We start from the raw sequence: 55,884 nt of genomic DNA on the forward strand, positions 1-55,884 counted from the left end.
GATCACCGACACGAGCGACCTGTGGTGGAAGACCGCCGTCGTGTACTGCCTCGACGTCGAGACCTATCTCGACTCCGACGGCGACGGGGTCGGCGACCTGCAGGGTCTCGCCCAGCGCATCGACTACCTGGCACAGTTGGGCGTCACCTGCCTCTGGCTGATGCCCTTCTACCCGACACCGGATCGCGACGACGGCTACGACGTCGCGGACTTCTACGGCGTCGACCCGCGGCTCGGAACCCTGGGCGACTTCGTCGAGGTCGTGCGCACCGCGCGTGATCGCGGCATGCGGGTGATCGTCGACCTCGTCGTGAACCACACATCGGACAAGCATCCGTGGTTCGTGTCGGCCAAGCGCAGTGTCGACAGTCCGTACCGGGACTTCTACGTGTGGCGTGACGATCCGCCGCCCAAGGGTCAGAAGAACGCGGTGTTTCCGGGCGAGGCCGACGGGATCTGGGAGAAGGACGAGAAGTCGGGCCAGTGGTATCAGCACAGCTTCTACCCGCACCAGCCCGATCTCAACGTCGCCAACCCGAAGGTGCGCGACGAGATCGCCAAGGTCATCGGCTTCTGGCTCGAACTCGGCATCTCGGGCTTCCGCGTCGATGCCGTGCCGTTCTTCCTCGAGGTGCCACCGGGCGCGCACATGACCGACCCGCACGAGTTGCTGCGCGATCTGCGTGCGTTCATGCAGCGTCGTTCGAGCGAGGCCATCCTCCTCGGCGAGGTGAACCTGCCGTACGCGCAGCAGGTCGAGTACTTCGGCGGTGAGCAGGCATCCGAGCTCACCATGCAGTTCGACTTCGTCGGGATGCAGTCGATCTATCTGTCGCTCGCTCGCAGCAGCGCGGCGCCGCTGATCGACGCCCTTCAGGATCGGCCCGACCTGCCCGTCGAGGTGCAGTACGCGAACTTCCTGCGCAATCACGACGAGCTGACGCTCGACAAGCTGACCGACGATGAACGCGACGAGGTGTTCGCGGCATTCGCGCCGGATGAGCGGCAGCGTGTCTTCGGTCGGGGCATCACGCGGCGTCTGCCGCCGATGCTGGGCGATCCGCGGCGTGTGCGCATGGCGTACAGCCTGCTCTTCACGCTGCCGGGCACCCCGGTGCTCTTCTACGGCGAAGAGATCGGCATGGGCGAGAACATCGAGATCGATGGCCGCGAGGCGGTGCGTACGCCGATGCAGTGGTCCGCCGATCGCAATGGCGGCTTCTCGGATGCCGCACCCTCGCGGCTGGTCGCTCCGTTGCCGGGTGACGGGTACGCGCCGCAGCACGTGAACGTCGCCTCGCAAGTCGAGGATCGGGAGTCGCTGCTGCACTTCTTCCGCGACCTGACCGCGCGATACCGGATTTCGCCCGAGCTCGGGTGGGGGCGCTTCGAGGTACTTGGCCAGGACGTCGAAGCGATCCTGGTGCATTCGCTCACCGCCGATGTGGGCCGCGTGATCGCCGTGCACAACTTCGCCGATGCGCCGGCGACGACCCGATTCGCCGTGGCAGACGAGCCCGAGGGTGCGACGCTGGTCGATCTGCTGGGAGCGGAGCGGATCGAGATCGGCACGAAGGGTCGAGTCGAGCTCGAAGTCGCGGCATACGGCTATCGATGGCTGCGGGTCTCGCGACCCGGGGATGGGCGGGTGACCTGAGTGGGTCGTCGCGGGTCACGCCGATCGGGCCCGCGCCCGCTCGAGTTCAGTGTGCAGGACGCGGTTGGCCGGCCGCCATCGTCGCCGGGGATCGACCCAGGTCGGCGGTCTGACCTGGGGCACGCCGTCGGCCATCCGGATCAGCCATCCGCTCGTCTCGATCGTCCGGTGGTGGTGCCAGCACAGCAACACGCCGTTGTCGACCGAGGTCGGGCCGCCGCGCGACGCCTCGACCACATGGTGGACTTCGCACCAGGCGGCACGCACGCGGCATCCGGGGATGATGCATCCGCCGTCTCGCGCCGTGATCGCCCGACGCTGGTGACGGTTGAACACCCGGTCGTGCACCGTGAGCCGGACGATCGCGCCGCGCTCGTCGAAGACGACCCTGTGGATCGCGCCCTCGCACCCGATGTGGCGCGCGAAGGCGGCGGGTACGGGTGTTGGGCCGTCTGGCCCGTCGACGAACGCGACGCCGTCGGGACGGTGCAGCTGATCTTCAGCAACGGTGACGACGAGGGTGGGTGCCGCTCCGCCGAGGCGCGGTGCGTCGACGGCTGAGGCTGCCGCGCCGAGGATCGCCGCGAACGCGTCGTGCCGCTTCTGATCGGCAGTGCGCCCGTCGCGGATGTCGTCGTCGGATGCCTCCGAGTCGGCGGGCCCGTTCGTCGCGGGATCGGTGAACCGCGGTCCGCGGTCGTCGCTGCGCGGGTTCGTGTGAGCGTCGAGCAGTCGCTGCAGCTGGGCAGCGACATCGGCGGTGACGTTGCCGCGCAGGGGGAACAGGCCGTTGCGCTCGCGGCCGAGGCGAAACGCGCGCAGCCGCTCGATCGTCTCTCCGGGAAGCGTCCCGTCGGGGTCGAGGAAGAGCGCCCAGGTCTGCGCCATGATCCGCAGCTCGTGGATGCTGCAGGGCGGCGCTCCCTCGTCGTCGCAACCGCCGTCGCGGGCCGGTTCGCCCGTCGCCGCGTGTACGAGCTCGAGCTCTGCTGCCGCGAGCTCGTCGGTGCCGCATCGACCATGCAGCGGGCGCAGCGCGCCGACGATCGTGGTGAGGGCGTCGAGGCTGAGGTGGCCGGCCGTGAACTCCGCCCGTGCGCGGTCGAGCGGCGCGGGTCGGTCGGCGCCGGTCAGCGTCGTCCTCGGGGTGATGGCACGGGCCGTGCGGAGTCGCTCGCGGGCGGTCGCCGTGGAGACGTGCGTGACGCGCTCGACCAGATCGGCGGCGTCCCTCGTGCCGTACCGGGTCGTGATGCGGTCGTCACGGGCCTCGGCTTCGCTGCGCCGCCCGACTTCGCCGGCGAGGGCGACACGCGCGGCATCCGCCCACCGACCGAGGTCTTCGGCAAGTCGGAGCGAGTCGATCAGATCGGTGTCGGAGAGAGTGCGCGGGGTGGTTCCGTGGAGCGCTCCTCCGAGGATCCCGCCCAGCTCAGCGACGGTGTCGCGAAGTGCCTCGAGCGGAAATTCCATACCCTCAGCATGCCCGTGGGTTCCGACATTCGCAGGAACGAAGACCTGATCAGAGCAGGATTGTGGATATCTCGCCGGATCCGCCGGAATCGCGGCGCTGGGGAGGAGGCGATGCCACCATCACGCCCACGGAAACGGGTCAGGGCCGGTCGGAGAGGCTCCCGACCGGCCCTTGTCCCTTGCACCAAGAGTGTCCTGCAATCACATGTCGGCAGCTGCCACAGCAAAACAACTACCGTGCTTGCACTCTATAACGACGAGGTAACGATAGGCAAGCATTTCTCGTTACCTTTTCGTGATCCTCAGTAGTGAGGACTCTTCCTGTCCGATGACAACCCATCTGTAGTTTCGGCCATCGAGTCTGTGGTTGTGACAGACGACCTGTAGTTTTCGCCAACCGATCTGTAGTTCAGGGCGTCAAGCCGGTCGCAGATCGAGTACAACCTCAGCATTAGCAGGACCTCACCGTCACGGTGCTCGTCGCGAGTTCGCTCATCGTTGCTCTTGTCAGCGGACACTCCGCCCTCGCCGCTGGAGTCGCTTCGGTCGTCCTTGGTCTCATGACTCTTGCCGCGCGAGTCAGCGGCGCGCTGAAGGGGCCGTTGCCTCCCGCGCTCCTCGCGCCCATCCCGACGCCGGCCGGCGACCTCGGTGCGGCCGCACGGCTCGCGTGGGCACTCGACGGCGTTCTGTTGACGGCCGCGGCCGGCGCCTCGGTCGCCCTTATCGCGATGTCTCCCTTTGCCGTCCTCATGGTCGGCGTCGCGATCGGTGGGCTCGTCCTACGGCGTTGGCGTCATCGACGGTGACGCACGCGCGCCGCGATCCATCTCACGTCGCAGCCGGCTGGTCTGTCGTTTGTCGGATGAGCATCGGTGACGGAAACCAAGACTGCTCTGTGATCGGGCAGCGGCCGGCACATGAGGGAATCCTCATGGCGTTCACCGATCGTTCTGCTGACAGAGCGCCGTCGCCGTTCTAGCGTGAAGTCGGCCCGCCCGGCCGCGACGCGAAGGAGTCCCCATGCCCACTGCCCGCCGCCTTCTGGTTCCCGCCGCAATCGCCGCAACCTCGGCGCTGCTTCTGGCCGCCCCTGCCGTCGCCGATCCCAAGCCGTCCGACGACCGACCCGCGGCCGACGGTCGATATCAGGCAGAGCCCCTGCGGGTCGCGACGTACAACCTCTCCCTCAACCGCAACGCCGCGGGCCAGCTTGTCGCCGATCTCTCGACCGGCGACAACGCGCAGGCGAAGACGGTCGCCGAGATCATCCAGCGCACCGACCCCGACGTCATCCTCCTCAACGAGTTCGACTACGTCGACGGCGATGTGGCGATCGACCTGTTCCGCGACAACTACCTCGAAGTGAGCCAGAACGGCGCCGACCCGATCGAGTTCCCGTACGCGTTCGTCGCGCCGTCGAACACCGGCATCCCGAGCGGATTCGACCTCAACAACGACGGCGTGATCGGCGGCGGCGACGACGCGTTCGGCTTCGGCTTCTTCCCGGGGCAGTACGGCATGGCTGTGCTGTCGAAGCATCCGATCGACACCGCGAACGTGCGCACCTTCCAGACGTTCCTGTGGAAGGACATGCCCGGGGCGCTGCTGCCCGACGACCCCGCGACCGAGGCACCGGCCGACTGGTACTCGCCCGAGGAGCTGGCGGTGTTCCGCCTGTCGAGCAAGTCGCACTGGGACGTGCCGGTGCAGGTCGGGCCGCACACCGTGCACGTGCTCGCATCGCACCCGACTCCGCCGACGTTCGACGGCGTCGAAGACCGCAACGGCCGCCGCAACCACGACGAGATCCGCTTCTGGAGCGACTACGTCACTCCCGGACAGGGGCGTTACATCTACGATGACCAGGGCGTGAGCGGCGGCCTGAACCCGTCGCAGTCGTTCGTGATCCTCGGCGATCAGAACGCCGACCCGCTCGACGGCGACTCGGTGGATGCCGCGATCGACCAACTGCTCGACAACCGCCGCATCGTCGACCCCCTGCCCACGTCCGTTGGGGCCGTCGAGGCGGCCACTCTGCAGGGCGGCGCGAACCTCGCACACGTCGGAGACCCCGCGTACGACACCGCCGACTTCAACGACAACCCGGCGCCCGGGAATCTGCGTGCGGACTACGTGCTGCCGTCCAGGGATCTGCGCGTGGTGGACGCCGAGGTGTTCTGGCCCGTCCAGGCCGATCCGCTGTCGGCGCTCACCGGCACCTTCCCGTTCCCGAGCAGCGATCACCGGCTGGTGTGGGTCGACGTGCAGGTGCCGCGCACCCCGCGTTGAGGCGGCGTTCAGAGCGGCGGCGGCCGCTCTTCGTCCAGAGCTGCCTGGATGGAGCGGATGCTCGAAGCGAGGTCGCCGCGCGCCAGCAGGCCGGGCCCGAGGGGTCCGGCCGAGTCCGTGCCGAGAGGGGGCAGCCGAGCGAGCGCGGTTCGTGCAGCGGCGGACAGGTGCTCGAGTTGCCAGCGGATCTCTTGGCCGGCCGCAGCGGGATCGTCGGACGCCGCGAGGGTGGCGGCCCTCGCAGCATAGGCAGCAGCACCCAGGGCGTGCGCGCCCATGTGCGCGACAGCGGCAGCCTGTGCCGCTGCCCGCGCAGCGGCCACCGCCTCCGGGGCGTTGACGGCGCCCGCGGCGCGGCCGGCGACGAAGCGGCGACGGATCTCTCCCGCGGCATCGAGCTCGCCGTTCGCGAACGCTCGGGCGCGCGCGATGGCGTCGCGGGGGCGTGGATCTTCCGGCGACGCGAGCTCGAAGAGTGGGAGGACGCGCTCCGCGCAGTCAGCCGCCCACGAGGCGAGCGCCCGCCGGTCGGTCTCGCTGAGCGCCTGTGGAGACGACACCCCACTCACTCCTCGCCGGTTCGCCGGGATTCGCGAGCGCGCGCTGCGTCGTGCGCCTCGCGGGGCCCACGCGCGCGGCAGTCGGCGTTCACCTGTCCCTGCTCGGCTTCGCTCACACTCGCCTCTTCTCGTCGAGGACTCTGTCAGTCAACGCCTCGCATCCGCGGTAGACAACCCCCGCGCGTCGAGCGGGCTGGCACGATGTGTCGATGGAGTTCACCCTTCGTGCTGCCGCGTTCTCCGATGCCGACGAGATCGCCCGACTCAACATCGCCACCTGGCGTGAGGCGTACGCCCACCTGCTTCCCGCCGACTTCTTCACCGAGGAGTTCGCGGCGTCGCGCCACGCACTGTGGGCGAGGGTGCTGGGTGAGCGGCATCCCGACCGCATCGTGCGCGTGGCCGAGGCGGACGGAGCGATCGTCGGCTACGGGTTCGCCGGACCCGCGCTCGGCGAGCCGGGCGCGGAGCCTCCCCGCGATCGGCAGCTCTACGGGCTGTATGTCGCAGCCATCCACCACGGCACGGGCGTGGGGCAGTCGCTGCTCGACGCCGTGCTCGGAGATGATCCGGCGGTGCTGTGGGTCGCGGCTCGCAATCCGAGGGCGATCGCCTTCTACGAGCGCAACGGGTTCGCGCTCGACGGTGAAGAGCAGACCGACCCGATCGCCGGCATCGTCGACGCTCGCATGGTGCGCTGACCACTCTCGGCGGGTCGCGCTGACCGGTCAGTGGGGCAGTCGGCGTGCCAGTCCGTCGAGCAGAAGCTCGAGACCGAAGTCGAAGCCCGACCCCTGCTCGCCACCGTGCAGCCCGATGTGTTCGATGAGGTGGTTCATTCCGGCATCCGTCAGATACGCGATCGCGGCATCGCGCTGTGCGCGCTCGTCGTCGGGATCGCCGGGGGCGAAGTCGAGGGCTTGGATCACGTACCCCTGGATGTACGCCTCGAGAACGTGATGGGCGTGGAACGCCTGCTCGGCGCTGAAGCCACCGCGCCGCAGATGACCGAGGGAGGCGTCGATGTAGGCCATGCGCGCAGGCCCCCCGCTCGATGCCCGGATGCGGTTGGCCCACGGGTGGTGCAACAGCGTGACGAATGCCGAGCGCGCCGTGCGCCGCACGGCGCGCCGCCAGTCCTCCGCCGGTGCCAGGTCGACGTCGGCCCACACGCGATCGACGATGCCGTCGATCACCGCCTGCTTGTTGGGGAGGTGGTGGTAGATCGACATCGCCTCGACGCCGAGCCGGCGGCCGAGAGAGCGCATGCTCAGGCCGTCGACGCCTTCGGAGTCGGCGATCTCGAGGGCCGCGTCGAGGACGGCATCGCGTGTGAGCGGCGCGCGCGCGGGGCGGTCGGCGGCTTCGGGCATCCGTCCTCCCTTGACGAACTTACGGCGTAAGCCTACTATCGAGACGTAAGCCATACAGTGTAAGGCCGCCGTGTCGCGGCGAGAGATGGAGAACAGGATGCGCGCGATCACGCGTCAGCGCTATGGAGGACCCGAAGCGCTCGAGCTCACCGAGAGGCCCGTGCCCGAGCCGACCGAGGGGCGGGTGCGACTGGCGGTGCGGGCGTCGTCGCTCAACCCCTTCGAGTGGCACCACATGCGCGGACTGCCGCTCATGATGCGTCCGATGTCGGGCTGGCGGGCTCCGCGTGACGAGCGGCTCGGCGTCGATGTCGCCGGCGTGGTGGATGCCGTCGGTCCTGGCGTCGAGGGGATCGCCGTCGGCGACGAGATGTTCGGCGGCGCCGCGGGCGCCCTCGCCGAGTATGCCGTCGCCCGGGCCGAGTATCTCGCGCCCAAGCCGCCCTCGGTGACGTTCGAGCAGGCAGCGGCCGCGCCGCTGGCCGGTCTCACGGCTCTGCAGGGACTGCGCGACCACGGACGGATGACGACCGGGGCGCGCGTGCTGGTGCTCGGCGCCTCCGGCGGCGTGGGCCACTACGCGGTGCAGCTGGCGAAGGCGCTGGGCGCCGAGCGCGTGGTCGGCAGCTGCAGCGCGCGCAACGCATCGCTGGTGACAGACCTCGGTGCGGATCGGGTGCTCGACTACGCCGCCGGCGACGTCGAGGCGCTGGACGAGCAGTTCGACGTGATCCTCGACATCGCGGGCGGCACGCCCATCGCCTTCCTGCGTGGGCGCCTCGCCCCGGGCGGCAGCCTCGTGCTCATCGGCGGTCCCGCGGGTGGTGCGGTCCTGGGCCCGGCGAGCCGCATGTTCGGCGGACTGATCACCAGCCGGTTCCGCCCCGAGCGGGTCGTCAACTTCACCGCGCGCTGGTCGGGCGCCGACATCGCGGTGCTCGGCGAGTTCCTCGCCGACGGGCGCCTGCGCTCGAGCATCCATCGCGTCGCACCGCTTGCCGAGACAGCCGCGGCGCTCGCCGAGGTCGAGGCGGGCCACGTGCCCGGCAAGCTGGTCGTCGTGCCCTGACCCGCCTCAGGCCAGCAGGCCGTCGATCGCGATGTCGACGGTGCGGGACGCCGCCTCCCGCAGCTCCTCCGCCGAGACGCCGCGCAGGGGACCGCCGAGCGCGAGCAGCGCGAACCCGTGGACGGCCGACCAGCACGGCCATTCGGCGTCGGGCCGACGTGCGGCATCCAGCGCGCCCTCGGCGACCAACGCGTCCAGCGCGGCCGACAGGGCGGCGAAGGGCGCGGGCACTCGGTCCGGTTCGATCCTCTCCTGCAGAGCACCGGGACGGCCGAAGGCCAGATCGAACCAGCCGGGCTCGCGCAGCGCGAAGCCGATGTAGCCGAGGCCGACGGCGCGCAGGCGATCGCGGGCCGAGGTCGAGGGGGGCGGTTCGGCCACCTGCATCCCGTCGGCCACCCTCTGCTGGACGCGTTCGGCGACCGCCGACAGCAGGGCGTCGCGGTCGGCGAAGTGGCGATAGACCGCAGTGGGCGATACGCCGACGCGTCGCGCGGCGTCTCGCAGGGCCAGTCCGTCCGCTCCGCCGTCCCGCGTGAGTTCGAGCCCCGCGCCGATGAGCGCCTCGCGCAGGTCGCCGTGGTGGTACGACCGCGGGGAGTCGGCGTGCGGCATCCTCACCCCTTGACCTCGGACCGGCAATGTGTACAGTGTCAACATAGCGCACCGATCATGCCGACCGAGGGAGACACGATGACCGCGACCGCACGCCCGCCCGTCGCCGACGCCGACGCCTGGCGGGCAGAGCTCGATGCCCTTCGGGTGCGCGAGAAGGCGGCGACGCGCGAGCTCGATGCGATCGCCGCGCAGCGGCGCCGGCTGCCGATGGTCGAGCTGCCCGAGTACACGCTGGTGGGCGTCGACGGGCCGGTGCGCCTCGCCGACGTCTTCGAGGGGCGCACGCAGCTGATCACGTACCACCACATGTGGCACGAAGGAGCGCAGTGGCAGTGCGGCGGCTGCACCGGCTTCACCGCCCAGTTCGACCGGCTCGAGTTCCTCGACGCCTACGACGCCCGTTTCGTCATCGTCACGCAGGGCCCGATCGACGAGGCGCTCGAGTACAAGCGCCGCGTCGCGAACCGCATGCAGTGGTACTCCACCGCCGACAGCCCGTTCGGCGCCGACATGGATGCACCGCCAGACGGCGGCTTCGCGGTGAACGTCTTCCTGCGCGACGGCGACACCGTTTACCGCACCTGGCACACCAACGGTCGAGGCACCGAGCGACTCTCGTATCAGTTCGGCCTCATCGATCTGCTGCCCTACGGCCGGCGCGAGGAATGGCAGGACTCGCCCGAGGGGTGGCCCCGCACGCCGACCTATGAAGGATGGCTCGAGTCGAAGGACATCGCGCGACTCTACGGCCCCGGCGACTGACGCGCGACCGCCGCGAGGTGGCGCACGCCGTCGATGGCCGCCTCATGCGTGCTAGCGGCGCCGAGCACGCGGAAGTGTCCGGCTGTGGTCACCTCGACGTTCGTTGCGCCGACCAGAGCGCTCCCCTCGAGGATGTGCGGATCGTAGGGGCCGAACACCGACACGATGCGTCCGTTCACCCCGGATGCCTGACCGAGCGCGACGATCGTCTCGTTGCGGGGCAGGAAGGCCCGGATGCTGGGATCGACGAACAGCGCCGCGCGGCGGGAGCCGCCGAACGGCGTGGCGATCGCGACCACGCCGAGCAGGTCGCCCGTCGCCTCACCGTTCTCGGCGGCGACGAGCACGCTCTTGCCGATGAGGCCGCCCTTGCTGTGGGCGACGATCACGCGACCGGCGGAGGGCGCCGGTCGCGACGCGAGCAGCCGGGCGAGCCGCTCGCCGGTGGCTGGGATGCTGCGACGATTCATGCCGAGCCCGTGCACGACCGTCACCCGGTGGCCGCGCGCGGCAAGTGCGTCGCCAAGCGGGCGCAGGAACGTCCAATGCTCGTATACGCCGGGGACGAGCACGATCTCGGGCAGGGCGGCGTCGCCCGCCTGCCAGCCGTCCGGCACGGGGCGGGGTCGTCCGATGGTCCAGGGCGGCGTCAGCACCGCGAGCTGACGGCGCCCCGCATAGAAGTAGTCGGCCGCCCACCACAGCCCGCGCCGGATGGCGGGGATGCGGCGGCGGGGCGAGGTGTCCGTCATGCTCGGCAGTCTAGAGATCCCGCGCCGGCGGGCACCGGTCAGCCCTCGCGGTGGGCGGCGTAGTAATCCAGCAGCGCGCGGGTCGAGGCATCCTGCGCGGCGAGCGCGTCGGCGTCGCCCTCGATCGCCGGGGCGATCTGCAGGGCGAGCTGCTTGCCGAGCTCGACGCCCCACTGGTCGAACGAGTTGATGCCCCAGACGACACCCTGCGTGAACGTGATGTGCTCGTAGAGCGCCACGAGCTGGCCGAGCACGGCGGGGGTCAGAGCGGGCGCGAAGATCGAGGTCGTCGGTCGGTTGCCGGCGAATGTGCGGGCCGCGACGAGCGCGCCGGTCGTGCCCTCGGCCTCGACCTCGGCAGCGGTCTTGCCGAACGCCAGGGCCTTGGTCTGTGCGAGGAAGTTCGCCAGGAACAGACCGTGCACATCGCGGCTGCCGTCATCGAGGGGGTAGGCGGGGTTCACGAAGGCGATGAAGTCGGCCGGGATGAGCCGCGTGCCCTGGTGGATGAGCTGGTAGAAGGCGTGCTGGCCGTTGGTGCCGGGCTCGCCCCAGAAGACCTCGCCGGTGTCGGTGGTCACGGGCGAGCCGTCCCAGCGCACCGACTTGCCGTTGGACTCCATGGTCAGCTGCTGCAGATAGGCGGCGAACCGGTGCAGCTGCTGAGCGTAGGGCAGCACCGCGTGCGACTGCGCCCCGAGGAAGTTCGTGTACCAGACGTTCAGCAACCCCATCAGCACGGGCACGTTGTGCGAGAGGGGAGCCGTGCGCACGTGGTCGTCGACGCTGTGGAAGCCGGCGAGCAGGTCGCGGAACGCGCGGGGCCCGAGAGTGATCACCAGCGACAGCCCGATCGCCGAGTCGACGGAGTAGCGGCCGCCCACCCAGTCCCAGAAGCCGAACGCGTTGTCGGTGTCGATGCCGAACGCGGCGACCTTGTCGAGCGCCGTCGACACGGCCACGAAGTGGTGAGCGACGGCGTCGGTGCGGGATGCCTCGTCGTCGCCGATCGCGCCGTTCTCGGCGAGGCGCGACCACAGCCAGTCGCGCGCGAGACGCGCATTGGTGAGGGTCTCGAGCGTCGTGAAGGTCTTCGACGCGACGATGAACAGCGTCGTCTCGGGGTCGAGGTCGGCTGTCTTCTGGGCGATGTCGGTGGGGTCGATGTTCGAGACGAAGCGGGCTTCGACACCGGCATCCGCGTAGGGCTTGAGCGCTTCGTAGATCATGACCGGGCCGAGATCCGAGCCGCCGATGCCGATGTTGACGACAGTGCGCACGCGCTTGCCGGTGACGCCCTTCCACTCGCCCGAGCGGACGCGGTCGGCGAAGGCATCCATCGCGTCGAGCACCGCGTGCACGTCGTGGTCGACGTCCTGCCCGTCGACGACGAGCGCAGGGGATGCTCCGGCGGGCCGCCGGAGGGCGGTGTGCAGCACCGCACGGTCTTCGGTGGTGTTGATGTGCTCGCCTGCCAGCATCGCCGCGTAATGGTCCGCGACGCCGGTCTGCTCGGCGAGGCGCACCAGGGCGGCCAGCACCTCGTCGGTGACGAGGTTCTTGGACAGATCGACGTGCAGGTCGGCGAGATCGAAGCTCAGGCGCTCGACTCGGCCGGGGTCGTCGGCGAACCAGCCGCGAAGGTCGGGTGAGAACCCGTCGCGCAGCGAGGCGAGCTCGTCCCAGGCGGGCGTGGTCGTGGCATCGATCGGAGCGCTCATGACAATGAGGGTAGCCGGGGTCGCGAAGCCGCGACATCGGTGTGACGACGACAGGTCGGACGGGGCCGTGGCTCAGTCGAGCAGCTGCAGCCATCCGTCGGCGTCGGCGTGCTCGAAGACGAGGTTGGTCTCGGTGTGGGCCACCGCGGGATGCCCTGTGAGGTGCGTGAGCACGAACTCGCGCAACTCACCCGAGTCGCGTGCGAGCACGTGCAGCAGGTAGTCGTCGGCGCCGGCCATGTGGAAGAGGGCCATGACACCCGGGAGCGACGAGGCCATCGCGCGGAACGCCTCGATCTCGTCGCGGTTGTGCTTGGCCAGTCGTACCGCGATGAGCGCCTGCACCGTCGCGCCCAGCACATCGCTGTCCAGCTCGACGCGGTAGCCGCGGATCACCCCGGATCGTTGGAGTCGCCGCATTCGCAGCGATACGGTCGACTCCGCCACGCCCACGGCGGCCGCCAGGGCGGCTCCCGACGCTCGGGCGTTGCGAGAGAGGGCGCGCAGCAGCGCCCGGTCGGTGCCGTCGAGTTCAATGTCGTTCGACACGGATGCCTCCTCGGTGGGCGTGATCGCAGGATACGCGAGGATCAACGTCGATTACGCGGTTTCTGCGACATCGATTGAATGCAGATGGCGGATCTGCTGAAATCACACCATGTCACAGAGGATCGAAACACGCGCGGTGCACGGTGGAATGCAGGGACTTCGGGCTGCCGGCGGGCATGTGCCCCCGATCGACCTGTCCACGACCAATGCCCTTGCGGACGTGGAGGTCGGCGGTCTGTCCTACGAAGAGCTGGCCACCGGTCACGACCTCGGCGCCGGGCGCAGCGCGGTCTATCAGCGCCTCTGGCAGCCGGGCGTCGCGCGTTTCGAGGAGGCGCTCGCCGACCTGGAGGGCACCGAGGCCGCTGTGGCCTTCGCGAGCGGCATGGCCGCGCTGTCGGCCTGTCTGATCGCGATCACCTCGGCGGGAACGCCGCATGTCGTCGCGGTGCGTCCGCTGTACGGCGGTACCGACCACGTGCTCGAGACGGGCCTCCTGGGCACCGAGGTGAGCTGGGCCGACGCCGATGACGTCGCCCGCCACGTGCGGCCCGACACCGGTCTCGTCGTGATCGAGACCCCGGCGAACCCCACGCTCGAACTCGTCGACATCGCCGCGGTCGTCGCCCAGGCCGGCGATGTGCCCGTGCTCGTCGACAACACGTTCGCGACACCGGTCCTGCAGCAGCCCGCTCGCCTCGGTGCGACGCTGGTGCTCCACAGCGCCACGAAGTATCTCGGTGGTCACGGCGACGTGATGGGCGGGGTCGTCGCCGCGCCGCAGAGGTGGGTCGAGCGCCTGCGCCAGGTGCGTGCGCTCACCGGCGGGCTGCTGCACCCCTTCGCGGCCTACATGCTCCATCGCGGACTGCGCACGCTGCCGGTCCGGGTGCGCGCCCAGCAGCAGACCGCGGGTGTCCTCGCCGAGCGTCTCGGCCGGCACCCCGCCGTTGCACGGGTGCTCTACCCGGGTCTGCCGGGCCAGGATCCGGCCGGCCTGCTCGGGCGCCAGTTCGAGGGACCGGGGTCGATCCTCGCAATCGAGTTGGTCGGCGGCTACCGGGCGGCGGCGATGGTCGCGGAGTCGTGCGATCTGATCACGCACGCCGTCTCGCTCGGCGGCGTCGACACGCTCATCCAGCACCCCGCGTCGCTCACGCATCGACCCGTGGTCGCAGCCGCCAAGCCGGGGGCCGGGATCGTGCGGCTCTCGGTCGGGCTCGAGCACGTGGATGATCTGACCGACGATCTCACGCGTGCCCTCGATCGTGTGATCGCCGACTCGCACGCCTCCGAGCTCATCGGAGTCGGCTGAACGCCCCAGCCCGGTGCGGAGGGCGGCAGGATGGACACATGCTGACAATCCCCACCGTGACCCTCGACGACGGCACCTGGTTCCCCGAGCTCGGACTGGGCACGTACAACCTGCGAGGCCCCGCCGGGGTCGAGGCGATGGTCGCGGCGATCGGCGCCGGGTACCGGATGCTCGACACCGCCGTGAACTACGAGAACGAGGCCGAGGTCGGCGAGGCCGTGCGCGCGAGCGAGGTCGGCCGCGACGAGCTGCTCATCACCTCGAAGATCCCCGGGCGCCACCACGGATACGACGCGGCCATCGCCAGCATCGAGGGGTCGGCTGCCGCGCTCGGACTGGAGCGCATCGACCTGCAGCTGATCCACTGGCCGAACCCGAGCGTCGACAAGTACGTCGACACGTGGCGGGGGATGATCGAGGCGCGGGAACGGGGGCTGGTCCGCTCGATCGGCGTGTCGAATTTCACCGCGCGGATGCTCACGCGCCTGATCGACCAGACCGGCGTCACGCCCGTGGTGAACCAGGTCGAGATGCATCCGTACTTCCCGCAGGGCGCGCTGCGCGCGTTCCACGCCGAGCACGGCATCCGCACCGAAAGCTGGAGCCCGCTCGCGCGGCGCAGCGAGCTTCTGACCGAGCAGGTCGTGCGCGAGACCGCCGAGATCCACGGCGTCACGCCCACCCAGGTGGTGCTCCGCTGGCACACGCAGCTCGGCTCCACGCCCATTCCGAAGTCTGCGGACGCCGACCGTCAGGTCGAGAATGCCGACGTGTTCGGGTTCTCGCTCACCGACGAGGAGATCGCCGCGATCTCGGGGCTCGAGCGGGGACGCCTGTGGGGAGCCGACCCCGACACGCACGAGGAGATGTAGCCGCCCGGCTCACGCGTCGGGCAGGGCATCGATCCACTGGTCGAAGGTCTGGTGGCCGAGGATCGCGCCGGGGCCGGGCAGCAGCGACCCGTCCCGTTGAGCGCGCCCGAGTGCTCCGGGCAGGGCCACGGACGGGATGCGCCGGCGATAGCCCACGGCAGACGCGTACGTGCGGACCATCGCGGTGAGGCTCTCTTCGCGCGGCCCGGCGATCTCGGCGGCGCGGCCGACCGGCTTGCCCTCGGCGAGATCGAGCAGATGGGCGGCGACCTCGCGCGCGGCGATCGGCTGCAGGCGACCTCGCGGGGCGACCCGCACCGAGCCGACCTTCGCGGTGACGTAGAGCATCGCCGCGAACTCGTGGAACTGCGTCGCCCGCAGGATCGTCCACGGCACCTCGCCGGCTTCGATCAGTCGCTCCTGTACGAGTTTGCCCGCGTAATACCCCTCGGGCGCCGCATCCGCACCCACGATCGACAGTGCGACGTGGTGACCGATACCGGCGGCACGCTCCGCGGTCAGCAGGCTCTTGGCGGCGCCCGCGAAGAACGACACGGATGCATCGGTGCGCAGCGTCGACACGTTCGAGACGTCGATCACCACATCGACGCCCGCCAGCGCCTCGCCGAGTCCGATGCCGCTGATGAGGTCGACCCCGTGGCTGCGGGCCAGCACGACGGCGTCGTGATCTCGGTGTCGAGCGAGTTCGACCACGTGCGCGCCGACCATGCCGGTCCCGCCTGCGACTGCGATGCGCACCCCGACCCCTTCCGTCCTCCTCCATCCTGGCCGAACCGGCGCAGCGGCGGCGCCCCCGGCTAGCGTGGAGGTCATGCCGGCTTCTGCGTTCGACGACCTCGACTCCTATATCGCCTTGCCCCGTGTGGAGGCTCTCGCCCTCTCTCCTGATGGCAGGCGAGCCGTGCTCACCGTCGCGGCGCTGAGGAAGGATGCCACCGGCTACGAGCGATCGCTGTGGGAGGTGCCCGCCGACGGGTCGGGCGGCCCTCGCCGACTCACCCGTTCGGCCAAGGGCGAAGCGGGCGCCGCCTTCACCGCCGGCGGCGACGTGCTCTTCGTCTCGGCGCGTCCTGATGGCGACGACGCGCCCGAGGCCGGCCAGTTGTGGCTGCTGCCGGCGGCGGGCGGCGAGGCCCGCCCGGTCACGCGGCTCGCGGGCGGAGTGTCGTCGCTGGCGGCCGTGGCCGAGGCGTCGGCCTCGGTCATCGTCTCGGCCGATCTGCTTCCGGCCGCGACCACGCTCGAGGACGAAGCCGTGCTGCGCAAGAAGCGCAAAGACAAGAAGGTGTCGGCCATCCTGCACGACGCCTATCCGGTGCGTCATTGGGACCATGACCTCGGTCCGGCCGACCCTCATCTGCTCGCCCTCGACCTCTCAGCGCTCGACGACACGATCGCGGCCGCGGTGGCCGATGAGGCCGCCGAAGACGCGGAGGCGACGATGGATGCCTCGACGCCGTATCCCTCGTCGTTGCCGCGCCCGCGCGACCTGACGCCTGCGCCCCGGCGTTCGGCCGACGTCGAGGGCGCGGCGCTCACGCCCGACGGCGCGACGCTGTTCGCCGGGATGCGGCGGAGCCTGCCGCGCGGGTCGCGCAGCATCCTGGTCGCGATCGATGTCGCCTCCGGCGAGCGGGCGGTGCTCTTCGACGAGGACGGCGTGGACTTCGGCGAGCCGGTGGTCAGCCACGACGGACAGACGCTGGCTTTCGTCCGCCGCGACCGCGGCTCGGCCGAACGCCCGTTCGACGCCGCCGTCTGGGTGTGCGCGCTCGACGGCTCGGGTGCGCGACGCGTCGCGGCGGACTGGGATCGCTGGCCGACCCAGCTCGTCTTCGATGCCGATGACACCGCGCTGATCGCGACTGCCGACCAGGACGGACGTGGCCCGGTGTTCCGTCTGCCGCTCGACGGCGCCCCCGTCCTGCAGCTGACCGACGACCACTACGCCTACTCGCACGTCGGGGTGGACCGCGCGCGAGGCGGCTACGTCGCGCTCCGTTCCAGCTGGGTCGAGTCGCCGCATCCGGTCCGTATCGACGCCGACGGGGCGGTGACGCCCCTGGCCACGCCGGCCCCCGTGCCCTCGACGACGGCGAAGCTGACCGAGGTCGAGACCGAGGCCTCGGACGGCACCCGGATCCGCGGCTGGCTGGTGCTTCCCGAGGGGGCGGATGCCGCGACCCCGGCGCCGCTGCTGCTGTGGATCCACGGCGGTCCGTTCGCGAGCTGGAACGCGTGGAGCTGGCGTTGGGCTCCGCTGCTGGCCGCGGCGCGCGGCTATGCGGTGCTGCTGCCGGATCCCGGGCTGTCGACCGGCTACGGCCTCGAGTTCGTGGCGCGGGGCTGGAACGCGTGGGGCCGGGAGCCGTACACCGACCTCATGGCGATCGCCGATGCCGTCGTGGCGCGCGACGACATCGACGCCGACAAGACGGCGGCGATGGGCGGTTCGTTCGGCGGTTACATGGCGAACTGGGTTGCCGGGCATACCGACCGCTTCCGGGCGATCGTCACGCACGCGAGCCTGTGGGCGCTCGACCAGTTCGGCCCGACGACCGACGACTCCGAGTTCTGGAGTCGCATCTTCACCGCGGAAGGCATGGCATCGCACTCACCGCACCACAGCGTCGCAGAGATCCGCACGCCGATGCTCGTCATCCACGGCGACAAGGACTATCGCGTGCCGATCGGCGAGGGGCTGCGTCTGTGGTCGGAACTCGCCGAGCATCACGCCGATGACGACGGTCGGCTGCCGCACCGGTTCCTGTACTTTCCCGACGAGAACCACTGGATCCTCTCGCCGCAGCACACGGTCATCTGGTACCAGACGGTCTTCGCGTTCCTCGACGAGCACGTTCACGGCCGCGAGTTCGTCCGTCCCGAGCTCCTCGGGTAGGGCGACGGCCGCCGCGGCGCTCAATGCGGCGCGTGGTACTCGGTCTCGTCGCGCTTCCAATACCCCTTGACCGTCACCTCGTCCGCAGGCAGGGACCAGCGGTCCAGGAGCAGCGCCCGGCCGGGCTTGACGATCGCCTGCTCGGCGGCGACGAAGCCGAAGACCGCTCCCGCGGGACGCTCGTCGACACCGAGCGCTTCGAGCCGGGCGGTCAGGGCCGATCCGGCGGGCGCGTCGCCGCGCAGGACCTGCTCGACGACGACGCCCGACGGCGCGTCCACGGGGAGCGCATGGGCGGCGTCGGGAACCTCGATGAGCACGTGGCCCACGGCATCGGCGTCCATGAGCGCGACGTAGCGCCGGATCGCCGGCACGGCCGTCTCGTCGCCGGCGAGCAACCAGGCATCCGGGCGTCCGGTGAGCACTTTCGCGCCGCGAGGTCCCCCGATGCCCGCGGCGGCGCCGAGCGAAGCGGTGGCCGCCCACGGCGCCGCCACGCCCTGGTCGCCGTGGATCGCGAACTCGAGCTCGAGCCAGTCGTCGCCCCACGCCAGCGGGGTGTACTCCCGGCTCGGTGCGGCCCGCAGCTCCTCGACCGAGCTGGGCGCGCCGTCGGGGAAGAACACGCGGATGTGGTCGTCGGAACCGGGGGAGTCGAAGCCGCGCAGGTCGTCCCCCTCGAGACGCACGCGCACGTACGACGGCGTCAGCCACTCGCGCGCGGCGAGACGGACGGCTCGGAACCGCACGTCGAGGCCGCGCATCTCAAGGCGGAAGGGTCGGGTCGGGGCATCCGTGGAGCCGGTGGTCGACAGCGTCATAATGGTTAGGCTAACCTAACTCGCGGCGGGGCCGCACCTCGGGTGACACGGCCCGGCCTGTCCATCACGACGACGCCGTCGGAGCCGTTCGGCGCGCCTGCGCGACGGCTCCGTGTCGCCGCTCACACCTGTGTCTGGAGTACTCGTATGCGCACTGCCCGCCCGCTCACCGCGGCATCCCTCACCCTCGCTTCTGCCGTCGTCCTCGCCGGCTGCGCCACCGGCAGCGACGACGCCGACCCCGCGGCGGCCGCCGCACCCGAGACCCTCACCATCGAGCACGCGCAGGGCGTGACAGAACTGCCGGCGAACCCCGAGACGGTGATCGTCCTCGATCTCGCGAGCCTCGACACCCTCGACGCGCTCGGGGTCGAGGTCGCGGGGGTCGCGAAGGGCAACCTGCCGGCCTACCTGGCCGGCTACGAGTCGGACGAGTACCTCGATGCGGGCACGCTCTTCGAGCCCGACTACACCGCGATCGAGGCCGCCGCACCCGACCTCATCATCGTCGCCAACCGCTCTGCCGCCGCCTACCCCGAGCTGGCAGAGATCGCGCCGACCGTCGATCTGACACTGGACTGGACCGACTTCCTCGGCAGTTTCGAGACCAACACCGAGACGCTCGGCGAGATCTTCGGCGTGCAGGACGAGGCGGAGGCCGCGCTGACGGCCATCGAGGACCGAATCGCCGAGACGCAGGATGCCGCCGCGGACGCCGGTTCTGGGCTGATCGTGCTGACGTCGGCGGGGGAGGTCACGGCCTTCGGGCCGGGATCGCGCTTCGGCTGGCTGCACGACGAGCTCGGCGTGACCCCCGCGATCGAGGACGTGGAGGCTGCCACCCACGGCGACCCGGTCTCGTTCGAGTTCCTGCTCGAGACAGACCCCGACTGGTTCTTCGTCGTCGACCGCGACGCCGCCACCGGTGAGGGCACCGAAACCGCGGCGCAGATCCTCGACAACGAACTCGTCGCCCAGACCTCGGCGTGGCAGAGCGGCCAGGTGGTGTACCTCGACCCGGCGCCCTGGTACATCGTGATGAGCGGCATCACCGCCGTGAACACCATGATCGACCAGGTCCAGGACGGCCTGTCCTGAACCGGTGACACTCGCACCCGTCGCCGTCACCCCCACCCCGCGCGCAACCCGCGCCGGGGCGGGGGTGCTCGCGCTGTGCGGCCTCGCCGCGCTCGCCGTCGCGAGCGTGTTCGTCGGTGTCGCCGATGCCTCGCCGCTCGCGCTGCTCGCGGGAGGAGCCGACTCCGAGGCCGCCCTCGTGCTGTTCGCGAGCCGCATCCCGCGGACGGTGGCCGTCATCCTCGCCGGCGCTGCGATGGCGATCGCCGGCCTCATCATGCAGATGATCGTGCGCAACCGCTTCGTCGAACCCGCGACCGCGGGCACGGGAGAGTCGGCCGCACTCGGCATCCTGGTCGCGACCCTGCTGGCCCCGGCGATGCCGGTGCCCGGGAAGATGGCCGTCGCCGCGGTCTTCGCGCTCGCGGGTACCGCCCTGTTCCTCGCGATCCTGCGCCGCGTGCCCGTGCGCCAGATCATGCTCGTCCCGCTCGTCGGCATCATGCTCGGCGGCATCATCGGCGCCGTCACCACCTTCATCGCCTACCGCACCGACCTGCTGCAGACGCTCGGCACCTGGATGACCGGCGACTTCTCGGGGGTGCTGCGGGGCCGCTACGAGTTCCTGTGGATCGCCGCCGCGATGGTGGTCGTGGCGTGGATCGCCGCCGACCGCTTCAGCGTCGCCGGCCTCGGCGAGGAGTTCACCGTCAACCTGGGCCTGAACCATGCCCGCGTGGTCGCCCTCGGCGTCACGGTCGTCGCGATCATCACGGCATCCGTCGTCGTCACCGCCGGGATGATCCCGTTCCTCGGCCTCGTCGTGCCCAACATCGTCAGCCTCGTGCTCGGAGACAACGTGCGGCGGTCGGTGCCGTGGGTCGCGGTGCTCGGCGCAGGGTTCATCCTCACATGCGATCTCATCGGTCGTCTGGTGCGGTTCCCCTACGAGATCCCGCTCGGCGTCGTCGCAGGCACGATCGGGGCCGCGCTGTTCCTCTGGCTGCTGCTGCGAAAGGGCTCCCGTGCACACTGACACCGTCGTCGCACCGCCGCGGTCCGGCCTCGGCCGGCGCGTGAACGCCCGCCTGAGCGGCATGCGTCCAGGGGTGCGCCTCGCCGTCGTCGCGGCCGTGGTCGTCGCGCTGGTCGCGGTCTACCTGTGCACCGACATCCCCGGCTCCTTCGACTATGCGCTGAAGGTGCGCGGCCGCACCGTGCTCGCGATGCTGGCCGTCGCGGCGGCGATCGGCGCGTCGACCGTCGTGTTCCAGACCATCACCGCGAACCGCATCCTGACCCCGGGCATCATGGGGTTCGACGCGCTGTACCTCCTGATCCAGACGATCGTCGTCTTCGCCTTCGGAGCGCTCACCCTGGCGACCGCCGACCCGACGCTCATGTGGCTCATCGAGATCGTCGCGATGACCGGGTTCGCCGTCGTGCTGTTCCGCTGGCTGTTCGCGGGCCGCCGCCGGTCGATCCACCTCATGCTGCTGGTGGGCATCGTCTTCGGCGTGTTCTTCCGCTCGGTGACGGAGTGGCTGCAGCGCATGATCGACCCCGCCGAGTTCGCCGTGCTGCAGGATGCGTTCTTCGCGAGCTTCACACGCCCCGACCCGCAGCTGCTGACGTTCTCGCTGATCGTCATCGGTGCCGCCCTCGCTGCGCTCGTGCCCCTGCACGACCGGCTCGACGTGCTCACCCTCGGCGCTCCCGCGGCCATCGGCCTGGGCCTTCGTCACCGCGCCACGGTGTCGGTTCTGTTCGCCATCGTCGCGGTCATGGTCGCGGCATCCACCGCACTGGTCGGACCGACGCTCTTCCTCGGCCTCATCGCCGCCAACCTCGCCTACGCGCTGTCCGGTTCCTTCCGCCACCGCCACACCCTGCCGATGGCCGCGCTGGTCGGATTCGCGTGCCTGGTCGGCGGACAGCTCGTGCTCGAGCGGGTCTTCGCGCTGCAGACGACCCTGTCGGTGGTGATCGAGTTCGCCGGCGGCATCCTCTTCCTCTTCCTCGTGCTGCGAAAGGGCGCCCGATGATCACCGTCGACCACCTCTCCCACCGGTACGGCGCCCAGGTCGTGCTCGACGATGTGACGCTCGAGCTCGGCGATGTCGGCGTGACGAGCATCATCGGCCCGAACGGGGCCGGCAAGTCCACCCTGCTCTCAGCGATCGGGCGCCTCATCTCGCCGACGGCCGGTCGCGTCGCCGTCGACGGGCATGACGTGGCGACCGCGCCGCCGCGCGACCTCGCCCGCCGACTCGCGGTGCTGCGGCAGGACAATCACCTGACCGCGCGGCTGACCGTGCAGGATCTCGTCGAGTTCGGCCGGTTCCCGCACGCCGGCGGGCGACTCGGCCTCGACGATCGCGAGGCCGTCGAGCGCGCTCTCGCCTACCTCGACCTCGGCGACCTGCGCTCGCGCTTCCTGGACGAGCTGTCGGGAGGACAGCGGCAGCGGGCGTTCATCGCGATGGTGGTCGCCCAGGACACCCGCTACGTGCTGCTCGACGAGCCGCTCAACAATCTCGATCTGCGCCACGCGGTGGACATCATGCGGCTGCTGCGGCGCATGGCCGACGACCTCGACAAGCGGATCGTCGTCGTGATGCACGACATCAACTTCGCTTCGGCGCACTCCGACCGCATCGTCGCGATGCGCGGCGGCCGGGTCGTCGCCGACGACCGGCCTGCCGGCATCATGCGATCCGACGTGCTGGCCGACCTGTACGGCACAGCCGTGGACGTGCGCGTCATCGACGGACGCGCGGTCGCTCTCTACTACGCCTAGAGGCGCGCCCCGTTGTCGTCCTCGTCGTTCATGTCGGGGGTGCGGCCTCGCCACGATTCGTAGGCGATCAACCAGCCGATCGAAACCGCACCGGCGAGCACGAGTCCGATCCACAGGTTGCCGAAGATCAGGCCGAACAGGGCCCCGAGGGCGAGGATCAGCGCCGTGCCGAAGACCCACTGCAGGCGTCCGCGCGGCCAGCCCTTGCCGTTCTCGGCCATCGGCTCAGGAGTCGGCGCCGGCGGCCCAGGCGACGGCATCCTGCTCCTGCGCCAGCGGGAAGACCTTCAGCTGACCGGGGAAGAGGAAAGCGAGGCCGTGTACGATCGACGCCATCGCGTGATCGTCGGTGACCAGCGCGGCCCGGCCCCACACGTGGTGCGGCTTGCCTTCGAGCAGCATGTCCTGCCAGGCGCCGCCGAGCGTGTAGCCCTCGAAGCCCTCGCCCATGACGTACACGCAGTTGACGGTGCCGCCGTCGGCGATCACCGCGTCGACAGCGGGGTCCATCACGGTCTCGTAGTCGGAGGCGTCGACCTTTCCGGTCGCGCGGAAGCCGATGACGCCGTCGGGAAGATTCTCAATCTGTTCCAGCATGCGTCCATCCTGCCCGCTCGACAGGGTGCGTGTCACCGGTCGCGGTGGTCTTCGGGGTGCAGGCGCGGTCCGCGACGCGGCTCGCGTACGCCGCTCAGCCCGATGAGCCGCACGACCCGCTGGCGCTGGCCCGCCCAGGGCGCCAGCAGGCGCACCATGCCGTCGTCGTCGACGCGGCGCCCCGTGAGGGCGTACCCGACCTCGTGGGCGAGATGGAAGTCGCCCACACTCACCGCGTCGGGGTCGCCGAGGGCGTGGATGCGGGTCTCGGCTGAGGTCCATGGGCCGATTCCGGGTCGGCTCACGAGTACGCGGTCGACGGCCTCGCCGTCTGGGGCACGTTCGATCGCGGCGACGAGGGCCTCGCCCTGACGCGCGGCCGCGACGATCGTCTTCGACTGCGGCGGTTCGAGGCCCGCGCGGTGCCACGACCAGCTGGGGATGCCCCGCCACCCGTCGATCGACGGCGGTGCGAACATCGGACGCGGCGTCGGCCCGGGCGCCCGCTCACCGCACCACGTCACCAGGCGCCGCCACGCGGCGAACGCCTGCATGCCGGTCACCTTCTGCTCCATGATCGCGCCGGCGAGAGCGTCGAAGACGAGGTCGCTGCGGCTCAGGCGCAGGCCGGGATTGCGGCGATGGGCGCGTGCGACCAGCGGATGCCGCGTCGCATCGAAGTCTGCGGCATCGTCGTGCGCCCCGCACAGCGCCGGCAGCTGATAGAGCGCCCACGCTGATCCGGGTCCCCATGCGGCGGCCCGCACGCCTTCTGCGTGCGGGCGGAGGGCCAGCGTCGCGATGCCCTCCGGTGTGCGCGAGGCACGCCAGATGACGGGACCGGCCACGGTGTGGGTGGGGTCGCCGGTGCCGCGGCGGTGGATCAGCACCGTGCGAGCGAGGTCGACCGGATGCCGCGGTCGATAGACCGTCTCGAGCGGCGGGTCGTGCACCGGGCGAGGGTCGCGCGCGCTCGTGGCCGGCACGGACCGGCCCCGCGTGCGGTACCCGTCGGGCGTCCGCAGCGAGGTCGTCATGCCGCCACCCTACGCGTCGGCCGCCGACATCCGCGCACAGGCGGTCCGGTTCGACCGCGCTGAATCGCGGGTCGATGTGGTGGGCACCCGACGATCGGCGCGGTCGAACTCGCGGGGTCCTCGAGTCGACCTCAGAACCGGTCGGGCGAGGGAGTGCCGTGGCCGTAGCGGATCACGACGTCGGCGTGACGGTCGAATCGGTAGCCGACACCGCGCACGGTCCGCACGATGTCCTCGTAGCGCCCGAGCTTGGCGCGCAGGCGCCGTACGTGCACGTCGATGGTGCGCTCGCCGGGGGCCTCCTCGTCGGAGGCGGCGTTCCACAGCGACGACACCAGCTCGGTGCGTTCGATCGTGCGGCCTTCACGCAGGACGAGGTACTGCAGCAGTTCGAACTCCTTGTACGTGAAACCCGCCGATTCGCCGTCGACGAGCACGCGCTTGCGTGAGATGTCGACCACCACGGCGCCGGCGACCCGGTCTTCCTCTTCGGGCTCGTCCTGTTTCGTGCGGGCGATGGCCGACGGCTCGTGCAACGCGAGGCGTACGACGTCGACATCGCGTCCGCCCGATCCCTCGGGGGCCAGCGCGACGGTGGCGTACGACTCGGCCGACGGCGAGAGCTCGGCCAGCGTGCGGCGCAGGGCCGCGACCAGCGTGCCGAGATCGACGCCGTCCGCTTCGGCCTTGGCCTCGTCGATGCCGACGTACAGCGCGAAACCGCGCGGCGCCGTCCCGGCCGGGATGTTGCGTGCGACGCGCGGTGCGGTCGGCGCCGCGGGGACTGCGGGAGCGTGATCTGCCACGGCGGCCGTGCGCGACGACGCCGCCGTCGGGATCGGCGAGGTCACGGCGCGCAGGTGTCGGGGACGGACGGGGCGGTCGAGGAGAGCGGTGGTCGACATGATGATGGTCCTTGCGGGATGCCGGGATCACGGTCCCGGTGCGGGTGCTGCGAAGGTGCCCTCGAGGGGCGGGTGCGGAGCATCCGGAATCCGGTTCGGATGCTCGGGGCCCATCCGCGTCAGAGGCGGAGAAAGAGCCGGGCGGGGTGTCGCTGGATCAGCGGCACATTCGACAACACAGGTCAACGCGGCCGGCCATCATCATGCCGGCAGTCCCGTTCGCCTCCCAGGCGGACAGAGAGCGTGCGCTGTTGGTCATGACCGCGATTATGTCGGCCCGGGTCGCCGTGCGTCAAATCATGTCGGCGCAATCCGGCATCATGACGCTGTATGACGCGGGGGATGACACGATGACTTCCGTGACCTCACTCGCCTTCCCCCCAGACTTCACCTTCGGATCCGCGACCGCTGCGTACCAGGTCGAGGGCGCCTTCGACGAGGACGGCCGCGGCCCCTCGATTTGGGACACCTTCAGCAAGACGCCCGGAAAGGTGTGGAACGCAGACACCGGCGATGTCGCCTGCGACCACTACCACCGGTGGGAGGGCGACCTCGACCTCATGGCCGACCTCGGCCTGGACGCCTACCGGTTCTCCATCGCGTGGCCGCGCATCCAACCCACGGGCACGGGGCCGGTCAACCAGGCGGGGGTCGATTTCTACTCGCGCCTCGTCGACGGACTGCTTGCGCGCGGCATCCGCCCCGTCGCCACGCTGTATCACTGGGATCTGCCGCAGCCGCTCGAGGATGCCGGCGGATGGCCTGCGCGCGCGACCGCTGACGCGTTCGCGGAGTACGCCTCGATCATGGGCGCGGCCCTCGGCGATCGCGTGCACACGTGGACCACCCTCAACGAGCCGTGGTGCTCGGCGTACCTCGGCTACGGCCAGGGCGGCCACGCACCCGGCCGGCACGAACCCGCGGCGGCGCTCGCCGCGGTGCACCACCTCAACCTCGCCCACGGCCGCGCCCTGCAGGCCCTGCGCGCGACCTCTACGGGGTCGCCGCACTACTCCGCGACGCTCAACTTCCATGTGCTCCGCGGGCAGGGAGACGGGGCGGCCGAGGCGATGCGCCGCATCGACGCCCTCGCGAACCGCGCGTTCACCGGCCCGATGCTGCGCGGGGAGTACCCGGCCGATCTGCTCGACGACACGGCCGAGGTCACCGACTGGGCCTTCGTGCGCGACGGCGACCTGCAGACGATCGCGCAGCCGATCGACGTGCTGGGTGTCAACTACTATTCGACGGCGACCGTGCGGCTGTGGGACGGCTCCGCGCCGATGCAGCACAACGACGGCCACAAGACGGCGGCGGGGGGCACCGCATGGCCGGGCAGCGACCGCGTCGTCGAATTCGTCGAGCAGCCCGGTCCGTACACGGCGATGGGGTGGAACATCGCACCGGAGGGCCTCGAGGAGCTGCTGCTGTCGTTGCGGGCGCAGTTCCCCGACCAACCGCTGATGATCACCGAGAACGGCGCCGCCTTCGATGACCAGGTCGCCGAAGACGGATCGGTGCCCGACCCGCTGCGCGTGGACTACCTGCAACGCCATTTCGCCGCCGCGCTGCGCGCAATGGAGCAGGGCGTCGACCTGCGCGGCTACTTCGTGTGGTCGCTGCTGGACAACTTCGAGTGGGGATACGGCTACGCGAAGCGGTTCGGCATCGTCCGCGTGGACTTCGACAGTCTCGAGCGCACGCCCAAGCACAGCGCCGAGTGGTACCGACGTCTCATCTCCGAGCGGACACTGCCCGCCTAGGCTGGACGCCATGAACAAGGGCACCGTCTGGACCATCCTCGCCGTCGTCGCCGCGATCGCGATCGCGTGGATCCTCGTGGAGCTTCTCGCCGGACTGCTCGTGTTCATCGTCAAGGTGCTCCTCGTCGCCGTGGTCGCGGTCATCGTTTATTTCGTGATCCGCGCCGTGTTCGCCCGCAGCGCGCGTGAGTGACGCCGACCCCTTCGTCGCGGGGTTACTCTGACGTGATGTCCGACCTGAGATTCGCCCACGAACCCGACGCGTCGCGCTACACACTGCACCGTGGCGACGACCTGGTGAGCGTCCTGGACTACCGCGACGACGGGCGCACGATGGCGCTCACCCGCGCCTACACCGTGCCGACGTTCCGCGGCCACGGGTACGCGGGCGAGCTCGTCGATCGCGTCGTCGCCGAACTCGAGGCCTCCCGTGACCGCGAGGTCATCCCGGTCTGCTGGTACGTCGCGGACTGGTTCGCCGCACACCCCGAGCGCGCCGGCATCGTCCACGCGCGCGCTGCGGCGCGCTGACGCGATCGTCGTACCCCGCGGCCCCCGGTTCGTCAACCCCCGTCGCGGTCGACGACGTCGGCGCGACGATGGAAGCCGACGGGAGGGGTCCACCATGGACGAACACCACGGCAGTGCCGACCACCACGGGCAGGACGACGCGGACGGCACGCTCTCGGGCGGCCAGACGCAGCACGAGATGGACGGTTCCGAGCAGGATCAGCCCATCTTGGCGCAGAACAACGCGCCCGATTCCGAGAAGATCGCCGGCATCGTCGCCCAGACGCGCATCGACGCCGCCGATCAGGAGCATGAGAGCGTTCGCCACATCCTCGCGCAGCGCCTGGAGCAGGCGGGTGTACAGGTCGAGGACGACGAGCTCGACGGACTCGTCGACGAGGTCAAGTCCGCCTGACCGCCGCGCCGGTCAGGCGGCGTCGTGGTCGCGCAGGCCGACGCGGTCGGGGATGTCGAACTGGATGCGGGTCAGCCAGCTCCCCGGGTCGGGCCAGGGGCGTGATGAGGGCAGGGCCCGCAGCTGCCGCCGCACGGCGATGTCAGAGGCTTCGACCGGCAGCACGCGCGACGGTGCACGGTGTGCGAGGGCGCCGAGCCACCAGTGCCGCCACGTACCCTCGGTCGCTTCGGGACCGGCCACGAGGTAGTAGTCGGGCATGATCGCCGACCCGTCGGCGAATCGCTCCAGCATCGTTTCGACCTCGACATCGAGCGTGCCGAGCGTCGCGCGCTCCTCGAAGAGCTCGACCCACGCCGCGGCGACGTGCTCGAGCGGGTCGGCGTCGTGCACGACGTAGGGGCGGGATGCTGCGGCCACGCGCCGCGCGGCGAGGTCGGGTTCGCTCTCGCGCAGCGAGAAGACGCTGATCGCGGGAACGTCGGCGAGACCACTCAGCAGGGTCTCGCTGCCTGCGCCCACGAGGGCGACGACGGTGGAACGCGGTGCGGAGTCTGTGGAAGGCGCCATATTCCACGATACGTCCCCGTGCGGTCGCGGTGCCCGCATACCCGCCGTGTCAGTCGCAGTGGAGGTACTGGGCGTTCGGCGGGGGAGTCGGATAGGTGCAGGCATCCGGTACCGCGACCTGGACCAGCACCGCCCACCCGACGCACGCGAGCAGGATCACCAGTGAGATCCCCCACACGAACCGTGTGACCATCGCCTCTCTCACCGTCGCCCCCTATGCCATCGAGAATCGTTCGGCGTGCACCCGCTCGGCGGGCACGCCGAGCTCGGCCAGGGCGGTCTGGGCGGTGTCCATCACGGCGTCGGACGCGCAGATGAAGTACTGCAGCCGTGTGCGCTCGGCGGGGAGCACCTCGTCGAGGAGGACGCGGCTGATGCGTCCCGTGCGTCCGTTCCAGCCCTCGCCCGGTCGGCTGATGACGTGCACGACCGTCAGCTGCGGCATGCGCTCGGCCAGGGCGGCGATGTCGTCGTGGCAGATGATCTCGTCCTCGCGGCGGTTTCCGAGCACGAGCCAGGCCGGGCGGGTGTCGCCGCGGTCGGCCATCGTGGCGAGCATGCTCACCATCGGGGTGACCCCGACGCCGGCGGCGATGAAGACGAAGCCCGGCCCCTCGTTCCGGTCCATCGAGAGCTGGCCCCACGGGCCGTCGAGGTACACGACCCTGCCCGGGGCCAAGTCGCCGATGGTGGTGGTGAAGCCGCTCTCGGTCTTGATGGTGAACTCGACGCGCTCGGGATGCTCGGAGCTGGATGAGAACGAGAACGGGTTGTAGGTGATCGCGAACGGATTCCGTCCGGTGCGGATCCACGCGTATTGGCCGGCCTCGAAGCGGAAGCCGTCCGGGCCGTGGGCCGCCGGGTCGGCCGGTTCGAGCGAGACGGTGTGCGCGCCCGTCGGCTGGTCGCGCACTCCGACGACCCGCCAGCGGCGACGCCAGTGCAGGACCGGGCGGACGATGCGCACCCAGATGCCGATCCAGATGAAGGCGATCGAGTAGGCGATCCACAGCGCGCGCTCCCACGGCTGGTCGACGTAGTAGCCGATCAGCAGCACGTGCACGAGCGCCGTCACCACGATCGCGACGGCGAGCGCGGCGTGGACCGCCTGCCAGGTCGGGTAGCGCAGGTGAAGTCGCCGGCGCCAGATCGAGGTGGCGATCAGCGCGATCAGCATGAGCACGGAAGCCACGGCGAACTGCGCGCGCGTGGGCGCGACGAAGACGTTCAGCAGCGCGAGGAAGCGAGGGTCCCACACGAACAGGATGATCGGATGTGCGAAGATCAGCACCGCGATGAGAACCGTCATGCCGCGGTGGAACCGCAGCATCACATCGGGGCCGAAGACACCCGTCACCTGCACGCTGCGGGCGGCGAGCAGGAACTGCAGTCCCATGAGCGACAGACCGACGAAACCCGCAGCCACCGAGAGGTTCACCCAGAAGCCGCGACCGGGATCGAGCTGGATGAGGCTGAGGATCAAAGGTGCGAGAGCGAGCAGCAGGTAGGCGGCGACCCAGAAGGCGGCACGGATCGGCTGTCGCACGCGGCTCCCATCCGGTCGGCTTCCCCGGGACCGTCCCCGGGTCGTGCGCCCCATTCGACCAGATCGGACTCGTTCGCGACAAGTCGACCGTTCCCGCCGTGGCGGACGGATGCCGGCATCCCCGGCTTGCCTCGCCGTCGATGTCGGGGCCCGAACGTACCGTATTCGCATGCGCATCCTCCACACCTCCGACTGGCACATCGGCCGGTCGTTCCACGGTCACTCGACCGTGGACGCGCTGCGGGGTGTTCTCACGGCGCTGACCGATCAGGTGCGCGACCACGGTGTCGACGTGGTGGTGGTCGCCGGCGATGTGTTCGATTCCGCGGCACCCGCCGCCGCGTGCTACACGCTGCTCACCGACGCGCTCGCCGCGCTGTCCGACGCCGGGGCGCGCGTGGTCGTCACCAGCGGCAACCACGACTCCGCGGCGAGGCTCGGCTTCCAGGCCGCGCTGCTGCGTGACGGCATCCGCATCGTGACCGACCCCGCCACGGTGGGAACACCGATCACGTTCGACGACGAACACGGACCCGTGCACTTCTACGGCATCCCGTTCCTCGAGCCGGTGCTCGTCCGCCACCGGTGGCCCGATGTGCCGTTGCGCTCGCAGCGGGCGGTCATGGAACACGCGATGGGCCTCGTGCGGGCCGACCTCGAGATGCGCGGCGGGCGGTCGGTGGTGATCGCGCACTGCTTCGCCGCGGGGGTCGAGGCCACCGCGGGGGTCGAGCGTGAGATCCGGCAGGGCAGTCTCGACGTCGTGCCGGTTTCGGTCTTCGACGGGGTCGACTACGCGGCACTGGGTCACATCCACGGCCGCCAGACCCTCGCCCCGGGCATCCGCTACGCCGGCGCACCTCTGCACTACAGCTTCGGCGAGGGCGACAAGCCGCGCGGTTCGTGGCTCGTCGACCTCGACGCGAGGGGGCTGGGCGGGGTCGCGTGGCTCGACCTGCCCGTGCCGCGCCGCCTGGTCACGATCCGTGGGCCGCTCGACGAGCTTCTCGCCGACCCGGCCCACGCCGACCTCGTCGACGCGTGGGTGTGCGCGCAGTACACCGACGCCACGCCGCAACGCGAGCCGATGCGCCGACTGCAGGCTCGCTTTCCGCACTGCGCGACCGTCATGCATCTGCCCGACCGCGTCGCCGAGGGCGACGGTCTCACCTACGCGAGGCGGGTGCGTCAGGCGCAGGCGCGGTCGCACGCCGACCTCGTCGACGCATTCCTGCAGCATGTGCGGGCCGGTGAAGGCGCATCCGAGCGCGAGGCGCAGCTCATCGCCGACGTCATCGACGAACGCACGCTCGCGGAGGCGCGCGCGTGAGGCTGCACCGGCTCGAGCTCGAAGGGTTCGGTCCGTTCCGCGAACGTCAGGTCGTCGACTTCGACGCCTTCGCCGATGACGGCATCTTCCTCATCGCCGGGCGCACCGGCGCGGGGAAGTCGAGCGTGCTCGATGGCGTGTGCTTCGCGTTGTACGGCGGCGTGCCGCGGTACGACGGCATGCACAAGCGCTTGCGCAGCGACCACTGCGAGCCGCACGAGCCGACGTCGGTCAGCGTCGAGTTCACCGCGGCGGGGCGACGCTGGCGCGTCACGCGCTCACCCGAGTACGAGCGTCCGAAGCAGCGCGGCGAAGGCCTCACGACCGAGCCGCATCGTGCCGAGCTCCACGAGTTCGTCGACGGACACTGGCAGGGGCGCGCGGCACGCCCGGTCGACGTGGCTGATGAGCTCGACGAGATCCTCGGGCTCAGCCAGCAGCAGTTCCTGCAGGTGATCCTCCTCGCTCAGAACCGCTTCGCCGAGTTCCTTCTCGCCCGCAACGACGATCGACAGCGGGTGCTTCGACGCCTGTTCGGCACGCGCACGTACGAGCAGTACCAGGAGTCGCTCGAGCAGCGTCGTCGCGCCGCCGAGCGCGAGGTCGATGAGGCGCTCGCGACGGTGGGGATGCTGCTCGACGAAGCCGAGGTGGTCGGCGGCGACCTCGTGGCCGACGGCGATGCGTCCGCCGGCGACATCGTGGCACGTCTGGCCGCGATCGAGGTGCTCGCCCAGCGCGCCGCCTACCGTGCGGAGACCCTCGTGCGCGAGCGCGACGCCGCCGACGCCGCACACCGGGCCGCGGACGAGCGTCACCGCGCCCTCGCGAAGGTGCGCGAGCAGCAGGAGCAGCGCTCGATCTCGCGTGCGGCGCTCGCACGGCTCGAGGCGGAGGCCGAGTCGGTCGCGGCCGATCGCGTCCTGCTCGAGCGGGCGATCGCCGCCGAGGCCCTGCGTGCCACCATCGAAGACGCCGAGCGGGATCGCGCCGCCGCGCGCGCTGCCGAGGAGGCGGTCGAGGAGGCCCGTGCCGAGTGGTGCTCGGTGGGCGGGTCCGGCGACGACGCGATCGATGCCCTGCGCGCCCAAGTCGAACAGCTCACCGGCGGCCTGGCGGTGTGGGCGGCCGCGCGCGAAGAGGAACGCCGGCTCGCGACCCTCGACCAGCAGCTCGCCGCAGACCGTGCAGCCGTCGAGGAGCTCACGTCCGCCGCGGCACAGATCGACGACCGACGCGCCGCGGTGCCCGCCCTGCTCGAGACGCTCGACGTCGAGCTGGCGAACGCGCGCGAGGCGGCCGGGGCGCTGCCCGCCGCCGAGGAACGCCGTGCCGATCTCGCGGCACGGCGCAGTGCCGCGTCCGAAGCGCAGCGGCTGGCCGAGCAGCTTACGGCCGCTGAGGCGCAGTACCTGCACGACTCCGCGTCGCACGACCGCGCCCGCGCCCACGTCACCGATCTCCTGCGCCGGCGGCTCGCCGGTCATGCCGGTGAACTCGCCGCCGCGCTCGTCGACGGCGAACCGTGCGCGGTGTGCGGGTCGACCGCGCACCCCGATCCTGCGCGGGGCGACGCCGAGCCGGTGACCGACGAGGCGATCGCGGCCGCCGAGTCGGTTCGCGATGCGGCCGCCGCCGCCGAGAAGACGTCGGCTGCGGCCGCGGCCGCAGCCCGGTCCGCCCACGTCGACGCCGTGGCGCGGGCTGGCGGAGCGACCACCGCCGAGCTCGATGTGCTGCTCGCCGAAGCCGATGCCGCTCTGGCCGCGGCGCGCGAGGCCTGCGCCGTGCGGGATCGGACGGCGCAGCAGCGCGCCGAGGTGGTCGCCGCCGACACCGCTGCTGCCCAGGAGCGGACGACGGTGTCGGCGCGCCTCGAGGAGCTGCGCACCGCGGTCGACGTGGGGTCGGCCGAGCGGGCTCGCGTACGAGCCGAGGTCGAAGCCGCGCGCGGAGACTTCGCGACGGTCGCCGAACGCATCGAGCACGAGACGATTCGCCGAGACGCGGCCGTGCGGCTGGCCGACCGGATCGCGTCGGCTTCGGCGTCGGCGGCAGTCGCCGCACAGGCCGAGACCGACCGTGACGCGCGGGTTGCGGCATCCGATTTCGACCACCACTCGGCGGCGACGTCCGCCCTCCGCGACGCCGCCGAGCGCGCACGCATCGACGATCGGGTCCGCGCACATGAGTCGGCGCTGCAGACCGAACGGGCGCGGCTGCGCGACCTCGAACTCGCTCTCGCCGGTGAGCAGGACGAGCTGCTCGACCTCGCGCCGGCGACCGCCGCTCTGGCCGCCGCGCGCGACGCATGGGCAGCCGCCGTCGACTCCGCAGCGCACGCCGCGCAGCGCTCGGCGCGGCTCGCCGACCTCGCCGAACGTGCGCGCACCGCGCACACCGCCGTCGCCGGCCCGGCCGGCGACCTCGACGTGATCGTGCGCCTCGCCGACACCGTCGCCGGGCGCGCGCCGAACACCCATCGCATGACGCTCGAGTCGTTCGTGCTCGCGGCCGAGCTCGAAGAGATCGTCGCTGCGGCCAACGTGCGCCTCGAGGAGATGTCTGCGGGCCGCTACCGCCTGCAGCACTCCGACGCCCGCGCTGCCCGGGGCGCCGCGTCGGGTCTCGGGCTCGAGATCATGGACGCCCATACCGGCCAGGCGCGGCCCGCCCAGTCGCTGTCAGGCGGCGAGACGTTCCTCGCGTCGCTGTCGCTCGCTCTCGGGCTCGCCGAGGTCGTCACCGGTCGCGCCGGCGGCGTGCGGCTCGACACCCTCTTCATCGACGAAGGCTTCGGGGCGCTCGACGACGAGACCCTCGACGTGGCGATGCGCACGCTCGACGAGCTGCGTCAGGGCGGACGCACGGTCGGTCTCATCAGCCATGTCGCCGCGATGAAGGAGCAGCTGCCGGCTCAGCTGCTGGTCGAGGCCACTGCCGAGGGACCCAGCGTCATCCACCAGGGCGCAGGGGTCGCGGCATCCTGATCGGCGCGACCACCTCGCGTCGATCGTCGCGCACCCAGCGCACGCCGTGCAGACGGCGTTCCGCCCGGCTCGCGAAACGATAGCGGTACGACACCGCGCGCACCCAGGTCGGCGCCGCACCGCCGAACGGATCGTCGGCCAGCAGCCGCAGGGTCGGTGCGTCGGCATCGAGCAGCCGCACAAGAAGCGTCGTGAACCAGTCGTCGAGCGACCGACCGAGCGGAAGGAACCACATCAGCCAGTCCAGCCGCAGGTGGTACGGCGCGAACCAGCCCGGCAACCGCCGCGGGTCTCCCGGCTTGCCTTTGAACGCGTACTCCCGCCAGTGCGCCGTCCGGGGATCGTCGTCGGTCGTTCCCTCGACCACGATCTCGACGCGGCGCTTGGTGACGGTGCCGAACGCGCCGTAGGCGTTCGCCAGCTGCCATCGATTGAAGGCCGCGTTCATGAGCTGCCGCCGCGCGACGAGGTTGCGGGCGGCGGGCCAGCTGAGCGCGACGTAGAGCACGCCGACGGCCGAGGTCACCACGATCCACCACAGCGGAAGCACGCCCCCCGCGCCCTCCTCGGCACCGTGCACCGGAAACGAGACCGCCGAGAACGCGAGCACGATCGTCGCCCAGTTCAGCCATGCGAAGTTGCCGGTGAGCACGAGCCACAGCTGCGTCGCCATGATGATCGCCGCCGCGGCCGTGCCGACGATCGCGGGCCACGGTCCGGGAAGCCACAGCCCCAGCAGCGGCGCGAACAGGAACCAGGGCACGACGAGCTGCGCCACGTGGTTGCCGAGCACCTCTGCTCGATGGAACCATGCCGGCAGCAGGTGCGCGAGCCGACTGAGCGGACCGGGCATGGGCTGGGTCTCGTGGTGGTACATCAGGGCGGTGAGGTCGCGCCACTCGCGTCCACCGCGGATCTTGATCATCCCCGCGCCGAACTCGAGGCGGAACACCAGCCACCACAGCAGCACGATCGTCACGGTCGGCGGCGGCTGATCGTCCGAGCCGAGGAACGCGGCGAGGAAGCCGGCTTCGAGCAGCAGCATCTCCCACCCGAACCCGTAGAAGGTCTGGCCGATGCTGACGATCGACATGTAGCCGAACCACAGTGCGAGGAAGCACAGCAGGGGCACCCAGGGCGGTCCCAGCTGCGGGATGCCGACCACCAGCGTCGCCGCGATGACGATGCCGATCACGCACAGCGTGCGCAGGCGCCGGTCGGTGTACCGCACCCAGCGGAAGAGCGTCGGCCGCAGCATGCGCCCCGCGCGGGGCGACGAACCCGCCCACTCCATCAACCGCGGTGCCGGAAGCAGCCCCCGTTCGCCGAGCAGGGCGGGGAACTGGTTCAGCGATGAGACGAAGGCGACGAGGAACAGCGCCGCGATCCCGCGTTGCAGCACCTGCCGCGCGAGCTCGAAGTCGACCGCCGCGAAGCCGTCCACCATGTCACATCCGGAACAGATCGGCGGGTTCGAGGCGCAGGTCGTCGACGTCGCGCAGCACTTGCCGGGCCGCGTACCAGCCCGGCATGCCGGTGACACCCGGACCCGGAGGTGTCGCCGCCGATGCGAGGTAGACACCGGGCAGCGGGGTGCGCCACGGCGCGGCCGAGATCACCGGTCGGCGGATCGCCTGCAGCACGGTGAAGGCACCGCCGAGGATGTCGCCGCCGATGTCGGCCGGGTTGAACGACGCGCGGTCGGCGGCGGTCATCGCCCGTGAGGCGATCACCCGCTCGCGCACTCCGGGCGCGAAGCGCTCCAGCTGCCTCAGCACCCGCTCGGTCGGGTCGATCGCCGAGCCCGCCGGCACGTGGATGTACGCCCACAGGGTCTGCGAGCCCTCGGGCGCGCGCGTCGGATCGAGCACAGACGGCTGCACCGTGAGCACGTACGGGCGGTCGCTCACCCGACCGCGCGCGACGGCGTTCTCGCTCGCCGCGACCTCGGCCGCCGTTCCGGCGAGGTGCACGGTGGGAGACGCCGCCACATCCGGGTTCTGCCAGGGAACGGGTCCGTCCAACGCGAGGTCGACCTTCGCCGCGGCGGGACCGTACCGGTACCGCCGGATCGCTGCCGCGTACCTCGCGGGCAGGTCGGCCGCGGTGAGCAGCAGCTTCGGTGAGGTGTCCAACACGAGCACGTCACCCCGGCGCGGGTCGCCCCAGTCCAGATCGGCGAGGCGCGCCACGTGCGTGTCCGTCGCGGTCGTGCCGCCGTGCGCACGCAGGTCGTCGATCAGGGCGTCCGCGATCCGCTGTGCGCCGCCGCGCGGGTACGCCCAGCCGGCCCCGGCGTGTCCGTGGGCCGCGAGGAAGAGCCCCGATGCGGCCGCCCCGACGCTCGGCAGGGCCGTGTTCGCGTGGGCCAGCACGCCAGACAGCAGCGCCGCGCCCTCCTCGGTGCGGAACGTGCGCGGTCCCCACGGCGACCCGAGCTGCAGCGTGCGCAGACCGAACCGCGCCGTGGTGAGCGGATGCCGCGGCATGCGCAGCAGCTGCGCACCGGTGAAGTCGACGACGGCGTCGAGGTGACTGCTCAACGGCCGCACGACCGCGCGCCACACGTCGCCGTCGGCGCCCAGACCCTCGGCGGTGCGGTCGAGGTCGCGCCATGCGACGGCGGCGCGCCCGTCGTCGAGAGGCTGGGCGTACGAGATGTCGGGCGAGATCCAGGGGACCTTCTCGGCGAGGCCGAATGCGCGGAAGAACGGCGACGAGAGTGCGGCCGGATGCACCGCCGAGCACACGTCATGCTGGAAGCCCGGCAGCGTCAGCTCGGCGGTCCGTACGCCGCCGCCGAGTGAGTCGGCGGCCTCGACGACGTGCACGTCATATCCGGTGCGGGCGAGCGCTACCGCCGCGGCGAGACCGTTCGGCCCGCTGCCGACCACCGTCGCGCGTCTTCCCATCTCGCCTCGCCGCCGCGGCGTCTACTCCTCGACGAGTTCGGGCAGCGCCGCGTGCAGCTCGGCGATCCAGGCGCGGGCGTTGCCGTCGCTCGGGGCGCGCCAGTCGCCGCGCGGCGAGAGCGAGCCCGCGGCCGAGACCTTCGGCCCGTTGGGGATCGCCGAGCGCTTGAACTGCGCGAAGGCGAAGTACCGCTGCAGGAACACCTGCAGCCACTTCGCGACCGCCGCGAGGTCGTAGCCGTACCGGTCCTCGTCGGGGAACCCGGGGGGCCACGCCCCGGCATCCGGATCGCACCACGCGTGTTCGGCGAGGAAGGCGATCTTCGACGGCCGCATGCCGTAGCGCAGCACGTGGAACAGTGCGAAGTCGTGCAGCGCGTAGGGGCCGATGCGGTCTTCCGTGGATTGCATGCGGCCGTCCTGTCCGGCCGGCACGAGTTCGGGCGAGATCTCGGTGTCGAGCACCGCCTGCAGCACGTCGCGCGCGTCGTCGGACAGCGCCGCTGCGCCCTCGTCGCCGCGGTGGGAGATCACCCAGCGGATCACGTGCTGGATGAGGGTCTTGGGCACGCCCGCGTTGACCGCGTAGTGGCTCATGTGGTCGCCCACGCCGTACGTCGCCCAGCCGAGGGCGAGCTCCGACAGATCCGATGTGCCGATCACCATGCCGCCGTGCTGGTTCGCCAGACGGAACAGGTAGTCGGTGCGCAGGCCCGCCTGCACGTTCTCGAACGTGATGTCGTGCACCGGCTCGCCGTCGGCGAACGGATGCCCGATCCGCTCGAGCATCTCGGTCGCGGCGGGCCGGATGTCGATCTCCTCCATCGTCGCTCCGACGGCGCGTGCGAGGGCGTGCGCGTTCGCCTTGGTGTGCTCGCTGGTCGCGAATCCCGGCATCGTGAATGTCAGGATGTCGCTGCGCGGCCGCTCCATGCGGTCCATCGCCCGGGCGACGACCAGCAGTGCGTGGGTGGAGTCGAGGCCGCCCGACAGCCCGATGACCGGTTTCGGGCCGCCGATCGCGGTCATGCGCTGGACGAGCCCCGACACCTGGATGTTGAAGGCCTCGTAGCAGTCCTGGGCAAGACGGCCGGGATCGTCGGGCACGAAGGGGAAGCGATCGAGCGCGCGGCGCAGGCCCACATCCTCCGCGGGCGGGTCGAGCTCGAAGTGCACGGTGCGCATCGCCGGTGCATGGGTGCGCCGGTTGTCGTCGAAGGTGCCCTGCCGGATGCGGTCTTGGCGCAGCCGGTCGAGGTCGACATCGGCGACCGAGCGGCGCGGCCCATCGGGGAAGCGCTCGGTCTCGGCCAGCAGCATCCCGCCTTCGTAGACGAGGGTCTGGCCGTCCCACGACACATCGTTCGTCGACTCTCCCATGCCGGCGGCGGCATACGCGTAGGCGGCGAGGCAGCGCAGCGACTGCGACTGGCAGAGGTCCTTGCGGTCATCGGCGCGGGCGATCGTGATCGGGCTGCCCGAGAGGTTCAACAGCACGGTGGCGCCGGCGAGGGCGGCCGACGACGACGGCGGGATCGGGACCCAGACGTCTTCGCACACCTCGGCGTGCACGACGAGGCCGGGCACGTCGAGCGCCTCGAACAGCAGGTCGGGGCCGAACGGCGCCTCGAGCGATCCCACGCGGATGTCCTCGCCCGCCTGATCGTCGCCCGGGGCATACCAGCGTCGTTCGTAGAACTCGCGGTACGTGGGCAGGTACGACTTCGGCGCGACGCCGAGCAGCTCGCCGCGATGGATGACCACGGCGCAGTTGTAGAGGCGGTTGCGATGGCGCAGCGGAGCGCCCACGACGAGCAGCGGGAAGAGCTCAGCGGATGCCGCCACAAGACCCTCGATCGCGGTGACGACGGCGTCGAGGACCGCGTCCTGCATCACGAGGTCGTCGATCGCGTACCCGGTCAGACACAGTTCGGGGAACACGGCGACGGCGACCGCATCGGCGTCGCAGGCCTCCGCGGTCTCGAGGACGGTCGCGGCGTTGGTCGCCGGATCGGCGACGGCGACCGGGATCGTGCACGCGGCGACGCGCGCGAATCCGTGGCGGTAGGCACTCGAGAACGGCAGTCCCATGTCCACAGTCTGGCATCTCCACGGGTGCGCGGCGGGGACGTCGCAGGTGCGGGCTATCGTCGAGGGCGGAAAGGGGAGCATGCGCTACATCCACGACGAGGGCCGGATCGTCTGGTCGGCGAGCGACCTCAAGGCCGCTGCGGAATGCGAGTTCGCGTGGATGCGTGCCATCGACGCCAAGCTGGGCAGGATCGACGCGGTCGTCGAACCGGAAGACCTCACCCTCGAGCGTGCCGCGCGTCTGGGCACCGCGCACGAGCGGCGAGTGCTCGACGAGTACGTGACCCGACACGGCGACGCCGTCGTGATCGTGCCCGAGACGCACTCGGCCGATGCCGCGGCGCTCGCCGACGCCGCCGCCCTCACCCGCGACGCGCTCGCGTCCGATGCCGAGGTCGTGTACCAGGCGGTTCTGGCCGACGGCGACTTCGTGGGCTTCGCCGACTTCCTCGTGCGTGACGACGATCGCCGCTGGATCGTGCAGGACACCAAGCTCGCCCGCCGCGCGCGGGTCACGGCGCTCATGCAGCTCGCCGCCTACGTCGACCAGCTCGACCGCATGGGCGTCCCGCGCGCCGACCGCGTCGAGCTCATCCTGGGCGACGGCACCACGAGCGCGCACGAGGTCGACGACATCCTGCCGGTCTTCCGGCTGCGTCGTGAGCGACTGCGCGCGCTGATCGCCGACCGTGCACTCGCTGAGGGCGCCGGCGGAGCCCCGATCGCGTGGGGCGACGCCCGCGGCGACCTCGACGTGATGGCGTGCGGGCGGTGCGCCACATGTGACGCCGAGGTGATCGCGGCCCGCGATCTGCTGCTGATCGCAGGGATGCGTCCCACCCAGCGCGTGCGCCTGCGCGCCGCCGGCCTCACGACGATCGACGACCTCGCCGCCGCGGCGTCGGCGCCCGACGGCATGAGTCCCGACACGTTCGCGATGCTGCGCACCCAGGCACGGCTGCAGCTCGACAGCCCGGCCGGGGTCACGGTGCCCGCCGGTCCCGTCGAGGGCCCCGCCCCGGTGCCGCACTACGAGGTCGTCGAGCCGAAGGCGCTCGGCGCTCTTCCCCGTCCCGATCTCGGCGACCTGTTCTTCGACTTCGAGGGCGACCCTCTGTACACCGAACAGGTCGGCGGGGCGCTCGACGGCGAGCAGCGCTGGGGGATCGACTACCTGTTCGGGTGGGTCGACCGCACCGAGACGTACTCCGCCCTGTGGGCGCACAGTTTCGCCGACGAGAAGCGCGCGCTCGAGGATTTCATCGCGTTCGTCGGGCTGCGGCGGCGGCAGCATCCGTCGATGCACATCTATCACTACGCCCCGTACGAGCCGACCCATCTGCTCGCGATGGCGGCCCGGCACGGCACGTGCGAGGCCGAGGTCGCGCGGCTGCTGCGCGACGGCGTGTTCGTCGACCTGTACCCCGTCGTGCGCCGCGCCCTGCGCGTCGGGTCTCGGTCGTACTCGATCAAGAAGCTCGAGCCGCTGTACATGGGCGACCAGGTCCGTACCGCCGACGTGCAGAAGGGCGACGACTCGATCGTCCAGTACGTCAAGGCGCGCTCGCTGCACGACACCGGCGAGCCCACCGACGCCGCCGAGGCCCAGCGCATCCTCGACGACCTGGCCGACTACAACCGCTACGACTGCGTGTCCACGCTGCGGCTGCGCGACTGGCTGGTCGACCGCGCCCGCGAGGGCGGGCTCGTTCCCGCGGTCGACCTCGCGCAGAACGAGGCCGCGTACGAGCCGTCGGCGAGAGCGGTCTCGCTCGAGCAGCTGGCCGCCCTGCGGCATCCCGAATCGCCGGATGCCCAGACGCTGCGTCTCGCGGCGGCAGCCCTCGACTACCATCCGCGCGAGGCGGCGTCGTTCTGGGCGACGCACTTCCTGCGTCTTCGCGAGCCGGTCTCGATCTGGGAGGAGACCCGCGACGTCGTCGTGCTCGACCCGTCGCGATGTCGAGTCGTCGAGGACTGGCATCGCCCCGAGGGTGCGCGCGTCGAGCGACGCGTCATCGAGCTGCGCGGTGAGCTCGCGCCCGGCACACGGCTGAGCGAGGGCAGTGAACCGTTCGCGCTGTACGAGCTGCCGGTGCCGTTCCCGTTCACGGCATCGCCGCGGTGGATCCATGCCGATCATCGCGTGACAGTGCGCGAGGTGCTCGACGACGGTGCGCTCGTCGAGGAGTTCGCCGTCGACGAGCACACGTGGTCGACGCTGCCGGTCGCGCTGACCCCCGCCGCCCCGCCGAGGGCGGCGTCGCAGCAGACGGCGATCGACGCGTGGGCCGACGCCGTCATCGCCGCCGACCCGAAGCTCCCGTTCGATCCGGCGACCGACATCCTGCGCCGTCGCCCGCCGCGTACCGGTTCCGGAGCGCTGGCAGCGTCGCGCGGCGACGACGTCGACGCGATCGTCCGCTCGATCGTCGATCTCGACCGCAGCTATCTCGCCGTGCAGGGACCGCCCGGCACGGGCAAGACCTACGTGGGCTCGCACGTCATCGCGCGGCTGGTGCGCGAGCACGGTTATCGGATCGGCGTGGTCGCGCAGTCGCACGCGGTCGTCGAGAACATGCTCGGCCGGGTCATCGCGGCGGGAGTGCCGGCGGCGCGCGTCGGCAAGGCACCCAAGAAGCCGGACGCCGACGGCATCCCCTACACGCCGTTCCCCAAGAACGGCATGGCGGCGTTCCTCGACGAGTACCGCGATGGCGCCGTGGTCGGCGGCACCGCGTGGGACTTCAGCAACGAGCGCCGTGTCGCACGCGGGGGTCTCGACCTGCTGGTCATCGACGAGGCCGGTCAGTTCTCACTCGCCTCGACGATAGCGGTGGCTCAGGCGTCCTCCCGCCTGCTGCTGCTGGGCGATCCGCAGCAACTGCCGCAGGTCAGCCAGGGAACGCACCCCGAGCCCGTGGACGCTTCGGCGCTCGGCTGGGTCATCGACGGCGCCGACGTGATCCCGCCCGAGTACGGGTACTTCCTCGCGCGCACCTGGCGCATGCACCCCGAGGTGGCGAGTGCGGTGTCACGTCTGTCGTACGGCGGGCAACTCGCCGCGCATCCGTCGACAGCCCAGCGCACGCTCGACGGTGTCGAGCCCGGGGTGCACGCCGTACCCGTGCGCCACCGCGGCAACGCGACACAGTCCCTCGAAGAGGCGGCGACGGTCGTCGCCCTCGTGCACGACCTCGTCGGGCGCGCCTGGACGCCGGTCGCGACCGACGATGACGGCGTGTCACGCACCCTCGACCCGCGGCCCCTCGAGCCCGCTGACCTGATCGTCGTCACGCCGTACAACGCCCAGCAGGTGGCGGTGGAGGAGGCCCTCGCCGACGCCGGATTCGGGGCGGTGCCGGTCGGCACGGTCGACCGCTTCCAGGGCCAGGAGGCCGCCGTGGCGATCGTGTCGCTGGCGGCGTCGTCGGGACGCGATGCGCCGCGGGGGCTCGAGTTCCTGCTGCTGCGCAACCGGCTCAACGTCGCGATCTCGCGGGCGATGCACGCCGCCTACCTCGTGCACTCCCCGGGACTGCTCGACGACCTGCCCTATACGCCCGAGGGCGTCGCGCGGCTCAGCGGGTTCGCACGCCTCATCGGTCGTGCGTGAGCGACGCACGCGCATCCGGGCCCGCGCGTAGACTCTCGGCATCCGAACGGAGGCTTCCATGGCCGACGACGCACCCCGCCAGTTCGAGATCGACCTGCCGCCCGATGTCATCCCCGGGTCGTACGCCGACTTCGCGAACGTGTGGCACACCCCCACCGTCTTCGTGATGGACTTCCTGACGCTCGCCCAGCCGCCCCGCGATCAGACCGACCCCGAGACGGGGGAGCGGCGCACCATCGTGCCGGCGCGCGTGGTGAGCCGCATCCGGATCCCTCCCGAGCAGGTGTTCGAACTCGCGAAGGCGCTCACCCAGCAGCTGGAGTTCTGGGAGCAGGAGACCGGTCGTCGGGCACCGTCGGGCCCCGTGCTCGACGACGAGACTTAGACCGCCGCTGGTCGCCTGTCAACCCCGTCCGGCTCGAAGACCGATCGACGTAGCCTGGCTGAGCGCCAACGCGCACAGGCGCGGCATCCGTTCGGCGAGGGGCGGATGCCGCGCCGCATCTTGTCGGTGCTGTATCACGGCAGGGTCCGCTCGCTCTTCTCGGGGGAAGGGAGAGCGCCATGACAACTCTGACCCCTGCGACCGCCGGACCGGTGTTCGCTCCTGCGCCCGCGACGGCTGCGACCACGGCGACGACACCGCCGATCCCGAAGCGTCGGCGTGGGCTCGCGTTCTGGATCGCGCGCTACCTCCCCGCCGAGATCGTGGGCACCGCAGCGATGGTGCTGGCCGGCTTCGGTGTGACGGCGTGGACGACGAACCCGGTCGCGATCGCCGCCGCAGCGCTGATCGGCGAGATCGTCGGCTTCTACACCGTGCTCGCCGTGACCATCTACACCGAGCAGTCGCACGTCGCCCTCGGCTGGCGTCGCGCGATCGGCCGCACCGGCCTGCTGCTGGTCGCCGAGTTCGGTCCGGCCGAACTGCTCGACACCCTGCTGATCCGCCCGGTGGCCGTACTGCTCGGCGTGTGGCTGCTGCCCGACCCGATCCTCGGACTGCTCGCCGGCAAGATCGTCGCCGACATCGTGTTCTACGCCCTCGCGGCCGGGGCCTTCGCCGCCACCGACAAGGCGGGCCTGCGCGATCGACGCTGGGGGCGCGCGACGCGCCCGTGAGTCGGCGTCAGACGGTGCCGTAGAGGCGGTCTCCGGCGTCGCCGAGCCCGGGCACGATGTAGCCCTTCTCGTTGAGGCGTTCGTCGAGCGAACCGAGCACGAGGGTCACGTCGCGGTCGCCGACCTGCTGGTGGATGGCTTCGACGCCTTCGGGGGCCGCGAGCAGGCAGATCGCAGTGACGTCCTGCGCGCCACGCGCGAAGAGGAAGTCGATGGCCGCCCCGAGCGATCCGCCGGTGGCGAGCATCGGGTCGAGCACGAAGCACTGCCGGTCGCTGAGGTCGTCCGGAAGCCGCTCGGCATACGTCGACGGTTCGAGCGTCTCCTCGTTGCGCACCATGCCGAGGAAGCCGACCTCGGCGGTGGGGATGAGCTTGACCATGCCTTCGAGCATCCCGAGCCCGGCGCGCAGGATCGGCACGACGATCGGCCGCGGTGTGGCGATGCGCACGCCGCGCGTCTCGGTGACGGGGGTGCGGATGTCGACCTCTTCGACCCGCACGCCGCGCGTGGCCTCGTAGGCCAGCAGGGTGACGAGCTCCTCGGTGAGCTGGCGGAACACCGCCGATGGGGTGCGCTCATCGCGCAGCACGGTGAGCTTGTGGGTGATGAGGGGATGGTCGGCGACGTGCACACGCATACGCTCAGGTTAGGGCACGGCGCCGGCATGCCGCTGGCTACGCTGGGGCCGTGGGCATGGCGGCGACGGCGGGGGATGCGGCACTGATGCGGCGTGCGCTCGAGCTGGCGGGCGAGGCCGGTGCCGCCGGCGACGTGCCGGTCGGGGCGGTCGTCGCGGATGCCGCCGGCCGGGTGATCGGCGAGGGGATGAACGCGCGCGAGGTCGAGGCGGACCCCACCGCGCACGCCGAGATCGTCGCGCTGCGGCGGGCGGCGGCATCCGTCGGCTCGTGGAACCTCGAGGGAGCGACACTGGCCGTCACGTTGGAGCCCTGTCTGATGTGCGCCGGGGCGATCCTTCAGTCGCGCATCTCCCGGGTCGTGTTCGGGGCGTGGGAGGACAAGACCGGTGCCGCGGGGTCGATGTACGACGTGCTGCGCGATCGGCGTCTGCCCGTGCGCGTGGAGGTGGTCGCGGGCGTCGCCGAGGACGAGGCATCCGCCCTGCTGCGCGACTTCTTCGACGCCCGGCGGGGGTAGCGCCTGCGCGCGGGCGGGGCGCTCTGAGATCGCAGGCATGCGAAACACATCACTCCCGCATAGGAGGCATCCGTAGCGTCGGCCCTCGATTCCCCCGAGAGGTGACCATGATCTCCACATCTTCCCGACTGAGGCGCAGTGCGGCCATCGGGCTGTGCGCCGCGGTGCTCATCGCGCTCGCCGGGTGCGCCGACAGTGCCGCCGACACTTCCGCGGACACGAGCGGAGCCGCGGAGCAGACGGCCGACGCGTCTCCGACCGCGACGACGGCGGCCGCGACGGTGTTCGGTCCGACCACCGGCGACTGCGACGCGACCGCGGCGACGTTCCGAGACGTCGTCTCAGCCAACCCCGACCTCGCGGATCCCGCGCTGGAGGCGACCTGCGCGGGCGACGCGATCGTCGTGGTGAGCAACTCGATCCCCGACTACGAATACATCGCGACCACGCCCGGTTCGCCCAACGAGGTCGAGCAGACGTTCACGCTGCCCACCGAGCCGCAGGAGGACCCGGATCCCAGCCCCGATGACGTCCCGCGGCTCGGCGCCATCGGCGTCGCGGTCGACGGCGTCTCGATCTTCGGCCCGACCGAAGGAACGGGAGGCGACGTGCTCTCGCTGGTGGGTGCGCTGTCGGAGTGCGGCAGTCACAACGGACCGGGCGCGTTCCACATGCACCTGTTCGGCTGGGCCGACGGCGTGGACTGCCTGTACTCGGCAGAGGAGGTCGAGTCGGGTGATCCGATCCTGGTCGGGTGGGCGGCCGACGGATACCCCATCATGTCGGGCCTGGTGTGTGCCGACGAGGGGTGCACGTCGATGACACAGCTCACCAGCAGCTGGCAGCTGACCGACGAATCCGCCTTCGCGACCGACACCTGGTCTGCGCACAGCTACGTCGAGGGCTCGGGGGATCTGGACGAGTGCAACGGGCGGGTCGACGCCGACGGTCAGTACCGCTATTACACGACCACCACCTTCCCGTACATCCTCGGCTGCTATCACGGGGAAGTCGCCGACGGTGCGCTGCCCAGCGGCCGCGGGTGATCAGCCGTGCGACGTGCTGAGCGCTCCGCCGCATCCGCTGACCGGCGGGGCTTCCTGGTCGGGTCGGTGGTCGCCCTGGCGGGCGTGGGGCTGACGGCCTGTGCCTCCGGGGCTGCGACGGCGGATGCCGCGGTGCCGAACGATGCCGACCTCGGCTTCTGCACCGACATGGCGTTCCACCACGAGCAGGCCGTGGCGATGTGCCAGCGCGTGCTGGGAGCCGACACCGGAGGCGCCGTGCAGAACTCGGCCGCCGAGATCCTGCAGAACCAGTCGTACGAGCGCGGGCTCATGCACGCGTGGCTCGCCGAGTGGGGCCAGAGCACCGCGCCGCCCGACACGGTGATGGGTTGGATGGGCATGGAGACGCCCGCCGCATCGATGCCCGGCCTCGCGACCCACGCCCAGATGCGCCGCCTCGCCGAGCTGACCGGCATCGAGAAGGGGCGCGAGTTCCTCGAGCTGATGCGCGCCCACCACGTCGGCGGGGTGCATATGGCAGACGCCGCCGTCGATGCCGTAGCGATCACCCGGGTCAGCACGCTCGCGCAGCAGATGTCGCGGCAGCAGACCTACGAGATCTCGCTGTTCGACGATCTGCTCACCGGCCTGTACGCCTGATCGCCGCCGCCGCCCCGAGCAGAGTGATGACGCTGGGCGGCATCTCGCCGCTCATCGCGGCAGGTGCGGCAGCACCTCCGCGCCCAGCTCGTGCACGTGGTCGATGTCCGACAGGTCGAGCACCTGGAAGTACACCCGCTGAGCCCCGAGCGACCGCAGGCGCTCGACCGTCTCGGCGATCTCGGCGCCGGTGCCGACGAACACCGGTCCCGCCTCGAACGAGGCGAGGTCGCTGCCCGTTGCCGCCGCCCGGCGTTCGAGCGTCGCGCGGTCGCCACCGGTGATGGTCGTCAGCGCGACCGACAGCTTCAGCGTGGCCGGGTCGCGCCCGATCCGCTCGCAGGCCTCGCGCACCCCACGGAACCGGTCGGCGATCACCTCGTCGGACTGGAAGGCGATGTTGAACTCCGTTGCGAATCGCGCGGCGATCGCCGGCGTCCGGGTCGGTCCGGCGCCGCCGACGATCACGGGCACGCGGTCCTGCACGGGCTTGGGCAGCGCAGGGGAGTCCTCGAGGTGGTAGTGGCGTCCGGCGAACGAGTAAGGCGAACCGGCCGGCGTCGACCACAGGCCGGTGATCAGCTCCAGCTGCTCCTCGAGCAGGGCGAAGCGCTTGGCCGGAAAGGGGATGCCGTACGCCCGGTGCTCGCGCTCGAACCAGCCGGTGCCGAGGCCGAGCTCGACGCGGCCACCCGACATCGCGTCGACCTGAGCAACCTGAATCGCGAGTACGCCCGGCTGTCGGTAGGTCACCGAGGACACGAGCGTGCCCAGCCGCAGCCGCGAAGTCTCGCGGGCGAGACCGGCGATCGTGGTCCAGGCATCCGTCGGCCCCGGCAGCGGGTCACCGCCGCCCATGCGCAGGTAGTGGTCGCTGCGGAAGAAGCCGTCGAAGCCGCCGTCCTCCGCGGCGCGGGCGAAGGCGAGCTGGGTTTCGTAGTCGGCACCCTGCTGGGGCTCGATGAACAGGCAGTACTCCATGGCGCCTCAGTCCGCCGACTTCATGACGATGGCCTCGGTGGGCGGCGGATCCTGCGGGGGCTGGTGGTACACGTCGGGCTCCAGATAGATGACACGGGCGGCGGGCACCGCCTCGCGGATGCGGGTCTCGACGGCGTCGATCCCGGCGGCCACGTCGGCGAACGGCGCGTCGGCGGCGAAGGCGATCTTCGCAGCGACGAGCAGCTCGTCGGGGCCCAGATAGAGGGTCTTGATGTGAATGAGTCGCTGCACCTCGGGCGAGGAGTCGATCGCGTCGAGGATGCGCCGCCGATCGGCCTCGCTGGCGCCTTCACCGACGAGCAGGCTCTTGGTCTCGACGCCGAGCACGATCGCGACCAGGACGAGCAGCGTGCCGATCATGAGCGTGCCGATGGCGTCGTAGACCGGGTCGCCGGTGATCGCCGACAGGCTCACCGCGGCGAGTGCGAACACGAGACCGGTGAGGGCGGCGACATCTTCGAGAAGCACGACCGGCAGCTCCGGCGCCTTCGCCCGGCGGACGAACGCGATCCAGGACTGTCCTTTCTCGCGCACCTGGTTGCTTTCGCGCACCGCGGTCCGCAGCGAGAACGACTCCAGGCCGATGGCGATGAGCAGCACCGCGATGGGGATCCACACGTTCTCGAGCCCATGGGGGTGGGTGAGCTTGTCGACGCCCTCGTAGATCGAGAACAGGCCGCCGACCGAGAACAGGATGATGGCGACGACGAACGCGTACACGTAGCGCTCGCGCCCGTGGCCGAACGGATGCTCCGCGTCGGCCTCGCGCTTCGCGCGGCGCCCGCCGAGCATCAGCAGGAGCTGATTGCCCGAGTCGGCGACCGAGTGGATCGCCTCGGCGAGCATCGAGGCCGACCCCGAGATCGCCCACGCGACGAACTTCGCGATCGCGATGCCCATGTTCGCGAGGAATGCGGCGAGGATCGCTTTGCCGCCGCCGGATGCGCTCATGCCGTCGAGTCTAGGGACGCCTGCACCCGACCGGATGCGCCGGTGGGTACAGGATCCGTCAGTCCGATGCCTTCAGGATGATGGCCTCGGTCGGCGGGGCGGGGTTCTGCGCGTGGCCGATGTAGCCGATGAGCTCGAGCAGCGCATGGCGGAACTCGGCCGGACGCTCGAGGTGCGGCGAGTGGCCGACGCCCTCCATCGCGAGTTCCGTCACCTCGCCGCCCCGGGCGGCGTAGGCGCCCAGCACGTCGCGGGTCTGCGACACCATCTCCTGCGGCGGGGCGACATCGGCTCCGGGCCAGCCGGGGATCACACCGAGCGCCCCGAGATTGTTGAGGTCGAAGAACGAGGCATCCGAGACGATCGCGTCGGCGGTGCCGTGGACCCACAGGATCGGCGGCTTGGGCTCGAGGTCCACGATGCCCGACACGTTGAAGTACTTCGGCACCATCGTGTTGAGCACTCCGCTGGTCCCCGGCGCGAAGCCCGGCCAGTGCTCGCTCGCGGTCGCGTCGCCGGGATAGTTTCCCGACGCCGTCGAGGTGGACAGCATCGACTCGACCCAGACGTCCTCGTGCTCGGCGGCGTGGTCGGCAGCCACGTAGCCCGACCGGAACACGCTGCGAGGCGAGGTCTGCGCCTCGTCGGTCGTGTCGCGGTCGGTGAGGCGCTGCACGAAGTCGGGGTTCGCCCCGCCGCCTCCTGTGCCCGCGTCGTCGTCGGTGAGCCGCGAGCCGTCGCGGCGGGTTCCGCCGAAGCCGTAGGGCGAGACGGGCGACTGCAGGGTGAGGCTCAGCGCCGGGTGGTCGAGCGCGTACTGCATGACCACGCCGCCGCCCATCGACCAGCCGACGAAGTGTGCCGTCGGGATCTCGAGGGTCTCGAGGGTCGCGAACACGTCGTCGCTGAAGTCGCGCACGCCCCGTGTGGCATCGACAGGAACGTTCTCGGTGCCGCCGAAACCGCGCAGGTCGATGGCGATGACGCGCAGGTCGCCCGGCAGATCCTGCATGATCTCCTGCCAGAACAGCGAGGACGACACGTTGCCGTGCACGAGCACGACCGTGCGCTCCGGCGGGGTGGCGGGTGAGTCGCCTTCGCGCTCGAGGATGTTCACGTTCAGCCGTGGCGTCTCGATCACCCGAGAGGTGATGCCATCGAAGAGGGTCATCGACGTTCCTTCGCAGTTGCTCGCCGGGCGCATCGCCGCGCCGGCTCCTCGATGATAACCCTGCCTCATAGCGGATGTGAACCGACTTTCATGTTCTCCTCGCAGACCCGCGCCGTAGGATGACGCCATGTCTGCCGACGTCGATCCACTTCCGCGCATCGCCGTTCTCGGCGCCGGCTCGATGGGCGGTGCGATCCTCGAAGGTGTCGTCGCTTCGGGGCTTGCCACGGGCGGCATCGTGGCGACCAACCGCTCCGTCGCCAAGGCCGAGACGCTCGCCGGCCTCGACGGCGTGACCTCGATCGCCCTCGAGGTCGACGAGGGCGGCAATCGGGCCGCCGCGGCATCCGCGGGCATCGTGCTGATCGGGGTCAAGCCGGCCATGGTGCGCGACCTCCTCGGCGAGATCGCCCCCTCGCTCGCTCCGGGCGCGATCGTCGTCAGCCTGGCCGCCGGGGTCACCATCGCGACGTTCGAGTCGCTGCTGCCCGAGGGGACCGCGGTCCTGCGCTCGATGCCGAACACGCCCGCGCTCGTCGGCAAGGGCGTGACCGGCATCGCGGCGGGTGCGCACGCCGACGCCGGCGCCGTCTCGCTGGTGCGACGCCTCTTCGAGACCGTGGGTGCCGTCGTCGAGGTGCCGGAGGAGCAGATCGACGCCCTCTCGACGATCTCGGGCTCGGGGCCCGCCTACGTGTTCCTCTTCGCAGAGGTGCTCACCGAGGCCGCGATCGGCAAGGGGTTCTCGCGCGAGCAGGCACGCCTGCTCGCCGAGCAGACCGTCGTCGGCGCCGCGGCTCTGATGGATGCCTCACCCGACGATCCGGCCGAGCTGCGGCGCCGCGTCACGAGCCCCAACGGCACGACCGAGCGTGCGATCGCGGTGCTGCAGGACGCGCGTCTCGACGAGGTGCTGGGTCGGGCCACGGATGCCGCGCTGAGGCGGGCGCAGGAACTCGCCGCCGGCGCGTAGTCGCGCACAAGAAGAGCCGCTTGCGGGCGGTCGGAACAGGCGTAGAGTTCTACGCCGTGACTGATCGCGTCGCGGCGACCGCGCGACGCCGTCGCGCAGTGCGTGTGCACCCCGCCCAGGCGGTGGTCCTCGGCTTCGCCGCCGCCGACCTCGTCGGCACCGGCGTGCTCATGCTCCCGCTCTCCTCACGCAGCGGGGAGTGGACCAATCTCGTCGATGCCCTGTTCACGGCCACCTCGGCAGTCTGCGTCACCGGGCTGACGGTCGTCGACACCGCCACCCACTGGAGCGCCTTCGGGCTCGTCGTGATCATGCTGCTCATCCAGCTCGGCGGACTGGGCATCATGATCTTCGCGTCGCTGATCGGTCTCGTGCTCGCGCGCCGGTTCTCGGTGCGCACGCGTCTGAACGCCGCCGCCGAGTCGAGGGCGATCGGTTTCGACGACGTGCGGGGTGTGGTGCGCCGCATCGTGCTCATCTCACTGGTGATCGAGGCGATCACCTTCGTCTTCCTCGCACCGCGCTTCGGCTTCGGGTACGGCATGGATGCCGGCGAGGCGGCGTGGCAGGGGCTGTTCCTGGCGGTCTCGTCGTTCAACAACGCCGGGTTCGCGCTGCACACCGACAACATGATCCCCTACGCCACAGATCCGTGGGTCTGCCTGCCGATGTGTGCGGCGATCATCCTGGGTGGGCTCGGGTTCCCGGTGTTCATGGAGTTGCTCCGCCGCGCGAGACGTCCCCTCCACTGGTCGATGAACACCAAGCTGGTGCTGTGGGCGACAGCACTGCTGCTCGTGGTGGGTTCGGTGTACATCACCGCGCTGGAGTGGTCGAACCCCGAGACCCTCGGCAGGTACGACCCCGCGTCGCGCGTGCTGATCGGGTTCTTCCACGCGGTGCAGACCCGCACGGCGGGGTTCAACTCGGTCGACGTCGGACAGATGCACGACGAGACCTGGCTGGGCATGGACGTACTCATGTTCATCGGCGGCGGACCGGCGGGCACCGCGGGCGGCATCAAGGTGACGACGTTCGCGGTGCTGTTCTTCATCATCGTCACCGAACTGCGCGGCGAGGGCGCCGTGAACATCTTCGGCAAGCGGCTGTCGCGTGCGGTGCACCGGCAGGCCATCACCGTCGTGCTCATTGCGCTCGCCGCCATCATGACCGCCGCCATCGCGATCATGGTGATGACCGGGCTGCGCTCGGACGCCGTGCTGTTCGAGGCCATCTCTGCGTTCGCCACCGTCGGACTGTCCACCGGGGTCACTGCCGATCTGCCCGACGGCGCCGAGCTGACCCTCGTCGTCCTGATGTTCCTCGGACGGATCGGCCCACTCACCCTGGGCTCGGCCATCGCGCTGCGACAGCGGCGCATCCTCTACGAGTACGCGAAAGAGAGGCCCGCAATTGGGTAGGTTCTCGCTGTTCACCGAGTCGTCGCGGCGCATCGCCGAAGCCGACTCCGTCGCTGTCATCGGCCTCGGGCGCTTCGGCAGTTCGCTCGCTCTCGAGTTGATCGCCTCAGGCACCGAGGTGCTCGGCATCGATGTCGACGAAGACCTCGTCCAGTCGCTCAACGGCGAGCTCACCCAGGTGGTGCGGGCCGACTCGACGAAAGCCGAGACGCTGCGGCAGCTCGCCGTCGACGAGTTCGACCGCGTGGTGGTCGCGATCGGACACGACGTGCAGTCGTCGATCCTCACCTGTTCGCTGCTGCTGCAGCTGACCGTGCCGGTCATCTGGGCCAAGGCGGTGAGCGATCAGCACGGGCTCATCCTGGAGCAACTGGGCGTACACCACGTGATCTATCCCGAGCGCGACATGGGCCGCCGCGTGGCCCACCTCGTCCGGGGGGCCGCGATGGACTACGTCGAGATCGAGCCGGGCTACTCGATGGCCAAGGTCGTCGCGCCCGCGGCGGTGCGTGGCGTCCCGCTCGGCAAGACGACGATCCGCCAGAAGCACGGCATCACCGTCACTGCGTACAAGCCGAAGGACGGCACGTGGCAGAACGCCGACGGTGAGACGGTGCTCGCCGAGGGGGACAAGACGCTCATCGTCGGTCCGAGCGCGAGAGTCGAGGCCTTCGCGCAGCTGCGCTGACCTCAGCGCTCGAGTGCGGCGAAGCGCTCGATGTCGGAGTTGGTGCCCGACACGATGATGAGGTCGTGGTTGGTCACCACCGTGTTCGCTTCGGCGTAGCGGAACGGCTTGCCGGGGCTCTTCACGCCCACCACGGTGACGTTGTACTTGGTGCGCACGCCCGATTCGTTCAGGCCCACGCCGCGGATGAATTTGGGCGGGTACATCTTGGCGAGCACGAAGTCGTCGTCGAAGCGGATGAAGTCGAGCATCCGTCCGCTCACGAGGTGCGCGACGCGCTCGCCGGCCTCGCGCTCGGGATAGATGACGTGGTTCGCGCCGACGCGCGCGAGGATCTTGCCGTGCGACTGCGAGACCGCCTTCGCCCAGATCTGCGGCACCTTCAGGTCGACGAGGTTCGCGGTGATGAGAACGGATGCCTCGATCGACGATCCGACCGCCACCACCGCGACCTGGAAGTCCTGTGCGCCGACCTGCTTGAGCGCCTCGATGTTGCGGGCGTCGGCCTGCACGGTGTGGGTGACCCGCTCCGACCACTTCTGCACGAGGTCGAGCGACTCGTCGATGGCGAGCACTTCACGCTCGAGCCGGTCGAGCTCGCCGGCGCACGCGGCGCCGAAGCGGCCGAGACCGATCACGAGGACGGGCGCGTCGCCCCTGATCCGCTCAACCAACGATCGGCCTTTCCACCGGCAGCGAGTACAGCTGCGATCGGGATGTCGCGGCCACCGCCGCGGCGAGTGTCACTGTACCAATCCGCCCCATGAAGATCGTCAGCGCCATGACGTACACCGCCGGATCCTCGAGGTCGGCGGTCAGGCCGGTCGACAGACCCACCGTTCCGAACGCCGAGATCACGTCGAACAGCACGTCGGCGGTCGGCTCCTGGCTGATTTGCGCGATGACGATGGTCGACAGCGCCACGATCGTGGCTCCCCACGCGACGACCGAGAGGGCGACGCGCTGCACATCGCTCGGGATGCGGCGTCCGAACGACTCGACCGTCTGCCGTCCCTTCGCCTCGCTCCACACCGCGAGCGCGAGCACCGCGAGGGTCGTCACCTTGATGCCGCCGGCGGTGGACGCCGATCCTCCGCCGACGAACATGAGCATGCTCCCGACGACCAGCGATGACCCGTACAACTCGCCGACATCGACGACGGCGAAGCCGCCCGAGCGTGTCATGGCCGAGAGGAAGAACGCCTGGAAGGTCGTGTCCCAGGCATCCATCGATCCGAACGTCTTCGGATTGTTGTACTCGAGCACGAGGAATGCGGCGGCGCCCGCGAAGAAGAGCAGCACCGTCGTGATGATCGTCAGCTTGGTGTGCAGCGGCCACCGGCGTACGTCCCACAGGTGCTTCCACAGCGCGTAGATCACCGGGAAGCCGATGCTGCCGAGGAAGACCGCCGCCATGAGCACGGTCATCAGCACATAGTCGTCGGCGAACGGCGTCAGCCCGCCGGGGTTCGGGGTGAACCCGGTGTTGGTGAACGCCATCGCCGCGTAGAACGGCGCCTCCCACAGCGCCTCGAAGGGTCCGATTCCGGCGAGCAGCAGCAGCGGGTAGAGCGCGAGGGCGACCGTCCCCTCGATCACGAGCGTCGACAGCGCGACGGTGCGCAGAAGCTGTCCGACCTCGCCCAGGCGCACCGTCTGGCCCTCATTGACGGGGCCGGCATGCGCGCGCAGCGGGTTGCTGTCACTGGCCGCGATGAGCTTCGCGCGCAGACCGAGCCGCTTGGAGATCACCAGGCCCAGGATCGATGCGAGCGTGAGCACACCCATGCCGCCGATGTTCACGCCGACGAAGATGATCACCTTGCCCAGCGGTGAGAAGTGAGTGGCGATGTCGACCGTGGTCAGCCCGGTCACGCAGATCGTCGAGACGGCCGTGAACACCGCATCGGCCAACGACGTCCGTCCCGTCGTGGATGCCGCGGGGATCGACAGCAGCGCGGTGAACAGCAGGATCAGCGACGCGAAGACGAGGACGGCGAAGCGCGACGGCGACGAGGTGGTGAGGTGACGGATCGCGTCCCACACGCGGTGCAGGGCACGCGTGATGCGGCCAGCGAACGACCGGCCGGGGTCCGTCGCCATGCGTCCACCCTTTCGCCGGAAGTCCCCGGTCATGGTACTCCGGCGGGTGCGCGACTACTCTGATTCCATGGCGGACATCTTCGACGTGATCGCAGACGGCACCCGTCGAGAGATCCTCCGGATCCTCCTCGACCGCTCTGCCGGGGGTGAGCACGGAACGAGCGTGTCGCAGATCGTGCAGGAACTCGGTGCGAGTCAGCCGACGGTCTCGAAGCACCTCAAGGTGCTGCGCGACGCTCACCTGGTCACCGTGCGTGAGGAAGGGCAGCATCGCTTCTACAGCCTGTCGGCCGGCCCGCTCGACGAGGTGGACGACTGGCTGCTGCCGTTCCTGGATGACGGCTCGGCCGGTGAGATCGACCGCGACGGCGCACCTCTGCCCGACACCGCGGCTCACGCGGCCGACGTGGTCGGCCGAGCCGCCGCATCCGCGAAGCACGCGCTCGAGAGCGCGCTGCGCAAGTTCCCCGGGCGCTGAGCGACGTCGCCCCAGACGTCACACACGTCACACCCGTTTACACGAGTCCCGTCGACCCTCTAAAGTTGACGTGAACGGCGCATGTCGCGCCGGGCGTGGGGAAGGGAGTCGAGATGGCAGAGCTGCCGGACGTGCGGTTCCTCACCGTCGCCGAGGTCGCCGAACTCATGCGCGTCTCGAAGATGACGGTCTACCGCCTGGTGCACTCGGGAGAGCTGCCCGCGGTGCGGTTCG

At 70.6% G+C, this 55,884-nt stretch carries 54 protein-coding genes (2 of these 54 only partly in view); 29 read left to right on the plus strand and 25 right to left on the minus strand.

Translation table 11 applies throughout. From position 1 onward, the window contains the following. On the plus strand, positions 1-1,657 hold the 3' portion of the coding sequence (locus ABD663_RS13815; protein ID WP_344739499.1) for an alpha-amylase family protein. The gene continues 5 nt to the left of window position 1, outside the view; 1,657 of the gene's 1,662 nt are visible here — the last part of the coding sequence; the start codon falls outside the window, past its left edge; it ends in the stop codon at positions 1,655-1,657. Positions 1,658-1,672: 15 nt separating this feature from the next. Here the strand turns inward: ABD663_RS13815 and ABD663_RS13820 are convergent, their stop codons facing one another. After that, positions 1,673-3,130, minus strand: coding sequence for an HNH endonuclease signature motif containing protein (locus tag ABD663_RS13820; RefSeq protein ID WP_344739501.1), 1,458 nt, complete (start codon positions 3,128-3,130; stop codon positions 1,673-1,675). A gap of 1,023 nt (positions 3,131-4,153) precedes the next feature. Between ABD663_RS13820 and ABD663_RS13825 the strand changes: the two genes are divergently transcribed. Then, positions 4,154-5,422 (plus strand): endonuclease/exonuclease/phosphatase family protein, encoded by a 1,269-nt coding sequence (locus ABD663_RS13825; protein WP_344739503.1) that lies wholly within the window; start codon positions 4,154-4,156, stop codon positions 5,420-5,422. Between the two features lie 8 nt (positions 5,423-5,430). Here the strand turns inward: ABD663_RS13825 and ABD663_RS13830 are convergent, their stop codons facing one another. Continuing rightward, the gene (locus ABD663_RS13830) at positions 5,431-5,982 is read right to left on the minus strand and encodes a putative immunity protein (RefSeq protein ID WP_344739505.1); all 552 of its coding nucleotides are present in this window, start codon (positions 5,980-5,982) and stop codon (positions 5,431-5,433) included. A gap of 209 nt (positions 5,983-6,191) precedes the next feature. On the opposite strand from ABD663_RS13830, the gene ABD663_RS13835 reads away from it, so the two are divergent. Further along, positions 6,192-6,683 carry a GNAT family N-acetyltransferase gene (locus ABD663_RS13835; protein ID WP_344739507.1) on the plus strand — a complete coding sequence of 164 codons (492 nt, stop codon included), beginning with the start codon at positions 6,192-6,194 and terminating at the stop codon, positions 6,681-6,683. A gap of 27 nt (positions 6,684-6,710) precedes the next feature. Here the strand turns inward: ABD663_RS13835 and ABD663_RS13840 are convergent, their stop codons facing one another. After that, on the minus strand, positions 6,711-7,355 hold the full coding sequence (locus ABD663_RS13840) for a TetR/AcrR family transcriptional regulator C-terminal domain-containing protein (protein ID WP_344739509.1): 645 nt from the start codon (positions 7,353-7,355) through the stop codon (positions 6,711-6,713). Positions 7,356-7,452: 97 nt separating this feature from the next. Here ABD663_RS13840 and ABD663_RS13845 point away from each other — a divergent pair, with 97 nt between their 5' ends. Further along, positions 7,453-8,424 (plus strand): NAD(P)-dependent alcohol dehydrogenase, encoded by a 972-nt coding sequence (locus ABD663_RS13845; protein ID WP_344739511.1) that lies wholly within the window; start codon positions 7,453-7,455, stop codon positions 8,422-8,424. Between the two features lie 6 nt (positions 8,425-8,430). Here ABD663_RS13845 and ABD663_RS13850 read toward each other — a convergent pair whose 3' ends face one another. Further along, positions 8,431-9,039: a TetR/AcrR family transcriptional regulator gene (locus ABD663_RS13850; protein WP_344739513.1), complete on the minus strand. Its 609-nt coding sequence runs from the start codon at positions 9,037-9,039 to the stop codon at positions 8,431-8,433. A 78-nt stretch (positions 9,040-9,117) separates the two neighbouring features. On the opposite strand from ABD663_RS13850, the gene ABD663_RS13855 reads away from it, so the two are divergent. After that, positions 9,118-9,804 (plus strand): DUF899 domain-containing protein, encoded by a 687-nt coding sequence (locus ABD663_RS13855; protein ID WP_344739515.1) that lies wholly within the window; start codon positions 9,118-9,120, stop codon positions 9,802-9,804. Here the strand turns inward: ABD663_RS13855 and ABD663_RS13860 are convergent. From ABD663_RS13860 to ABD663_RS13870, 3 genes are all read right to left on the minus strand, one after another. Further along, entirely contained in the window at positions 9,786-10,556 is a 771-nt protein-coding gene (locus ABD663_RS13860; protein WP_344739517.1) for an esterase/lipase family protein, read from the minus strand. The two genes, ABD663_RS13855 and ABD663_RS13860, sit on opposite strands and share 19 nt — an antisense overlap. Before the next feature lie 38 nt (positions 10,557-10,594). After that, entirely contained in the window at positions 10,595-12,277 is a 1,683-nt protein-coding gene (gene pgi, locus ABD663_RS13865; protein ID WP_344739519.1) for a glucose-6-phosphate isomerase, read from the minus strand. Positions 12,278-12,349: 72 nt separating this feature from the next. Then, positions 12,350-12,826 (minus strand): Lrp/AsnC family transcriptional regulator, encoded by a 477-nt coding sequence (locus ABD663_RS13870; RefSeq protein WP_344739521.1) that lies wholly within the window; start codon positions 12,824-12,826, stop codon positions 12,350-12,352. 109 nt (positions 12,827-12,935) lie between these two features. Here ABD663_RS13870 and ABD663_RS13875 point away from each other — a divergent pair, with 109 nt between their 5' ends. Both ABD663_RS13875 and ABD663_RS13880 read left to right on the plus strand, forming a co-directional pair. Further along, entirely contained in the window at positions 12,936-14,141 is a 1,206-nt protein-coding gene (locus tag ABD663_RS13875) for a trans-sulfuration enzyme family protein (RefSeq protein ID WP_344739523.1), read from the plus strand. A 38-nt stretch (positions 14,142-14,179) separates the two neighbouring features. Then, positions 14,180-15,013: an aldo/keto reductase gene (locus ABD663_RS13880; protein ID WP_344739525.1), complete on the plus strand. Its 834-nt coding sequence runs from the start codon at positions 14,180-14,182 to the stop codon at positions 15,011-15,013. 9 nt (positions 15,014-15,022) lie between these two features. Here ABD663_RS13880 and ABD663_RS13885 read toward each other — a convergent pair whose 3' ends face one another. Further along, positions 15,023-15,772, minus strand: coding sequence for an SDR family oxidoreductase (locus ABD663_RS13885; RefSeq protein ID WP_344739527.1), 750 nt, complete (start codon positions 15,770-15,772; stop codon positions 15,023-15,025). A 73-nt stretch (positions 15,773-15,845) separates the two neighbouring features. On the opposite strand from ABD663_RS13885, the gene ABD663_RS13890 reads away from it, so the two are divergent. After that, positions 15,846-17,933 (plus strand): S9 family peptidase, encoded by a 2,088-nt coding sequence (locus ABD663_RS13890; protein ID WP_344739529.1) that lies wholly within the window; start codon positions 15,846-15,848, stop codon positions 17,931-17,933. Positions 17,934-17,953: 20 nt separating this feature from the next. Here ABD663_RS13890 and ABD663_RS13895 read toward each other — a convergent pair whose 3' ends face one another. Beyond that, a complete protein-coding gene (locus ABD663_RS13895; protein ID WP_344739531.1) occupies positions 17,954-18,754 on the minus strand; it encodes a siderophore-interacting protein in 801 nt (266 codons plus the stop codon). A 147-nt stretch (positions 18,755-18,901) separates the two neighbouring features. Between ABD663_RS13895 and ABD663_RS13900 the strand changes: the two genes are divergently transcribed. From ABD663_RS13900 to ABD663_RS13915, 4 genes are read left to right on the plus strand one after another with little or no spacing between them, the layout of a single operon-like run. Further along, positions 18,902-19,852: a siderophore ABC transporter substrate-binding protein gene (locus tag ABD663_RS13900; protein ID WP_344739533.1), complete on the plus strand. Its 951-nt coding sequence runs from the start codon at positions 18,902-18,904 to the stop codon at positions 19,850-19,852. A 4-nt stretch (positions 19,853-19,856) separates the two neighbouring features. Beyond that, positions 19,857-20,867, plus strand: a complete 1,011-nt coding sequence (locus tag ABD663_RS13905; protein WP_344739535.1) for an ABC transporter permease — start codon at positions 19,857-19,859, stop codon at positions 20,865-20,867. Continuing rightward, on the plus strand, positions 20,857-21,876 hold the full coding sequence (locus ABD663_RS13910) for an iron chelate uptake ABC transporter family permease subunit (protein WP_344739537.1): 1,020 nt from the start codon (positions 20,857-20,859) through the stop codon (positions 21,874-21,876). Before ABD663_RS13905 ends, ABD663_RS13910 begins: the two co-directional genes overlap by 11 nt. Beyond that, a complete protein-coding gene (locus ABD663_RS13915; protein ID WP_344739539.1) occupies positions 21,873-22,631 on the plus strand; it encodes an iron ABC transporter ATP-binding protein in 759 nt (252 codons plus the stop codon). Before ABD663_RS13910 ends, ABD663_RS13915 begins: the two co-directional genes overlap by 4 nt. Here ABD663_RS13915 and ABD663_RS13920 read toward each other — a convergent pair. From ABD663_RS13920 to ABD663_RS13935, 4 genes are all read right to left on the minus strand, one after another. Continuing rightward, the gene (locus ABD663_RS13920; RefSeq protein ID WP_344739541.1) at positions 22,628-22,852 is read right to left on the minus strand and encodes a hypothetical protein; all 225 of its coding nucleotides are present in this window, start codon (positions 22,850-22,852) and stop codon (positions 22,628-22,630) included. The genes ABD663_RS13915 and ABD663_RS13920 overlap by 4 nt on opposite strands. 4 nt (positions 22,853-22,856) lie before the next feature. Beyond that, positions 22,857-23,228 (minus strand): SpoIIAA family protein, encoded by a 372-nt coding sequence (locus tag ABD663_RS13925; protein ID WP_344739543.1) that lies wholly within the window; start codon positions 23,226-23,228, stop codon positions 22,857-22,859. A 32-nt stretch (positions 23,229-23,260) separates the two neighbouring features. Beyond that, entirely contained in the window at positions 23,261-24,265 is a 1,005-nt protein-coding gene (locus ABD663_RS13930; RefSeq protein ID WP_344739545.1) for a DNA-3-methyladenine glycosylase family protein, read from the minus strand. A gap of 131 nt (positions 24,266-24,396) precedes the next feature. Next, entirely contained in the window at positions 24,397-25,170 is a 774-nt protein-coding gene (locus tag ABD663_RS13935) for a winged helix-turn-helix domain-containing protein (RefSeq protein WP_344739547.1), read from the minus strand. A gap of 350 nt (positions 25,171-25,520) precedes the next feature. Between ABD663_RS13935 and ABD663_RS13940 the strand changes: the two genes are divergently transcribed. From ABD663_RS13940 to ABD663_RS13955, 4 genes are all read left to right on the plus strand, one after another. Beyond that, positions 25,521-26,933, plus strand: a complete 1,413-nt coding sequence (locus ABD663_RS13940; RefSeq protein WP_344739549.1) for a GH1 family beta-glucosidase — start codon at positions 25,521-25,523, stop codon at positions 26,931-26,933. Between the two features lie 10 nt (positions 26,934-26,943). Beyond that, on the plus strand, positions 26,944-27,126 hold the full coding sequence (locus tag ABD663_RS13945; RefSeq protein ID WP_344739552.1) for a hypothetical protein: 183 nt from the start codon (positions 26,944-26,946) through the stop codon (positions 27,124-27,126). Between the two features lie 35 nt (positions 27,127-27,161). Further along, positions 27,162-27,464, plus strand: coding sequence for a GNAT family N-acetyltransferase (locus ABD663_RS13950; RefSeq protein WP_344739554.1), 303 nt, complete (start codon positions 27,162-27,164; stop codon positions 27,462-27,464). A 94-nt stretch (positions 27,465-27,558) separates the two neighbouring features. Next, positions 27,559-27,858, plus strand: coding sequence for a hypothetical protein (locus tag ABD663_RS13955; protein ID WP_344739556.1), 300 nt, complete (start codon positions 27,559-27,561; stop codon positions 27,856-27,858). 12 nt (positions 27,859-27,870) lie between these two features. Here the strand turns inward: ABD663_RS13955 and ABD663_RS13960 are convergent, their stop codons facing one another. Genes ABD663_RS13960 through ABD663_RS13970 form a run of 3 tightly spaced genes read right to left on the minus strand, consistent with a single transcriptional unit; the run spans position 27,871 to position 29,974 of the window. Continuing rightward, complete coding sequence (locus tag ABD663_RS13960) at positions 27,871-28,428, minus strand: hypothetical protein (protein WP_344739558.1); 558 nt, start codon at positions 28,426-28,428, stop codon at positions 27,871-27,873. A 49-nt stretch (positions 28,429-28,477) separates the two neighbouring features. Further along, positions 28,478-28,633: a hypothetical protein gene (locus ABD663_RS13965; RefSeq protein WP_344739560.1), complete on the minus strand. Its 156-nt coding sequence runs from the start codon at positions 28,631-28,633 to the stop codon at positions 28,478-28,480. Positions 28,634-28,642: 9 nt separating this feature from the next. Then, a complete protein-coding gene (locus tag ABD663_RS13970; RefSeq protein ID WP_344739562.1) occupies positions 28,643-29,974 on the minus strand; it encodes a ferredoxin reductase family protein in 1,332 nt (443 codons plus the stop codon). A gap of 169 nt (positions 29,975-30,143) precedes the next feature. On the opposite strand from ABD663_RS13970, the gene ABD663_RS13975 reads away from it, so the two are divergent. Together ABD663_RS13975 and ABD663_RS13980 are read left to right on the plus strand one after the other, a co-directional pair. Further along, a complete protein-coding gene (locus ABD663_RS13975; RefSeq protein WP_344739564.1) occupies positions 30,144-31,304 on the plus strand; it encodes an exonuclease SbcCD subunit D in 1,161 nt (386 codons plus the stop codon). Further along, the gene (locus tag ABD663_RS13980; protein ID WP_344739566.1) at positions 31,301-34,294 is read left to right on the plus strand and encodes an AAA family ATPase; all 2,994 of its coding nucleotides are present in this window, start codon (positions 31,301-31,303) and stop codon (positions 34,292-34,294) included. The genes ABD663_RS13975 and ABD663_RS13980 overlap by 4 nt, the downstream gene beginning before the upstream one ends. Here ABD663_RS13980 and ABD663_RS13985 read toward each other — a convergent pair. The 3 genes from ABD663_RS13985 to ABD663_RS13995 are packed head-to-tail and all read right to left on the minus strand — an operon-like array spanning position 34,260 to position 39,297. Further along, complete coding sequence (locus ABD663_RS13985; protein WP_344739568.1) at positions 34,260-35,741, minus strand: lipase maturation factor family protein; 1,482 nt, start codon at positions 35,739-35,741, stop codon at positions 34,260-34,262. The genes ABD663_RS13980 and ABD663_RS13985 overlap by 35 nt on opposite strands. Position 35,742: 1 nt before the next feature. Then, entirely contained in the window at positions 35,743-37,206 is a 1,464-nt protein-coding gene (locus ABD663_RS13990; protein ID WP_344739570.1) for a phytoene desaturase family protein, read from the minus strand. Positions 37,207-37,227: 21 nt separating this feature from the next. Continuing rightward, complete coding sequence (locus tag ABD663_RS13995; protein WP_344739572.1) at positions 37,228-39,297, minus strand: NAD(+) synthase; 2,070 nt, start codon at positions 39,295-39,297, stop codon at positions 37,228-37,230. 79 nt (positions 39,298-39,376) lie between these two features. Between ABD663_RS13995 and ABD663_RS14000 the strand changes: the two genes are divergently transcribed. From ABD663_RS14000 to ABD663_RS14010, 3 genes are all read left to right on the plus strand, one after another. Further along, the gene (locus ABD663_RS14000; protein ID WP_344739574.1) at positions 39,377-42,913 is read left to right on the plus strand and encodes a TM0106 family RecB-like putative nuclease; all 3,537 of its coding nucleotides are present in this window, start codon (positions 39,377-39,379) and stop codon (positions 42,911-42,913) included. Positions 42,914-42,971: 58 nt separating this feature from the next. Continuing rightward, complete coding sequence (locus ABD663_RS14005; protein ID WP_344739576.1) at positions 42,972-43,298, plus strand: DUF3467 domain-containing protein; 327 nt, start codon at positions 42,972-42,974, stop codon at positions 43,296-43,298. Between the two features lie 179 nt (positions 43,299-43,477). After that, entirely contained in the window at positions 43,478-44,035 is a 558-nt protein-coding gene (locus ABD663_RS14010) for a hypothetical protein (RefSeq protein WP_344739578.1), read from the plus strand. Between the two features lie 7 nt (positions 44,036-44,042). Here ABD663_RS14010 and upp read toward each other — a convergent pair whose 3' ends face one another. Beyond that, on the minus strand, positions 44,043-44,675 hold the full coding sequence (gene upp, locus ABD663_RS14015) for a uracil phosphoribosyltransferase (RefSeq protein WP_344739580.1): 633 nt from the start codon (positions 44,673-44,675) through the stop codon (positions 44,043-44,045). Positions 44,676-44,731: 56 nt separating this feature from the next. Here upp and tadA point away from each other — a divergent pair, with 56 nt between their 5' ends. The 3 genes from tadA (at position 44,732) to ABD663_RS14030 (ending at position 46,863) form a co-directional block, all read left to right on the plus strand. Beyond that, positions 44,732-45,196, plus strand: a complete 465-nt coding sequence (gene tadA / locus ABD663_RS14020; RefSeq protein ID WP_425561800.1) for a tRNA adenosine(34) deaminase TadA — start codon at positions 44,732-44,734, stop codon at positions 45,194-45,196. A gap of 107 nt (positions 45,197-45,303) precedes the next feature. Next, positions 45,304-46,242, plus strand: a complete 939-nt coding sequence (locus tag ABD663_RS14025) for a YHYH protein (protein ID WP_344739582.1) — start codon at positions 45,304-45,306, stop codon at positions 46,240-46,242. Between the two features lie 6 nt (positions 46,243-46,248). Then, positions 46,249-46,863, plus strand: coding sequence for a DUF305 domain-containing protein (locus tag ABD663_RS14030; RefSeq protein WP_344739584.1), 615 nt, complete (start codon positions 46,249-46,251; stop codon positions 46,861-46,863). Positions 46,864-46,914: 51 nt separating this feature from the next. Here the strand turns inward: ABD663_RS14030 and ABD663_RS14035 are convergent, their stop codons facing one another. The 3 genes from ABD663_RS14035 to ABD663_RS14045 are packed head-to-tail and all read right to left on the minus strand — an operon-like array spanning position 46,915 to position 49,987. Then, complete coding sequence (locus ABD663_RS14035; RefSeq protein ID WP_344739586.1) at positions 46,915-47,844, minus strand: LLM class F420-dependent oxidoreductase; 930 nt, start codon at positions 47,842-47,844, stop codon at positions 46,915-46,917. A gap of 6 nt (positions 47,845-47,850) precedes the next feature. Then, on the minus strand, positions 47,851-48,816 hold the full coding sequence (locus ABD663_RS14040) for a cation diffusion facilitator family transporter (protein WP_344739590.1): 966 nt from the start codon (positions 48,814-48,816) through the stop codon (positions 47,851-47,853). A 58-nt stretch (positions 48,817-48,874) separates the two neighbouring features. After that, complete coding sequence (locus tag ABD663_RS14045; RefSeq protein ID WP_344739592.1) at positions 48,875-49,987, minus strand: alpha/beta fold hydrolase; 1,113 nt, start codon at positions 49,985-49,987, stop codon at positions 48,875-48,877. A gap of 127 nt (positions 49,988-50,114) precedes the next feature. Between ABD663_RS14045 and proC the strand changes: the two genes are divergently transcribed. From proC to ABD663_RS14060, 3 genes are read left to right on the plus strand one after another with little or no spacing between them, the layout of a single operon-like run. Continuing rightward, a complete protein-coding gene (gene proC / locus ABD663_RS14050) occupies positions 50,115-50,960 on the plus strand; it encodes a pyrroline-5-carboxylate reductase (protein WP_344739594.1) in 846 nt (281 codons plus the stop codon). A 56-nt stretch (positions 50,961-51,016) separates the two neighbouring features. Beyond that, positions 51,017-52,381 (plus strand): TrkH family potassium uptake protein, encoded by a 1,365-nt coding sequence (locus ABD663_RS14055; RefSeq protein WP_344739596.1) that lies wholly within the window; start codon positions 51,017-51,019, stop codon positions 52,379-52,381. Continuing rightward, positions 52,374-53,069, plus strand: a complete 696-nt coding sequence (locus tag ABD663_RS14060) for a potassium channel family protein (RefSeq protein ID WP_344739598.1) — start codon at positions 52,374-52,376, stop codon at positions 53,067-53,069. Before ABD663_RS14055 ends, ABD663_RS14060 begins: the two co-directional genes overlap by 8 nt. Before the next feature lie 2 nt (positions 53,070-53,071). On the opposite strand, the gene ABD663_RS14065 is transcribed toward ABD663_RS14060, so the two are convergent. Beyond that, entirely contained in the window at positions 53,072-53,743 is a 672-nt protein-coding gene (locus tag ABD663_RS14065) for a potassium channel family protein (RefSeq protein ID WP_344739600.1), read from the minus strand. Continuing rightward, positions 53,736-55,172, minus strand: a complete 1,437-nt coding sequence (locus ABD663_RS14070) for a TrkH family potassium uptake protein (RefSeq protein WP_344739603.1) — start codon at positions 55,170-55,172, stop codon at positions 53,736-53,738. The genes ABD663_RS14065 and ABD663_RS14070 overlap by 8 nt, the downstream gene beginning before the upstream one ends. Positions 55,173-55,239: 67 nt before the next feature. Between ABD663_RS14070 and ABD663_RS14075 the strand changes: the two genes are divergently transcribed. After that, entirely contained in the window at positions 55,240-55,650 is a 411-nt protein-coding gene (locus ABD663_RS14075; RefSeq protein WP_344739605.1) for an ArsR/SmtB family transcription factor, read from the plus strand. Positions 55,651-55,763: 113 nt separating this feature from the next. Continuing rightward, a protein-coding gene (locus tag ABD663_RS14080) for a helix-turn-helix domain-containing protein (RefSeq protein ID WP_344739607.1) crosses the window boundary here: on the plus strand, positions 55,764-55,884 show its 5' portion. Its footprint extends 71 nt past the window's final position; only the first 121 of its 192 coding nucleotides appear in the window; the start codon lies at positions 55,764-55,766; the stop codon falls past the right edge of the window.

The sequence above is a fragment of the Microbacterium awajiense genome (assembly GCF_039536545.1).
GTDB classification, from domain to species: Bacteria; Actinomycetota; Actinomycetes; order Actinomycetales; family Microbacteriaceae; genus Microbacterium; species Microbacterium awajiense.

Coding starts and splice junctions, on each gene's coding strand:
- ABD663_RS13820 (WP_344739501.1), bottom strand. CDS start 3,130: ATGGAATTTCCGCTCGAGGCACTTCGCGACACCGTCGCTGAGCTGGGC.
- ABD663_RS13825 (WP_344739503.1), top strand. CDS start 4,154: ATGCCCACTGCCCGCCGCCTTCTGGTTCCCGCCGCAATCGCCGCAACC.
- ABD663_RS13835 (WP_344739507.1), top strand. CDS start 6,192: ATGGAGTTCACCCTTCGTGCTGCCGCGTTCTCCGATGCCGACGAGATC.
- ABD663_RS13840 (WP_344739509.1), bottom strand. CDS start 7,355: ATGCCCGAAGCCGCCGACCGCCCCGCGCGCGCGCCGCTCACACGCGAT.
- ABD663_RS13845 (WP_344739511.1), top strand. CDS start 7,453: ATGCGCGCGATCACGCGTCAGCGCTATGGAGGACCCGAAGCGCTCGAG.
- ABD663_RS13850 (WP_344739513.1), bottom strand. CDS start 9,039: ATGCCGCACGCCGACTCCCCGCGGTCGTACCACCACGGCGACCTGCGC.
- ABD663_RS13855 (WP_344739515.1), top strand. CDS start 9,118: ATGACCGCGACCGCACGCCCGCCCGTCGCCGACGCCGACGCCTGGCGG.
- ABD663_RS13860 (WP_344739517.1), bottom strand. CDS start 10,556: ATGACGGACACCTCGCCCCGCCGCCGCATCCCCGCCATCCGGCGCGGG.
- pgi (WP_344739519.1), bottom strand. CDS start 12,277: ATGAGCGCTCCGATCGATGCCACGACCACGCCCGCCTGGGACGAGCTC.
- ABD663_RS13875 (WP_344739523.1), top strand. CDS start 12,936: ATGTCACAGAGGATCGAAACACGCGCGGTGCACGGTGGAATGCAGGGA.
- ABD663_RS13880 (WP_344739525.1), top strand. CDS start 14,180: ATGCTGACAATCCCCACCGTGACCCTCGACGACGGCACCTGGTTCCCC.
- ABD663_RS13890 (WP_344739529.1), top strand. CDS start 15,846: ATGCCGGCTTCTGCGTTCGACGACCTCGACTCCTATATCGCCTTGCCC.
- ABD663_RS13895 (WP_344739531.1), bottom strand. CDS start 18,754: ATGACGCTGTCGACCACCGGCTCCACGGATGCCCCGACCCGACCCTTC.
- ABD663_RS13900 (WP_344739533.1), top strand. CDS start 18,902: ATGCGCACTGCCCGCCCGCTCACCGCGGCATCCCTCACCCTCGCTTCT.
- ABD663_RS13915 (WP_344739539.1), top strand. CDS start 21,873: ATGATCACCGTCGACCACCTCTCCCACCGGTACGGCGCCCAGGTCGTG.
- ABD663_RS13920 (WP_344739541.1), bottom strand. CDS start 22,852: ATGGCCGAGAACGGCAAGGGCTGGCCGCGCGGACGCCTGCAGTGGGTC.
- ABD663_RS13925 (WP_344739543.1), bottom strand. CDS start 23,228: ATGCTGGAACAGATTGAGAATCTTCCCGACGGCGTCATCGGCTTCCGC.
- ABD663_RS13930 (WP_344739545.1), bottom strand. CDS start 24,265: ATGACGACCTCGCTGCGGACGCCCGACGGGTACCGCACGCGGGGCCGG.
- ABD663_RS13935 (WP_344739547.1), bottom strand. CDS start 25,170: ATGTCGACCACCGCTCTCCTCGACCGCCCCGTCCGTCCCCGACACCTG.
- ABD663_RS13940 (WP_344739549.1), top strand. CDS start 25,521: ATGACTTCCGTGACCTCACTCGCCTTCCCCCCAGACTTCACCTTCGGA.
- ABD663_RS13945 (WP_344739552.1), top strand. CDS start 26,944: ATGAACAAGGGCACCGTCTGGACCATCCTCGCCGTCGTCGCCGCGATC.
- ABD663_RS13950 (WP_344739554.1), top strand. CDS start 27,162: ATGTCCGACCTGAGATTCGCCCACGAACCCGACGCGTCGCGCTACACA.
- ABD663_RS13955 (WP_344739556.1), top strand. CDS start 27,559: ATGGACGAACACCACGGCAGTGCCGACCACCACGGGCAGGACGACGCG.
- ABD663_RS13960 (WP_344739558.1), bottom strand. CDS start 28,428: ATGGCGCCTTCCACAGACTCCGCACCGCGTTCCACCGTCGTCGCCCTC.
- ABD663_RS13975 (WP_344739564.1), top strand. CDS start 30,144: ATGCGCATCCTCCACACCTCCGACTGGCACATCGGCCGGTCGTTCCAC.
- ABD663_RS13985 (WP_344739568.1), bottom strand. CDS start 35,741: ATGGTGGACGGCTTCGCGGCGGTCGACTTCGAGCTCGCGCGGCAGGTG.
- ABD663_RS13990 (WP_344739570.1), bottom strand. CDS start 37,206: ATGGGAAGACGCGCGACGGTGGTCGGCAGCGGGCCGAACGGTCTCGCC.
- ABD663_RS13995 (WP_344739572.1), bottom strand. CDS start 39,297: ATGGGACTGCCGTTCTCGAGTGCCTACCGCCACGGATTCGCGCGCGTC.
- ABD663_RS14000 (WP_344739574.1), top strand. CDS start 39,377: ATGCGCTACATCCACGACGAGGGCCGGATCGTCTGGTCGGCGAGCGAC.
- ABD663_RS14005 (WP_344739576.1), top strand. CDS start 42,972: ATGGCCGACGACGCACCCCGCCAGTTCGAGATCGACCTGCCGCCCGAT.
- ABD663_RS14010 (WP_344739578.1), top strand. CDS start 43,478: ATGACAACTCTGACCCCTGCGACCGCCGGACCGGTGTTCGCTCCTGCG.
- upp (WP_344739580.1), bottom strand. CDS start 44,675: ATGCGTGTGCACGTCGCCGACCATCCCCTCATCACCCACAAGCTCACC.
- tadA (WP_425561800.1), top strand. CDS start 44,732: ATGGCGGCGACGGCGGGGGATGCGGCACTGATGCGGCGTGCGCTCGAG.
- ABD663_RS14025 (WP_344739582.1), top strand. CDS start 45,304: ATGATCTCCACATCTTCCCGACTGAGGCGCAGTGCGGCCATCGGGCTG.
- ABD663_RS14035 (WP_344739586.1), bottom strand. CDS start 47,844: ATGGAGTACTGCCTGTTCATCGAGCCCCAGCAGGGTGCCGACTACGAA.
- ABD663_RS14040 (WP_344739590.1), bottom strand. CDS start 48,816: ATGAGCGCATCCGGCGGCGGCAAAGCGATCCTCGCCGCATTCCTCGCG.
- ABD663_RS14045 (WP_344739592.1), bottom strand. CDS start 49,987: ATGACCCTCTTCGATGGCATCACCTCTCGGGTGATCGAGACGCCACGG.
- proC (WP_344739594.1), top strand. CDS start 50,115: ATGTCTGCCGACGTCGATCCACTTCCGCGCATCGCCGTTCTCGGCGCC.
- ABD663_RS14070 (WP_344739603.1), bottom strand. CDS start 55,172: ATGGCGACGGACCCCGGCCGGTCGTTCGCTGGCCGCATCACGCGTGCC.
- ABD663_RS14075 (WP_344739605.1), top strand. CDS start 55,240: ATGGCGGACATCTTCGACGTGATCGCAGACGGCACCCGTCGAGAGATC.